Annotated in this window: 56 protein-coding genes (2 of these 56 only partly in view); 17 read left to right on the plus strand and 39 right to left on the minus strand. The window is 62.7% G+C overall.

What is annotated here, in order from left to right; genetic code table 11:
* The 20 genes from ACW9UO_RS04905 to fabF all read right to left on the minus strand — a co-directional run.
* Positions 1-140: the 5' portion of a DUF7742 family protein gene (locus ACW9UO_RS04905; protein WP_457087866.1), read on the minus strand. 163 nt of this gene lie to the left of the window's left edge; the window shows 140 of its 303 coding nt (coding positions 1-140); the start codon lies at positions 138-140; the stop codon falls past the left edge of the window.
* Between the two features lie 4 nt (positions 141-144).
* Complete coding sequence (locus ACW9UO_RS04910; protein WP_457087867.1) at positions 145-4,149, minus strand: baseplate multidomain protein megatron; 4,005 nt, start codon at positions 4,147-4,149, stop codon at positions 145-147.
* Positions 4,149-4,583 (minus strand): NlpC/P60 family protein, encoded by a 435-nt coding sequence (locus tag ACW9UO_RS04915; protein ID WP_457087868.1) that lies wholly within the window; start codon positions 4,581-4,583, stop codon positions 4,149-4,151. Before ACW9UO_RS04915 ends, ACW9UO_RS04910 begins: the two co-directional genes overlap by 1 nt.
* Positions 4,580-5,464 carry a DUF2163 domain-containing protein gene (locus ACW9UO_RS04920; RefSeq protein WP_457087869.1) on the minus strand — a complete coding sequence of 295 codons (885 nt, stop codon included), beginning with the start codon at positions 5,462-5,464 and terminating at the stop codon, positions 4,580-4,582. The genes ACW9UO_RS04915 and ACW9UO_RS04920 overlap by 4 nt, the downstream gene beginning before the upstream one ends.
* Entirely contained in the window at positions 5,464-6,096 is a 633-nt protein-coding gene (locus tag ACW9UO_RS04925; protein ID WP_457087870.1) for a phage distal tail protein, Rcc01695 family, read from the minus strand. The genes ACW9UO_RS04920 and ACW9UO_RS04925 overlap by 1 nt, the downstream gene beginning before the upstream one ends.
* Positions 6,097-6,111: 15 nt before the next feature.
* Positions 6,112-6,762, minus strand: a complete 651-nt coding sequence (locus tag ACW9UO_RS04930) for a phage tail tape measure protein (RefSeq protein ID WP_457088602.1) — start codon at positions 6,760-6,762, stop codon at positions 6,112-6,114.
* On the minus strand, positions 6,762-6,959 hold the full coding sequence (locus ACW9UO_RS04935; RefSeq protein WP_457087871.1) for a rcc01693 family protein: 198 nt from the start codon (positions 6,957-6,959) through the stop codon (positions 6,762-6,764). Before ACW9UO_RS04935 ends, ACW9UO_RS04930 begins: the two co-directional genes overlap by 1 nt.
* Positions 6,956-7,282 carry a GTA-gp10 family protein gene (locus ACW9UO_RS04940; RefSeq protein ID WP_457087872.1) on the minus strand — a complete coding sequence of 109 codons (327 nt, stop codon included), beginning with the start codon at positions 7,280-7,282 and terminating at the stop codon, positions 6,956-6,958. Before ACW9UO_RS04940 ends, ACW9UO_RS04935 begins: the two co-directional genes overlap by 4 nt.
* A gap of 3 nt (positions 7,283-7,285) precedes the next feature.
* Positions 7,286-7,699 carry a phage major tail protein, TP901-1 family gene (locus ACW9UO_RS04945; protein WP_457087873.1) on the minus strand — a complete coding sequence of 138 codons (414 nt, stop codon included), beginning with the start codon at positions 7,697-7,699 and terminating at the stop codon, positions 7,286-7,288.
* A gap of 24 nt (positions 7,700-7,723) precedes the next feature.
* Positions 7,724-8,134 carry a DUF3168 domain-containing protein gene (locus tag ACW9UO_RS04950; RefSeq protein WP_457087874.1) on the minus strand — a complete coding sequence of 137 codons (411 nt, stop codon included), beginning with the start codon at positions 8,132-8,134 and terminating at the stop codon, positions 7,724-7,726.
* Complete coding sequence (locus ACW9UO_RS04955) at positions 8,131-8,469, minus strand: head-tail adaptor protein (protein WP_457087875.1); 339 nt, start codon at positions 8,467-8,469, stop codon at positions 8,131-8,133. The genes ACW9UO_RS04950 and ACW9UO_RS04955 overlap by 4 nt, the downstream gene beginning before the upstream one ends.
* Positions 8,466-9,068, minus strand: a complete 603-nt coding sequence (locus ACW9UO_RS04960) for a head-tail connector protein (protein ID WP_457087876.1) — start codon at positions 9,066-9,068, stop codon at positions 8,466-8,468. The genes ACW9UO_RS04955 and ACW9UO_RS04960 overlap by 4 nt, the downstream gene beginning before the upstream one ends.
* 167 nt (positions 9,069-9,235) lie before the next feature.
* The gene (locus tag ACW9UO_RS04965; protein WP_457087877.1) at positions 9,236-10,414 is read right to left on the minus strand and encodes a phage major capsid protein; all 1,179 of its coding nucleotides are present in this window, start codon (positions 10,412-10,414) and stop codon (positions 9,236-9,238) included.
* A gap of 23 nt (positions 10,415-10,437) precedes the next feature.
* Positions 10,438-10,992, minus strand: a complete 555-nt coding sequence (locus ACW9UO_RS04970; RefSeq protein ID WP_457087878.1) for an HK97 family phage prohead protease — start codon at positions 10,990-10,992, stop codon at positions 10,438-10,440.
* A gap of 41 nt (positions 10,993-11,033) precedes the next feature.
* Complete coding sequence (locus ACW9UO_RS04975; protein WP_457087879.1) at positions 11,034-11,255, minus strand: GTA head formation protein, RCAP_rcc01685 family; 222 nt, start codon at positions 11,253-11,255, stop codon at positions 11,034-11,036.
* On the minus strand, positions 11,248-12,426 hold the full coding sequence (locus tag ACW9UO_RS04980) for a phage portal protein (RefSeq protein ID WP_457087880.1): 1,179 nt from the start codon (positions 12,424-12,426) through the stop codon (positions 11,248-11,250). The genes ACW9UO_RS04975 and ACW9UO_RS04980 overlap by 8 nt, the downstream gene beginning before the upstream one ends.
* A 163-nt stretch (positions 12,427-12,589) precedes the next feature.
* Positions 12,590-13,930, minus strand: coding sequence for a DNA-packaging protein (locus ACW9UO_RS04985; RefSeq protein WP_457088603.1), 1,341 nt, complete (start codon positions 13,928-13,930; stop codon positions 12,590-12,592).
* Complete coding sequence (locus tag ACW9UO_RS04990) at positions 13,866-14,207, minus strand: hypothetical protein (protein WP_457087881.1); 342 nt, start codon at positions 14,205-14,207, stop codon at positions 13,866-13,868. Before ACW9UO_RS04990 ends, ACW9UO_RS04985 begins: the two co-directional genes overlap by 65 nt.
* A gap of 313 nt (positions 14,208-14,520) precedes the next feature.
* A complete protein-coding gene (gene mltG / locus ACW9UO_RS04995; protein ID WP_457087882.1) occupies positions 14,521-15,675 on the minus strand; it encodes an endolytic transglycosylase MltG in 1,155 nt (384 codons plus the stop codon).
* Positions 15,676-15,681: 6 nt separating this feature from the next.
* Positions 15,682-16,938, minus strand: coding sequence for a beta-ketoacyl-ACP synthase II (fabF, locus tag ACW9UO_RS05000; protein ID WP_457087883.1), 1,257 nt, complete (start codon positions 16,936-16,938; stop codon positions 15,682-15,684).
* Between the two features lie 136 nt (positions 16,939-17,074).
* Between fabF and ACW9UO_RS05005 the strand changes: the two genes are divergently transcribed.
* Positions 17,075-17,200, plus strand: coding sequence for a hypothetical protein (locus tag ACW9UO_RS05005; RefSeq protein WP_457087884.1), 126 nt, complete (start codon positions 17,075-17,077; stop codon positions 17,198-17,200).
* A 57-nt stretch (positions 17,201-17,257) separates the two neighbouring features.
* On the opposite strand, the gene ACW9UO_RS05010 is transcribed toward ACW9UO_RS05005, so the two are convergent.
* From ACW9UO_RS05010 to ACW9UO_RS05025, 4 genes are all read right to left on the minus strand, one after another.
* Positions 17,258-17,491: an acyl carrier protein gene (locus ACW9UO_RS05010; protein ID WP_457087885.1), complete on the minus strand. Its 234-nt coding sequence runs from the start codon at positions 17,489-17,491 to the stop codon at positions 17,258-17,260.
* Positions 17,492-17,714: 223 nt separating this feature from the next.
* Positions 17,715-18,452 carry a 3-oxoacyl-[acyl-carrier-protein] reductase gene (fabG, locus tag ACW9UO_RS05015; RefSeq protein ID WP_457087886.1) on the minus strand — a complete coding sequence of 246 codons (738 nt, stop codon included), beginning with the start codon at positions 18,450-18,452 and terminating at the stop codon, positions 17,715-17,717.
* Positions 18,453-18,552: 100 nt separating this feature from the next.
* On the minus strand, positions 18,553-19,491 hold the full coding sequence (gene fabD / locus ACW9UO_RS05020) for an ACP S-malonyltransferase (protein WP_457087887.1): 939 nt from the start codon (positions 19,489-19,491) through the stop codon (positions 18,553-18,555).
* Between the two features lie 187 nt (positions 19,492-19,678).
* Positions 19,679-19,951, minus strand: a complete 273-nt coding sequence (locus ACW9UO_RS05025; protein WP_457087888.1) for a hypothetical protein — start codon at positions 19,949-19,951, stop codon at positions 19,679-19,681.
* Between the two features lie 439 nt (positions 19,952-20,390).
* Here ACW9UO_RS05025 and rpsF point away from each other — a divergent pair, with 439 nt between their 5' ends.
* The 5 genes from rpsF (at position 20,391) to ACW9UO_RS05050 (ending at position 22,945) form a co-directional block, all read left to right on the plus strand.
* Positions 20,391-20,744 (plus strand): 30S ribosomal protein S6, encoded by a 354-nt coding sequence (gene rpsF, locus ACW9UO_RS05030; protein WP_457087889.1) that lies wholly within the window; start codon positions 20,391-20,393, stop codon positions 20,742-20,744.
* Between the two features lie 19 nt (positions 20,745-20,763).
* The gene (gene rpsR, locus ACW9UO_RS05035) at positions 20,764-20,991 is read left to right on the plus strand and encodes a 30S ribosomal protein S18 (RefSeq protein WP_005982441.1); all 228 of its coding nucleotides are present in this window, start codon (positions 20,764-20,766) and stop codon (positions 20,989-20,991) included.
* A 12-nt stretch (positions 20,992-21,003) separates the two neighbouring features.
* The gene (gene rplI, locus ACW9UO_RS05040; RefSeq protein ID WP_457087890.1) at positions 21,004-21,630 is read left to right on the plus strand and encodes a 50S ribosomal protein L9; all 627 of its coding nucleotides are present in this window, start codon (positions 21,004-21,006) and stop codon (positions 21,628-21,630) included.
* A 241-nt stretch (positions 21,631-21,871) separates the two neighbouring features.
* Entirely contained in the window at positions 21,872-22,105 is a 234-nt protein-coding gene (locus ACW9UO_RS05045; protein WP_457087891.1) for a hypothetical protein, read from the plus strand.
* Between the two features lie 447 nt (positions 22,106-22,552).
* On the plus strand, positions 22,553-22,945 hold the full coding sequence (locus ACW9UO_RS05050) for a DUF1801 domain-containing protein (protein ID WP_457087892.1): 393 nt from the start codon (positions 22,553-22,555) through the stop codon (positions 22,943-22,945).
* 95 nt (positions 22,946-23,040) lie between these two features.
* On the opposite strand, the gene tig is transcribed toward ACW9UO_RS05050, so the two are convergent.
* On the minus strand, positions 23,041-24,372 hold the full coding sequence (gene tig / locus ACW9UO_RS05055; protein ID WP_457087893.1) for a trigger factor: 1,332 nt from the start codon (positions 24,370-24,372) through the stop codon (positions 23,041-23,043).
* A 275-nt stretch (positions 24,373-24,647) separates the two neighbouring features.
* Here tig and ACW9UO_RS05060 point away from each other — a divergent pair, with 275 nt between their 5' ends.
* On the plus strand, positions 24,648-25,901 hold the full coding sequence (locus tag ACW9UO_RS05060; RefSeq protein ID WP_457087894.1) for a lytic murein transglycosylase: 1,254 nt from the start codon (positions 24,648-24,650) through the stop codon (positions 25,899-25,901).
* Positions 25,902-25,910: 9 nt separating this feature from the next.
* Here ACW9UO_RS05060 and ACW9UO_RS05065 read toward each other — a convergent pair whose 3' ends face one another.
* A complete protein-coding gene (locus ACW9UO_RS05065; RefSeq protein ID WP_457087895.1) occupies positions 25,911-27,119 on the minus strand; it encodes an AGE family epimerase/isomerase in 1,209 nt (402 codons plus the stop codon).
* Positions 27,116-27,808: a GntR family transcriptional regulator gene (locus ACW9UO_RS05070; protein ID WP_457087896.1), complete on the minus strand. Its 693-nt coding sequence runs from the start codon at positions 27,806-27,808 to the stop codon at positions 27,116-27,118. Before ACW9UO_RS05070 ends, ACW9UO_RS05065 begins: the two co-directional genes overlap by 4 nt.
* 103 nt (positions 27,809-27,911) lie before the next feature.
* Here ACW9UO_RS05070 and uxuA point away from each other — a divergent pair, with 103 nt between their 5' ends.
* From uxuA to ACW9UO_RS05095, 5 genes are all read left to right on the plus strand, one after another.
* On the plus strand, positions 27,912-29,129 hold the full coding sequence (gene uxuA, locus ACW9UO_RS05075; protein ID WP_457087897.1) for a mannonate dehydratase: 1,218 nt from the start codon (positions 27,912-27,914) through the stop codon (positions 29,127-29,129).
* A complete protein-coding gene (locus ACW9UO_RS05080; RefSeq protein ID WP_457087898.1) occupies positions 29,126-30,604 on the plus strand; it encodes a mannitol dehydrogenase family protein in 1,479 nt (492 codons plus the stop codon). The genes uxuA and ACW9UO_RS05080 overlap by 4 nt, the downstream gene beginning before the upstream one ends.
* Positions 30,605-30,917: 313 nt before the next feature.
* Positions 30,918-31,904, plus strand: coding sequence for a TRAP transporter substrate-binding protein (locus ACW9UO_RS05085; RefSeq protein WP_457087899.1), 987 nt, complete (start codon positions 30,918-30,920; stop codon positions 31,902-31,904).
* Between the two features lie 82 nt (positions 31,905-31,986).
* Positions 31,987-32,478, plus strand: a complete 492-nt coding sequence (locus ACW9UO_RS05090; protein WP_457087900.1) for a TRAP transporter small permease — start codon at positions 31,987-31,989, stop codon at positions 32,476-32,478.
* The gene (locus ACW9UO_RS05095) at positions 32,475-33,785 is read left to right on the plus strand and encodes a TRAP transporter large permease (RefSeq protein WP_457087901.1); all 1,311 of its coding nucleotides are present in this window, start codon (positions 32,475-32,477) and stop codon (positions 33,783-33,785) included. Before ACW9UO_RS05090 ends, ACW9UO_RS05095 begins: the two co-directional genes overlap by 4 nt.
* An 85-nt stretch (positions 33,786-33,870) precedes the next feature.
* Here the strand turns inward: ACW9UO_RS05095 and ACW9UO_RS05100 are convergent, their stop codons facing one another.
* Positions 33,871-34,797 (minus strand): TAXI family TRAP transporter solute-binding subunit, encoded by a 927-nt coding sequence (locus tag ACW9UO_RS05100; protein WP_457087902.1) that lies wholly within the window; start codon positions 34,795-34,797, stop codon positions 33,871-33,873.
* A 253-nt stretch (positions 34,798-35,050) separates the two neighbouring features.
* Between ACW9UO_RS05100 and ACW9UO_RS05105 the strand changes: the two genes are divergently transcribed.
* Together ACW9UO_RS05105 and ACW9UO_RS05110 are read left to right on the plus strand one after the other, a co-directional pair.
* On the plus strand, positions 35,051-35,803 hold the full coding sequence (locus ACW9UO_RS05105; protein WP_457087903.1) for a TSUP family transporter: 753 nt from the start codon (positions 35,051-35,053) through the stop codon (positions 35,801-35,803).
* 64 nt (positions 35,804-35,867) lie between these two features.
* Positions 35,868-36,635, plus strand: coding sequence for a glutathione S-transferase family protein (locus tag ACW9UO_RS05110; protein ID WP_457087904.1), 768 nt, complete (start codon positions 35,868-35,870; stop codon positions 36,633-36,635).
* 56 nt (positions 36,636-36,691) lie between these two features.
* Here ACW9UO_RS05110 and nhaA read toward each other — a convergent pair whose 3' ends face one another.
* Genes nhaA through ACW9UO_RS05125 form a run of 3 tightly spaced genes read right to left on the minus strand, consistent with a single transcriptional unit; the run spans position 36,692 to position 42,631 of the window.
* Positions 36,692-38,497 (minus strand): Na+/H+ antiporter NhaA, encoded by a 1,806-nt coding sequence (nhaA, locus tag ACW9UO_RS05115; protein ID WP_457087905.1) that lies wholly within the window; start codon positions 38,495-38,497, stop codon positions 36,692-36,694.
* Positions 38,498-38,519: 22 nt separating this feature from the next.
* Positions 38,520-41,561, minus strand: coding sequence for an efflux RND transporter permease subunit (locus ACW9UO_RS05120; protein ID WP_457087906.1), 3,042 nt, complete (start codon positions 41,559-41,561; stop codon positions 38,520-38,522).
* An 11-nt stretch (positions 41,562-41,572) separates the two neighbouring features.
* Positions 41,573-42,631, minus strand: coding sequence for an efflux RND transporter periplasmic adaptor subunit (locus tag ACW9UO_RS05125; RefSeq protein ID WP_457087907.1), 1,059 nt, complete (start codon positions 42,629-42,631; stop codon positions 41,573-41,575).
* 159 nt (positions 42,632-42,790) lie between these two features.
* On the opposite strand from ACW9UO_RS05125, the gene ACW9UO_RS05130 reads away from it, so the two are divergent.
* Positions 42,791-43,816, plus strand: coding sequence for an AraC family transcriptional regulator (locus ACW9UO_RS05130; RefSeq protein ID WP_457087908.1), 1,026 nt, complete (start codon positions 42,791-42,793; stop codon positions 43,814-43,816).
* Between the two features lie 4 nt (positions 43,817-43,820).
* On the opposite strand, the gene ACW9UO_RS05135 is transcribed toward ACW9UO_RS05130, so the two are convergent.
* Genes ACW9UO_RS05135 through ACW9UO_RS05145 form a run of 3 tightly spaced genes read right to left on the minus strand, consistent with a single transcriptional unit; the run spans position 43,821 to position 46,071 of the window.
* Positions 43,821-45,158, minus strand: coding sequence for a GH1 family beta-glucosidase (locus tag ACW9UO_RS05135; protein WP_457087909.1), 1,338 nt, complete (start codon positions 45,156-45,158; stop codon positions 43,821-43,823).
* Positions 45,159-45,195: 37 nt separating this feature from the next.
* A complete protein-coding gene (locus tag ACW9UO_RS05140; protein ID WP_457087910.1) occupies positions 45,196-45,342 on the minus strand; it encodes a hypothetical protein in 147 nt (48 codons plus the stop codon).
* A 36-nt stretch (positions 45,343-45,378) separates the two neighbouring features.
* On the minus strand, positions 45,379-46,071 hold the full coding sequence (locus tag ACW9UO_RS05145) for a GntR family transcriptional regulator (protein WP_457087911.1): 693 nt from the start codon (positions 46,069-46,071) through the stop codon (positions 45,379-45,381).
* 171 nt (positions 46,072-46,242) lie between these two features.
* On the opposite strand from ACW9UO_RS05145, the gene kduI reads away from it, so the two are divergent.
* Both kduI and kduD read left to right on the plus strand, forming a co-directional pair.
* A complete protein-coding gene (gene kduI / locus ACW9UO_RS05150; protein WP_457087912.1) occupies positions 46,243-47,067 on the plus strand; it encodes a 5-dehydro-4-deoxy-D-glucuronate isomerase in 825 nt (274 codons plus the stop codon).
* Complete coding sequence (gene kduD, locus ACW9UO_RS05155) at positions 47,064-47,810, plus strand: 2-dehydro-3-deoxy-D-gluconate 5-dehydrogenase KduD (RefSeq protein WP_457087913.1); 747 nt, start codon at positions 47,064-47,066, stop codon at positions 47,808-47,810. The genes kduI and kduD overlap by 4 nt, the downstream gene beginning before the upstream one ends.
* A gap of 63 nt (positions 47,811-47,873) precedes the next feature.
* Here the strand turns inward: kduD and guaD are convergent, their stop codons facing one another.
* The 5 genes from guaD to xdhA all read right to left on the minus strand — a co-directional run.
* Positions 47,874-49,199: a guanine deaminase gene (gene guaD / locus ACW9UO_RS05160; RefSeq protein WP_457087914.1), complete on the minus strand. Its 1,326-nt coding sequence runs from the start codon at positions 49,197-49,199 to the stop codon at positions 47,874-47,876.
* A 94-nt stretch (positions 49,200-49,293) separates the two neighbouring features.
* Positions 49,294-50,877 carry a permease family protein gene (locus ACW9UO_RS05165; RefSeq protein WP_457087915.1) on the minus strand — a complete coding sequence of 528 codons (1,584 nt, stop codon included), beginning with the start codon at positions 50,875-50,877 and terminating at the stop codon, positions 49,294-49,296.
* Positions 50,878-50,938: 61 nt separating this feature from the next.
* Positions 50,939-51,787 carry a xanthine dehydrogenase accessory protein XdhC gene (gene xdhC / locus ACW9UO_RS05170; RefSeq protein ID WP_457087916.1) on the minus strand — a complete coding sequence of 283 codons (849 nt, stop codon included), beginning with the start codon at positions 51,785-51,787 and terminating at the stop codon, positions 50,939-50,941.
* On the minus strand, positions 51,787-54,105 hold the full coding sequence (xdhB, locus tag ACW9UO_RS05175; RefSeq protein WP_457087917.1) for a xanthine dehydrogenase molybdopterin binding subunit: 2,319 nt from the start codon (positions 54,103-54,105) through the stop codon (positions 51,787-51,789). Before xdhB ends, xdhC begins: the two co-directional genes overlap by 1 nt.
* Before the next feature lie 13 nt (positions 54,106-54,118).
* Positions 54,119-55,251, minus strand: partial view of a xanthine dehydrogenase small subunit gene (gene xdhA, locus ACW9UO_RS05180; protein ID WP_457087918.1) — the 3' portion only. The gene runs 340 nt beyond the window's last position; 1,133 of the gene's 1,473 nt are visible here — the last part of the coding sequence; the start codon falls outside the window, past its right edge — the gene reads right to left on this strand; it ends in the stop codon at positions 54,119-54,121.

Below are 55,251 nucleotides of genomic sequence, written 5' to 3' on the forward strand. Positions count from 1 at the left end.
CGCCCCATCCGCTTGGCATAGCGGTCGGCGAAATCGGCCTCTTCGATCATGCGCTGGCACAGGGTTTCGCGGGCGGCGACGGGCACCATCAAAAGCGCCCGCGCCGCCGCCGTTACATCGCCATGCAGAACCGGCCGCATCGGCTCAGGCCTCCCATCGCGTGAAAAGCCCCGGACCGTAAACATCCGAGAGCTGCGCCACCTCAACGGCAAAGCCCGCACCGGCCCCATCCGCCGCCTGATCCGCCGCCGTATAGGCATAGTCGGGCGTCGTGAGCGTCGCCTCGCGCAGCACAGTCGTGCCGTCCAGGATGCGCAGCAGATAGGCCTCGCGCGCCTCGCCGAGCGGCACATCGGCCAAGTCCCAACTGTCGCCATCAATCCGGGTGCGCCGGATCCAGCTCAGCGCCAGATCGCCACCCGCCCATGCGCCGCGCAGATGCGCCGGGCTAAGCGGTCGCAACCCGTTGCCGTCAAAGGCCTGCACCTCGTAAACATAGCTCGGGTCGCTCACCGGCCGGCGCGCCGCGCCAATCCTGAAATGCCGCGAAAGCCTGCGCGACGTCGCCGCCAGATCGATCTGTTGCGGTGCCCCGTCAAGCCGCACGATATACGACCCCACCGGCCAAGCCTCCGGCATCAGCGCATCGGTGCCCAATTGCCCACGTAACCGGTGGCTCAGCCGCCAGGTGTCGGTGTCAATCAGCTCGGCATCGCGAAACTGAAACAGCTCCCAGCCGCCCGGACTGCCATCGCCGATGGCACAAAGGTTGGCCCCCGATAACAGCGCCGCATCATCCACCGTTTCAAACGTGCCGGTCGACAGCTTGATCTGAAGCCCATCCCCCCGGTCCACCAGCCCCGTTTGGGCGGCAAACAGCGGTGCCTGTGTCACGCCAAAGGTGGCGCGCGCGGCAAAGATATCGTTCAGCACATAGTTCGAATCCTGCGGCGCGTCATAGACGGCCACACTGCCCGGCCAAGGCTTGGCGGTGATGGCGATATGGGGCGCATGGGGCACCTCGTTGCCCGTCATCAGCGGCAGATCAAGGAACAGCGGCAGCACCGACACCGGCGCCACGAATGGGCTCACCTTGCCCGGCTCATCCACCACATCCACCGGCACATAAACCTCGGGCTCGATCCGCACCGCTTCGATGATCTGTTCCCGCCCGGTTTCCATCCGATCCACGCGGTACAGCGCGCGCCCGCCGTCCTCGGGCAAAGACACCACATCGCCGGGCCCAACATCCAACCGCGACGGCGGCAACGCAAAGCGCGCCTGTTCGCGCGCCACCCGCGCCTCGGCCAGCCAGCGTTCCACCGTCTGTCGGCCTTCGCCGCGCGTCATCACCAAAGGCACCTCGCTGCGCGACACCGCATGCGTCGCCTCATCGGGCAGCACCGCCTCTTCGGCAATCGTCTCATAATCGCCATCCGAGCGGATGAACTCCAGCCGCACCCGCCCCGCCATCTCGGCCTCGGACGACCGGTTCTGCGTCAGCGTGCCATTCAGCTCACTGCTCACCGCCAGCCGCTCCGCGTCAATCTGCTTGGCCCCGCGCCCGGTGCGCATGAGGAAAACCAGCACCCCGTCACGCTCTACCGCATCAAAGCCAAACCGCAGCATCAACGGCTGCAACAGCCGCCGCATATCGCCGGTATCGCCACTGGTATAACCGCGCACAAAGCCGTGCAGCCCCGACACGTCATAGGCCAGCACCCCAGCCTCGAGACAAAGTTCCTCGACCAGTTTCGACAGCGAAATCCCCGAGGCCCGCCCATTCAGCCAATGCCCCCGCGTGTAATTGCCGCCATCGCTCCACAGCGCGCTGTTGCCGGGAAACGCCGGGAAAGGCCGCGTGTCCCAAGCCCAAACAATGGCATGCGCCATATCGATCATCGGGCCGCCGTATTCCACCGACACCGGGTTGTTGTCCACCGCGCCCCAAAAGTCCGTCACCGCGCGCAGATATTGCCGCTGGATCAGCTCATCACGCCGTCCATTGGAAAACTTCGGCAAGCTGGATTCGCTCGATTTTGGATCAAGGAACTTGTTGGGCTGGTTGGTGCCCTTGTCGATCGCCGCGCAGCCGAACTCGGTAAACCACACCGGCTTGCCCTGCGGCAGCCAGGCGGTCGGCTGCGCCTGTCGCACGCCGCCAATGCGGTTGTGGTGCGTGTTGCCCCACCAATTGCGGATGTCCTTGTACCGAAACACCCAAGGCTCACCATACGCGCCATCCGTGATCGGAATGCGCCGTTGCGCGGCCAAGGCCTCGGGCGTCGGGTAATACCAATCATAGCCCTCGCCGCCCGCCACATTGCCGCGCAGATAGTCGAGGTCATAGATCGTGCCATGCCCGGCGTCCGCATGTTCCTCGCCCTCGCGCCAATCCGACAGCGGCATGTAATTGTCGATCCCGATGAAATCGATCTCGGAATCGGCCCAAAGCGGATCAAGGTGAAAGTAAACATCCCCCGACCCATCCTGCGGGTGATAGCCGAAATACTCCGACCAATCCGCCGCATAGCCGATCTTGGTATCCGGCCCCAGGATCTCGCGCACATCCGCCGCAAGTGCGATCATCGCCTCCACCGCAGGAAAGCTGCCGCCCGCCCCACGGATCTGCGTCAGCCCGCGCATCTCTGAGCCAATGCAAAAGGCGTCCACCCCGCCCGCCGCCGCACACAGCGCAGCGTAATGCAGGATAAACCGGCGATAGCGCCAGACGTCGGGGCCGCTATAAGCCACCGTCGTGTCAATCACCTTCTCCTTAGCAATCAGCGCATCAATCACGCCCCCCGCCGCCGCCGATTGCCCACCAACCGTGAAATCCCCAACCTGCGCAGTGCCGAAAAACGCCGCCACCTCCGCCTCAGCCGCCGCCGTCCCATCGGGCGAGCCGGCCTGACCGGGCGCACCCGACGTGGTGATCCTCCCGCGCCATGGCAAAACCGGCTGGTCCGCCGCATCGCTATAAGGGTCGGCCAGGCTATTGCCCGCCAATTGCTCCATCAGGATAAACGGATAGAACATCACCGCCTGCCCCCGGTCCTGCAACGCCCGAATGCCCTCAATCACCGCGCCATCCGACGGCGTGCCACCATACAGCGGCTTGGCGTCGGCTTCGGGGCCATCATGCACAACCCGCTCGGCCTGCGCGCGCGCCAGCCCGCTCACCCGCCACGCCGCGCGGGCACCATCATACTGGGTCTGCTCGACCTTGGGTTTGACCGCGCAACTGCCACAGCGCAGATCGTCGCCAAACCAGCTCACCACCAGCGACGCCGCCCCCATATTCGGGCATTCCTGCACCAACTGGTCCAGCGAGGTTTCCATATCGCTGCGCCCCGAGGGCGAATTGACATTGGCCAGCCCGTAACTGCCCTCGCCGTATTTGTACTGCACCTGCGTCGTCGCCAAAGCGTACTCACCCGTACCGGGAATAAGAGCCACCCCGCGCAGATTGTGCGGCACCTCGTTCGCGCCCTCCGGCGTCTCGGTCTGCACCGGCTTTAGCACCTCGAAACTGAACTGCGGCACACGATTGCCAAAATCCGTCAGCTCCAGATCCTCAATCACCACATAGGCCGTGCCCCGATACGCCGGCACCGCCCCCGCGCCCTCGACCGCCTCAATCTTGGGATCGGGCAATTGATCGGCGCTGCCCGGATAGATCCGCAGGTTCAGATCGCCAGGCGCGATTTCCTCGCCATCGGCCCAGACCCGGCTGATCCCGGTAATCTCGCCCTCACAAATCGCAATCGCAAGGTTGACGGAATAGGAATACGTCGTCGACTTGACCGAAGGCTGCGCCGGTGCCCCCTTACCCCCACCGCCACCGCTTTTCTTGGTGGTCACATGTTCGGTGAAATGGCTGGCCCAGATCACCTGCCCCGACATCCGCGTGCGGCCATAGCTGCGCGCCATCGGCGCACCCTCACCCGCGCGGTTGACCCGGAACCGGTCGATCCGGTTGCCTTCCACCACAACCTCCGAACCCTGCCCCATCAGCCGCTGGTCAATCGCGCGCCCCACCGAGGCCCCGATAAACCGGCCAACCGCCGTCATCGACAGCCCAAGGAACGTGCCGCCAACGGCGCTGCCAAGTGCGGCACCCGCCGCGGAAAGAACAATAGTCGCCATCAGATGGTCTCCTCTGGAAAGGCAAACCGCGCCACGATGCGCCGCGCCCAAGGGCCGCTCAGCGGACTTTCCGTCACGCCGTGGCCGCTGTAGGAATGAATGAAACTGGCGCGCGCGCCGATCCGCGCCTGAAGCCCCAGATGCTTTGCCACCGCGCCTTCGCGCATGCGAAACAGCAGCACATCGCCGGGGCTGGCCTCTGGGATCGGCTTGGGCCGCAAATGCCGCATCGCGGCCCGCCACAACCGCTCATCGCCCTGCGGCTCGGACCAGTCCAGCGTATAGGCCGGCGCGGTCTCTGGCTCATCACCCAGCACCTCGCGCCACACCCCGCGCAACAGGCCAAGGCAGTCACAGCCCGCTCCGCGCACCGAGGCTTGATGCAGATAGGGCGTGCCAATCCACCCCCGCGCCGCCGCAACCACGCCGCTCATCTCCGGCTCCCTCCTGCTTTCGCGCCAGAGCGCGCCGGGTTGACGATCAGCCAATCATCCTCGGGCACATCCGGGAACCCCTGATAATTCAGCACGTTGTCAAACTTGAACCGACAGGTCTCCAGCCGCTTGTCACAGCCCGCCGTCAGCCGGACACTGTCGCCGGGCGCAATCACCGCCCGCAACGGCTCCCACAGCTCAATCTCGCGCCCCGCCTCAAGCGCCTCATCCCGCTTGACCGCGCCGAAAAGCCCCTGTGCCGCCCCCGACAGCACATCCAACCGCCCGCGCTCAAACCAACCGGCCTCAAACGCGCCGCCGGTATCAAGCGTTACAGTCGAACTCTCCGCCACCGCCAGCACCACACCCTGCCAGCCAAACCCCGGCGTCGCAGTGTCAAACCCACAAGCCCGGTCGCCCAAAACCGCCGTACAGGGCGTCTGAAACACCCGCCCAAATGGCCGGTTCAGCGCCTCCGACAGTCCGCGAAGCTCAGCCTCAAACGCGCCGTCCACCCGGCGCATCTCGCCAATGGTGCCGCGAAACAGCATCTGCCGCTGGCTCACATCCTGCCAATTTACCAGCCAGGCCCGCACCTCGGCGCCGTCAAACCGACCGGCCAGAATATCGGCCTCGGTGATCGAGGCATCCGACAGCGCACCAACGGCCTCAGAGTTATCAACCGACAGCCCCGTGCCCTGCTGCAACGCCATCGCCGACAGCCCGGTATCGGCACGAAACTCCATCCCGTCAAAGGCCAAAGCCCGGTCATGATCAGTAAAGCCAAAGACGGTGCCATCCGCCCGGTCAATCGCCCAGGCGCGGCACAGCGTCGTCAGACCGCTCTGCACATGCGCCGCCAGGTCTTCGGAAAGCGCCATCAGATCCGCACCTCCACCACCGGCACCGACGGCACCTCGCCCGCATGAAAAGACGCCACCGACGTGGCAATCCGGTCGGTGTCAAACCGCACCGGAACATCAAATTCAAACCCGGCGGTGATCTCGCCATCCTGCAACGGCGGGCTGTCAAACGTGACCAGCCCGGTCGCGGTATCCACCTCGTAATGCACCCCTTCGCGCAGCTCGTCGCCCTGCGCGCCAATGCGCACTGTGCCCTGCACCGGCTTGGTGATCCGGCGCACATATTCCGCCGTGCCCGACCGATAAGTCTTGACCAAAGGATACACCACCGAGGCCCCATCGCCCAAGGCAATCACCTGATCGGTATAGGCCAACTCCTTGCTGGCAATGGCAGATTTGTAATCCGCCCAGTCCTTCCAGCGAAAGCCGTACATCTGGCCCTGCCGCGCCTCGAAGAAGCCGATCAGCCGCTCGATATCGTCCAAAGACCGCAGCCCAAGCCCGGCATCATAGCGCCGGCGCGATTGCGACCACGGCGTATTGCGTTCCTCGAACCCATTGGCGAGCGTCACAATATCCGTGCGCCGCTCAGGCCCGCCAACCGAGCCGAAACTCAGGTTCGCAGGAAACCGTACCTCATGAAAAGCCATGTTCTCCCCCTCCGCTTATCGGTTGCGATTGCCACGCGCCAACACGCGGCTCATCTGCGCTGCAATCTGGCTCTGGCTGCGCTGGAACCCTTGGGCATCCGGCGTCTGAATGTTCATCACCACGTTGACCGACCCGCCCCCGCCCGAGGAGCGCACCCCGAGCTTGCCATCGGCCCCGCGCGTCAGCGGCATGATCGCCTCTGGCCCGGCCTCGCCCATCAGCCCAGTGCCGCCCCGCATCGGGAAATGCACCGGGCCATTCACCACGCCGCCATTGGCAAACGGCGTCACCCGGCCTTGGCTAAACGCGCCGCCCTTCTCGAACGGCATCACCGAATTCATCACCCCGCCCAACAGCGCACCGAAGTGATCGGTCACCGGCTTCACCGCCGCATTGAACGCCGCGTTGATCATAGATTTCCCAACGATCCCAAGCGCATCCGACAGGTTCATCCCATCCAGGATCACGCCGTCAATCGCCTTGCGAAGCCCGCCCGACAGCGTCGAACCCAAGGTGCGCGCCTGATTGCCGGTGGCCGCAAACGTCTGGTGTATCCGCTTCAACTCGGCGTCAAAGCCCGCCGCCAAGGTGCCCGCCGATCCCAGCGATTGCGCCAGCGCATCGACCGAGACATCGAGATCGTCCAATCCGTCCAGTTCCGCCATCATTCCGTTCCTTTCTCATCGTCGGGGAAGGCCGCGATCAACTGATCCAGCCGGTCCCGTGTCAGGGCTCCGCCATCCGCGCCAACCCCAAGCATGAGCATCAGCTCCGCCGGGGTCAGCGCCCAGAATTCATCTGGCTTCAGGCCAAGCCCCCGCAGCCCCGCCTCCATCAGCTTTGGCCAATTGATCCGGGTCACGCCGCGCTCTCATCCGGCACCATGAAGGCCCGCGCCAAAAGCTCGGCCCCGGCCCGCGCCGCGCCAATTGGACCACCGGCAATCTCGGCCTGCACCAGATCACGCGCACCGCCTTGCCACCCGCCGCCGCGCAGCCCCGCCACGATAAGCGCGAGCACATCGCGGCTCGAAAACCGGCCCGCCTCGAACCGCTCGACCAGATCGACAAGCGATCCCTCGGCCAGCGCCTCCTCCAGCTCGGCCAGCGCACCCAACGTCAGCTTGAGCACCCGCGCCTCGCCATCAATGGTCAGTGTGACCTCGCCCCTCCACGGATTGCTCATGGCTCAGATCGCCACAAAGTTCAGCTCGCCCGCAGATGCGAGTGAAAGCTCATACGTGGCCTCGCCATTGTGGCTGCCCGCGTATTCCAGACCGGTCACCTGAAACGGCCCTTCGATGGTGCCGAAATCGGGGATAATCACCTGAAAACGCGGCACTTCGCCGTCAAAGAAAATCTGACGCGCCCGCTCATCTGTGCTGTCATCCTTAAAGATGCCTGCGCCCGAAATCGCCGCGCTCTTCACCCCGGCACCGCCCAGCAATTCGCGCCAGCCGCCCGCACTTTCCAGCGAAGTGACATCCACCTGCTCGGCGTTAAAGCTGATGCGGCTGGCCCGCAGACCCACCATCGTTTCGAATTGGCCCGCGCCGCTGAGATCGACCTTGATCAGAAGGTCCTTGCCATTTTGTGCAACCATTTTGCGTACTCCGCTCTAGGATGTTCAGTTGTCTTCGACCCGCGCGCGAAAGATCATGTCGATCCGCCGCGTGCCGTTGCTTGTGTCCCGCGCGGCCTTGGCCCGCTGAAACCAGATCCCCACCAGCCGCCCCCGGCTCAGCACCAGTTGCGCGTCTTCCAGCGCATCATTTGCCGCCGCGGCCGCCTGTTTGGCCTGCTGAAACCCCTGCGCATCGGTGATCACCGAAATCCGCAGATCATGCGCCGCGCCATGCCCGGTCTGATCCGACCGTTCGCGTGCGGTTTCATCGCCCAGGGTGAGGTAGATCGAGGGCAGACTGCCGCTCGGAATGGCATCGTAAATCGCCGTCCCGACAATTGCGCCCAGCGCCGCATCGCCGATAAGCTGTTGATAAACAGCCTCTTGCAAGGCGGCAGATACCGCATAACTCATGTCGCCATCTCCTCTTCCGCAAAACAAGTGAGATACCGAGCCTCGGCGTCCTTCTCGGCCACCGCCTCAATCCGCCACACCCGTGTGCCCTCGCGAAACCGCTGTCCGGCTGCGGGCCGCTGCGGATCGCCCACCGGGGCCCCGCGCACCACAATCCGATAGGCGGTCAGCGTGGTTGGCCCCGCCGCGCCCCGCGCCATACGGCCCGAGCGTGCCGACACCTCGGCCCAAAGCGTGCCCTGCGGCAGCCACAGCCGGTCAAACCCGCCTGCGCCATCGGGCACATCCTGCGGCGCCTCCAGCATCAGCGCCCGGTTCATCCGCAGCGCCGTCATACCCGGCCACCGGCAAAGCCCAGGCGCATCATCCGAAAGCGCTCGATCAAAGAGGTCACGCCAAACGGCATGCACCCCTGCCCCAATGAGGTCTCGGCGCGGTACTCATAGTAATGCGCCGCCAAAAGCATCACCGCTTGCCCCAGATCCGCCGGCAACCCGGCCCAATCTGTCGCATACCCGGCGCTAAACTCAATCGCCGCCGATCCGCCCGTCGGGATCACCGGCAGGCAGGCGCCCTTGGCGCGCACCTGCGGCACCTGTGCATCCCGGCTCAGCCGGTACAGGCCCGCGTCCACCACCAAGGCCGTGCCACCCGCATCGGTGATCGCCACCTGAGCCACCGCCACAACCGGCGCAATCGGCAAGGCCTGCACACCCGCCTCGCGCCAGCGCTCGACAGTATAGGTGAAATCGCGCTGGATCAGCGCCTTGCCGGTGCGGGCCTCAATCGCCGCAATCGCGGCCCTCAGGAAACTTTCCAACACCGCATCTTGAACGGTTGCGCCGGAAAACCCGCTGCCCAGACGCAAATGCGCCTTGAAGTCTTCGACCGGTAACGCCGCTTGCGGCACGGTGGTCTCTTCTACCAATATCATCTTCGGTAACTCCGTCTTTCCGGCCCAAGCGGCCTGCAAAATCTGGTTTTCGATGTAAGGCGCGCGCCACCCACGTTGCTCGAACGGAGGGGAGCAGCCAGACAACGCCGGTTCACCGGCGCGCGCCCACCGAGAGGCCAAAGGCCCCCCGGCTTCACCGCCTCGTGTTAAGAGACAGCGAAACGCAAAACCTTGATCGCGGCAAAGTCGCTCACGTCCCCGCCCACGCGCTTGGTGGCGTAAAACAGAACGTTCGGCTTGGCGCTGAACGGATCACGCAGCACGCGCAGATCGGGGCGTTCGGCCACGGTGTAACCGGCGGCAAAATCGCCAAACGCGATCGAGTTCGAGCCGCTGGAAACATCAGGCATGTCCTCGGCAATCAGCACCGGATAGCCGAGCAGTCGCGCCGGCTCACCCGCCGCAAGACCATCCGACCACAGGAAGCGGCCATCGCCATCCTTCAGCTTGCGCACGTCGCCCGCCGTCTTGGAGTTCATCACAAACGTCCCGTTGGCGCGGTAGGTCGCACCCAGCGCATAGACCAGATCGATGATCGCATCGCCATTGCCCAGCGCACCGTCCACACCGGTCGCGACATAGCCCAGCGAATCCCAGGCCCAAACGTCATTGTCGACAACCGTGTGGGTCAGAAAACCGGTCGGCTTATCAACACCATCGCCGTTCACAAAGGCCGCCGCCTCGGCGCGGGCAAAGCGTTCGGCAATCCGCCCCGCCAGCCAGCTCTCGATATCAAACGCCGCATCATCGAGCAGCCGCTGCGATGCTTTGGGCAGCGCCGAAAGCTCGTGCAGCGGGATGGTGATGCGGTCAATCGTCGGCGTACCGGTTTCCGACGAAGCCCCGGTTTCGCTCGCCCAACCGGCGCCCAGATCGGTGGTGTCGATCAGCACGTCATACGACGTCGCCTCAACATTCACCACGCTGGCCACGGCCCGGATCGACGCCCCGGAATACAGCACCGTCTTGATGGTTTCCGACATCTGCGGATCCACCAGATAGCCGCCATCGGAATTCACCGCCGTCGACATCGATTTCTGATCAAGCTCCAGCCCACGCAGCCCATCGTCATCGCCCGACCGCAGATAGGCATCAAAGGCCTTCTGGTGGGGCGCATCATAGTCGGTCCCGGCAAGCGCCGGGCGGGCCGCGGCAAGGGTCTTGCGTTCAAATTTGGTCATTTTTTCTTCCTGCTTCTGAACTCGTGTGTTGATCTCGACCTGAAAGGCCTTGAGGTCGGAGACAAAGCCGCTCACCGCCGTCTTCATCTCCTGGGCCGGGGACAAAGGATCCCCGCCCGCTGCATCTGCATCGGTCATTTCCATCCGCTTCTCCTGATGTCCCGCGCTTAGGCTTTGCGCGCGATCTCCTGACGCGCCGCCTCAAAGACCGCCGCCATTTCACGCAGGGTGTCGTCCGGGCTCACGCCCTTTGCCGCCACCCGCGCACTGGGCAGCATCGGGAATGTCACAAGCGACACCTCCCAAAGCTCCAGTTCCTGCAAGAGCCGTTTGCCCATATTGGGGCCCTTGTCCGAATTCACCGCGCGCTTGGTGCGATAGCCGATCGACAATCCGTCAATCGCGCCCGCCGCCAACAGCGCCACCGCCTCGCGGCCCTTCTCGACCGCCTCAAGAATACGACCCTTGACGTAAAGCCCGCGGCCGTCCTCCCGCACCTCGTCCCACACCCCAATCGGCTGGGCCGGGTCGTGCTGCCACAGCATCCGCACATGGCGCTTGTCCTTGGCCAACTGCTTGAGCGACGCCGCATAAGCCCCCTTGGCCACCACATCCCCGCCCTGATCACAGGCCCCGAAAAGGCTGGCATAGCCTTCGATCACATGGCCCTCGGTGACGCTCAAACTGCTGTCAAACCGGGCAAATTTTGTCTCAAGTTCCATACCCATCTCCCGTAGGGTGGGCGCTTTGCCCACCATGCCTCTCACTGCACCACCAGCAAACTCTGAAACGCTTGCCCGATGATCGCCGCCGCCACGCCATACACCGCCAGCCACAACCGCCGCTCCAACCGTTCCAGCAGCTCTTCCAACCGGTCGAGCCGCTTGTTCATCGCGCCGAATTGCAACTCTGCCACCCGCTCATGCGCTTCCAACCGCAGCGCCGGTGCGCAATCGAAGGCCTCGAACCCCACGCGCTCACCCATCGTCCGACTCCGCCGGCAGGCCCAACAGCCGCCGCTTTTCCGCCGTGCTGAGGAAATCGGCCCGCGTCACCCGCGCCCACTGCGCCTCACGCTCAACCGAAAGTGCCGGCACCTGATCAAGATCAGGCCGCAGCTCCACCGCCTCGCCGGTAAATCCCCCCAGCCAAGCCGACAAAGCCGCTGTCACCCGCGCCGCCAAAGGCAGCACCGTCAGACGATAGAACGCCCGGTTCGCCTCTTGGTAATTGGCGTAAGTCGCATCGCCCGGAATGCCCAACAGCATCGGCGGCACCCCATACGCCAGGGCAATCTCGCGCGCCGCCGCATCCTTGGTCTTGTGAAATTCCATGTCCGAGGGCGAAAACCCCATCGGCTTCCAGTCCAACCCGCCTTCCAGCAACATCGGCCGCCCGGCATTGCGCGCGCCCTGATGGTTGGTCTCGATCTCATGCGCCAACCGATCGAACTGCTCGGTGCTCATCGTGCCCGCGCCATCGGTCCCGCGATAGACAATCGCCCCCGAAGGCCGCGCCGCATTGTCGAGCAAAGCCTTGCTCCACCGCGACGCCGAATTGTGCACATCCAGTGCCTGCGCCGCCGCCTGCATCGGGGCCATACCATAGTGATCATCCTGGGGGTGAAAGCTCTTGATATGACAGATCGGCGACAACGGCCCGGTCACATCAAACCGATGCTTGCGCCCGCCGACGGCATACTCATACGCCACCGGCCAGCCATCGCGCCCCGGCACCAAAGACATCCGATCCGAGCGCAGCACATGCAGCTCCAAAGGCGCACCCTCATCGCCGCCCACCGCCTCGACATAGCCATTGCCGCTCAGCAACAGATGGCCGTACAGCGCCTCCAGCAATTCTGCCCGCCCCTGCGCCCCATTGGGCCGCTTGACCAGCGCCAGCAGCGGATGCACCTCATAGCGCCGCTCCGCATCCTGCATCACCAGGGGCAACGCCGCCGCCGCCTCTGCAATCATCTTGACCGCACGAAAGCCCACCGGATTGCCCGCAAAGCCCGCCTTGGTCAGCGACACCGTATCGCGCGGGCTCCAGGCCACACGGCCCGCCCCCTGAAACGCCACCACCTTGCCGGTGGCGCTCGCCTTGGTCTCCGTCGCGCTCTGCGCCTTGTCATCCCGCCGCAAGAATTCAAACATCGCGTTCCCCGCTCACATATCCCACATGGCACCGGGCAAAGCCTCACCCCCGCCGGGCCATAAGCCCGCCGCACCACGCATCCGAATTTTCCTGAAACCGCCCGTCCCAGGGCTTCGCTTGTCTCGATACCCAATATGCTTCTAATTGGTTAACATCATGAGATCAGAGCGTACGCACCTGCGGCCGTTGTTTTTCTTGTGCCGAAACAACAAGTTCCGTCAAAGCCCAGACAAGAGCATCCACCCGGTCCGGGCTGCCTTTGCCCTCATAGCCCTTTAACGCCATCCGACACATCTGCTCTTCCAGCACGCCCAGATCCTCGGCATGAAACACCCGGCCCTGCTCGTACAGCGCCGCCACAGGCTCGGCCCGCGCCACCTTGCCCCGGCTGGCATGCACCGAGGTATAGGCCACCGCGCCATCCTCCTGCCGGATCACGCTTTCCACCAGATCGCCGCCCTGATTGACCTCGGCCACGATCCTGTCGGCCTTGTGCTCATGGTAAGCCCGCACCACCCGCGCCGCCCAAGTCTTTGGGCTCGCCGCCTCGACACTGGCATCCTCCAGCACGAACACCCGCCAATCCTGCACCGGCCCCTGCATCGAGACTCCGGCCACCACAATCCCGCAGGCATCCGATCCCGCATGCCCACTCACCGGCGGGTCCACCGCCACCACAATCCGGTCCAACTCGGGCACCCTGCGGCCCCGACACTGGTCCAGCATCTCATGTGTCCAAAGCGCGCCTTCGACATCGGTCAGCATCTCGCCATCCAATTCCTGCTGCGCCAGCCGCGAATTCTTGTACCGCGCCCGCACCTCGCGCAGAAACGACTCCGCAAGATGCGCCCGGTTCGCCTCGGTCGGGGCCCGCGTCACCACCGTCGATGGCGCCTCAAGCAACCGCTTCAACGCCTCCGAATTGCGCGGCGTCGTCGTCACACAGACCCGCGGATCGTCGCCCAGCCGCAAGGCAAACTGCAACATGTCCCAGGTCTCCTCCCCCTTCTGCCACTTCGCCAATTCATCCACCCATGCCGCATCAAACTGCGGCCCCCGCAGCGCCTCTGGGTCATGCGCCGAATAGGCCTTTGCCTCCGCCCCATTCGGCCAGATCAGCCGCCGCTTGCTCGCCTCCCATTTCGGCATCCGATCCGGTGGAGAACTCGCCAAAATGCCACTGTCGCCAAAGATCATCACGTCGCGCACTTGGTCATAGGTTTCCCCCACCAGCGCCACCCGCCGCGCCCGGCCCACATCCCGCGGCCGCGCGCCCTCGACCATGCTGCGCACCCATTCGGCCCCGGCACGGGTTTTCCCCGCACCGCGCCCACCTAGCGCCACCCAAGACCGCCACTCGCCCTCAGGGGGCAATTGATGGGGATGCGCCCAGAACTCGAACAGAAAAGGGAGAGCCAAAAGCTCTCCCTCCCCCAAACTATTCAGAAATTCGCCCTGCACCGCAGCACTTGCGCAGCTTAGCAAGACGGCACCCGATCTCAGATCGTGCGCGTTCGAGGTCGATCCCGTATGCGCCTTCGATAGCGGCGTCTTTTCGTGCATATTCAGCAAGTCGTGCCTCCGTTTCCATCGCCAGCTTCATCCAGCCGCGGATTTCCGCGAGCGTCTTGCTGACATCTTTAAGTGCCGTGACCTCCCCGCTTTGGACCTGTTTCTTCAGATCTCTCAGCGCAGTCTCGAAGTCCTCGAGACTTTCCCGAACGACCTGCAGTTTGCCGTCCAGGCGGTCCACATCTTGTTTCGGGGTGATGAGTGTCATTTGGTCTTCACCTTCCATGCTGGGATTGCCCCCGCACGAGCGACACGAAAAAACGGCCGCCCAAGGTTTCCCTCGGGGGCCGTTTGCCCATGTCTTCCAGCATGTCACAACTTATAGGCGAGACCGTTCGCAGAGTCAATGAAAAGAGAGTTAACCCTTTGTTACCCCTCCGTTTCTTCGCGTTTACCTCCCGTTGACATTCGCCAACGCCAAGACGGTTTCACCCAATGTAGCAAGGCAATATCGCCACGCGCCGAAACGAAAAAAGGCAGGCCAAACCGGCCTGCCTCTTCTCAATCTCGCTAGAAACCGATCAGTTCCCGCTGCGCTCCGCCTCGATCCGGCGCCACTTGGCGACGTTGGCGTTGTGCTCGGCCAAGGTCTCGGCAAAGGCGTGCCCACCGGTGCCATCGGCCACAAAGAACACGTAATCCGTATCCTCAGGGTCCACCGCCGCCGCAATCGCCGCCGCGCCGGGGTTGGCAATTGGTGTCGGTGGCAGCCCGTCAATCACATAGGTGTTGTACGGCGTCGCCCCGCGCAGTTCACTCTGCCGCAAGCCACGGCCCAGAATGCCCTCACCCTTGGTGATACCATAAATCACCGTCGGGTCGGTCTGCAGCCGCATTCCCCGGTTCAGCCGGTTTACGAACACGCTCGCCACCATGCGCCGCTCACCCGCGATGCCGGTTTCCTTCTCGATGATCGACGCCAGCGTCAGCATTTCATCCGGCGAATTCAGCGGCAGACCCTCGGCCCGGTTCGCCCAGGCCTCGGCAATCGTCGCGTTCTGCCGCTTCTGCATCTCGGCAATGACCTCACCACGCGCCTGCCCAACCCGCAGCTCATAGCTGTCAGGCGCAAGCGTGCCCTCTTCGGGCAATTCCGCCACCTCGCCGCTCAGCACATCCAGCGCCTTCAGCTCTTCCACCACCTGCCAGCTGGTCACACCCTCGGCCAGCGCAATCCGATACCGCGTGTCGGCAGCCTCGCGCACCCGCGTATAGGCCTCCGGCGCGTCTTCTTCGCCCGGCGTGAATTTCGCAATCTCGACAAAGCGTTGCGTCGACGGGTCAAGCTCGCGCACCTCGGCAGACACCCGTGACACACCAATCCGGTACACCACTTCGGTGCCGCATGTGCTGGCCCCGCCGCGCGTCACCGTATCGATGATCTCCTCCATGCTGGCCCCCTCGGTCACAAGGAAAGAGCCCGCCTTCAAATCATTGGTCTTGTCGGCATAATCCGCCCCAACCCGGAACAGGAAGCCGCTCGAAACCGCCCCCTGCGCCTCAAGATCGCGCGACACCCGCGAAAAGCTCGACCCGCGTTCCACCTGCAAACAGATCGCAGCATCCAGCGGACCTTCCGCCGAATACTGCTTTTGCGCCCAGAGCAGCCCGCCACCGGCCAAAAAGATGGCCACAACAAAGAAACTCAGCGCGTTAGACGCGATACTTCGCCACATCGCGGCTCAAACCTTCTTGAAGACGACCGAGGCGTTGGTGCCGCCAAAGCCAAAGGAGTTGGACAGCGCGTAATTGATCTCGCGCTCGCGTTTCTTGTTGGGCGCAAGGTCAACCTTGGTCTCAACCGCCACGTTATCAAGGTTGATCGTCGGCGGCGCCACCTGATCGCGGATCGCAAGGATCGAGAAGATCGCCTCAATCGCGCCCGCCGCACCCAAAAGGTGCCCGGTGGCCGATTTGGTCGAGGACATCGTCACTTTTGAAGCCGCATCGCCCATCATCCGCTCAACCGCGCCCAGCTCGATCACATCCGCCATGGTCGACGTGCCATGCGCATTGATGTAGTCAATCATCGACGGGCCAACTCCGGCCTTCTTCAACGCCATCTTCATGCAGCGTTCCGCGCCCTCACCATGCTCTGACGGAGCGGTGATGTGATAGGCGTCGCCCGACATGCCATAGCCCACGACTTCGGCATAGATCTTCGCGCCGCGCGCCTTGGCGTGCTCATATTCCTCAAGCACGACAACACCGGCGCCCTCACCCATGACAAAGCCATCACGGTCGGCATCATACGGGCGGCTGGCCTTTTGCGGGTCATCGCCACGTTTGGTGCTCAGCGCCTTGCAAGCATTAAACCCGGCAATCCCGATCTCGGAAATCGCAGCCTCTGCCCCACCGGCAATCATCACCTCGGCATCGCCGTCCTTGATGATCCGCGCGGCATCGCCAATCGCATGCGCCCCCGTGGAACAGGCGGTCACTACCGAATGGTTCGGGCCCTTAAAGCCATAGCGGATCGACACCTGACCCGAGATCAGGTTGATCAGCGCACCGGGAATAAAGAACGGCGACACCCGGCGGGGCCCACGTTCCTTGATCAGAATGGCGGTTTCGGCAATTGAATTCAGCCCGCCAATACCCGAGCCGATCAAGACGCCGGTCGCCTCAAGGCTCTCGTCATCCGTCGGGGCCCAGCCCGAGTCCTCAACAGCCTGTTGGGCTGCGGCGATCCCGTAAAGAATGAAATCATCCACCTTGCGGCGCTCTTTCGGCAGCATCCAGTCATCGGCATTAAATGTGCCGTCTGTCCCGTCGCCCAAAGGCACTTCGCAAGCATATGTGGTGGCCAGATGACTGGCGTCGAACCTTGTGATCGGTCCCGCTCCGGATTTACCCTCCAGAATCGCTTTCCAGCTCTCTTCGACTCCGCAGGCCAGCGGTGTCACCAGACCAAGCCCTGTCACGACAACTCTGCGCATGGTTTTGCCCCCTTGAAACGCGTTGCACGCTCATACCCCGAGCAAAGGCAGAGGGGCAAGGGAAAGCAATTGCACTTTGGGCAAGGGATTGCGCAGCAAACAGCGGCATCGCATTTCGGCCCGTCTGGCGCGCCACATGGGTGACAAAACCGCCAATCGCCGCTCTGCGCGCCCTGTCGATGCGCCGTCTATCGCTCACTGGCTGCGCTTTGGCCCCGGCCACCCCGGCGAAACTCGCCCGGAATTCGGCGTGCCGACATAAAGAAACGGCGCGCCCAAGACAGGCACGCCGCTTTGAAACCTGAAAGTTCTCAGACGCTTAGGAAGCTTCAGAGATGAACTTTACGGCATCGCCGAAGGTCTGGATGTTTTCGGCGGCGTCATCGGGGATCTCGATGCCGAATTCTTCTTCGAACGCCATCACCAGCTCGACAGTGTCGAGGCTGTCCGCGCCGAGATCGTCGATGAACGACGCGCCCTCGACAACCTTGGCTTCGTCGACACCGAGGTGCTCGACAACAATTTTCTTAACGCGATCTGCGACGTCGCTCATATTCTAAATCCTCATCGTCATGGGCCATTGGCCCTGTTTAGCCCGCGCCCCTCGGGGGATCGAACATAATTTTGCCCCTCCCGAGGCAGCGAGTAGGCCAATGGCCCTTTGTCCCCGCTCCAGCAGGTAAATCCAATCTGGCACCTGTGTCCCGGGATTTCCACGCGCCTATAACACAAGAATTGGCCTTGGCAAACGCTTTCCGGGAGAACCAGACCTGCGCCTAGAGCATGGCCATTCCGCCATTCACATGCAAGGTCGCACCGGTGACATAACCTGCTTCAGGGCTTGCCAGATACAAGACGGCGGCTGCAATTTCTTCTGGCGTGCCCATCCGTGCGGCCGGGATCTGAACGTTGATCTTCTCCTTCTGATCATCGGTCAGCTTGTCTGTCATCGCCGTGGCGATAAAGCCCGGAGCGATAGCGTTAACAGTAATCCCCCGGCTAGCAACCTCATAAGCAAGCGATTTGCCCATTCCGATCATCCCGGCTTTCGACGCCGCATAGTTGGCCTGCCCCGGATTTCCGGTCGCGCCAACGATCGAGGAAATGTTCACAATCCGGCCCCAGCGCGCCTTCATCATGCCGCGCATCACACCCTTACAAAGCTTCATCGACGCCGTCAGATTGACCGCCAGAACCGCGCTCCATTCGTCATCTGACATCCGCATGAACAAATTGTCGCGGGTGATTCCGGCGTTGTTCACCAGAATATCCACCGCGCCCATCGCCGCAATCGCCTCTTTGGGCAGCGCATCCACCGCCGCCATGTCGCTCAGGTTGCAGGGCAGCACATGCACCCGCTCGCCCAGCTCTGCCGCCAGCGCCTGCAAAGGCGCCTCACGTGTGCCGCTCAGGCCCACCGTGGCTCCGGCTGCATGCAGCACCTTGGCAATCTCGCCACCAATTCCGCCCGACGCGCCAGTCACCAGCGCGCATTTCCCGCTCAAATCGAACATTCGGTCATCCTTCTTGTCGTGCTTTTCGTGCCTGTCGTGCCTGTCGGGTCATTCCGCCAGCCTGTCGCCAGCGTTCAACCGAGGGCGTTCGCGGCCAAAGTCAGGCCAGCGCCGCTTTCGCAGCCACCACATCCTCGGGCGTGCCGATGGTGCGGGTGGCGATGTCGCGGTCGATGCGGCGCACCATCCCGATCAGCGCCTTGCCTGCCCCGATTTCCCAGATATCCGTCACGCCATTGCGCCCCATCCACTCCACGCTTTCGCGCCAGCGCACCGAGCCCGTCACCTGATCCACCAAAAGCGAGCGGATCGTGGCCGGATCATTCACCGCCTCGGCCACCACATTGGCCACCAAAGGCACCACAGGCTGGTTGATCACCACATCGTCCAAGGCATCCGCCATCACCCGCGCCGCCGGCTCCATCAGCGCACAATGGAACGGAGCACTCACCGGCAGCAGAACCGCGCGCCGCGCACCCGCCGCCTTGGCAATCTCAACCGCGCGTTCCACCGCACCCTTGTGACCAGACACAACCACCTGACCGGGGTCATTGTCATTGGCCGCAGCACAGACTTCGCCCTGCGCGGCCTCAGCCGCCACCTTGCGCGCGGCGTCCATATCCAGACCCAGCAAGGCCGCCATCGCGCCAACACCCACCGGAACCGCCGCCTGCATCGCCAGCCCACGAACCCGCAACAAACGCGCGCAATCGGTGATGCTCAGGGCCCCTGCTGCCGCCAGTGCCGAATATTCGCCCAGCGAATGCCCCGCGACATAATCGGCCGACGCCACCGTAATCCCTTCGGCCTCCAGCGCACGCACCGCCGCCAGCGACGTCGCCATCAGCGCCGGTTGCGCATTCTGCGTCAGCGTCAATTCCGCTGCATCGCCTTCCCAGATCAAATGGCTGAGTTTCTCGCCGAGCGCCTCGTCGACCTCATCGAACACGGCCTGCGCCGTTGGATAAGCCTCTGCGAGGGCCTTGCCCATGCCGATTGCCTGTGCGCCCTGTCCCGGAAATACAAATGCGTGCCCCATGCCATCCCTCTGTTGCATCGTTGTTTTATCCATGGATACGCGTCACGCGACGTCACTGCAACGCCTATGCCCAACCGAGGCCCGCAGTTTTTGCGCCCCCCGGCGACCGGACAAGAAAAAACCGGCTGCACCAAAGGGTGAACAGCCGGTCATGACAGTCGGCAAAGATGCCGGAATATTCAGGGTCTCAGGTGTCAGAGGCGTTGGGCGAGCGCGCGGCGTACATCAGGTGCAGCCCGGTGACAGCAAAGAAGAACGAGGCGCAAAGCTTGATCAGCATCAACTCCGGCAGATTGCTCGCGCCGGGGGTGATCCACATTCCAACCGCGGCCAGTATCAGGGAAACGGCAACAAGACGGGTGAACAGTCGCACCATCCCGCCCACTCCAAATTCACGCTCATTCGAAAGCGTATTCGCGGAAGTTGCATGTGCGGTCATGAAGTGGTTGGCAGCAGTCATTTCGTTTCTCCTTGAACGTTTGACCAATTTGTCGCGCCCAAATCGGGCGGGATTGCGGCACAATCTGGGAAATGGGGCGTTAACTATTTGACCCCGCCTGTTACCCCATCGTTTCAAGCCTTTAATGTGCCCTCAATTTTATCAATCTCGCGCCACCCTGCCCCAATGCGGCCAACCACTGTGCCCCGGACGGACGGATATAAGGACCAGTATAGTGTCCGCACCGCGCCCCCACCCCGGCACCTTTCGCACCGCCCCCCGGCCCACCCCCCGGCCCACCCCCGGGCCTGCGGCACCTCGGCCCTTGCCATTCCGGGCTGAGCCTGTATATCGAGCCATCCTTTCGCAAGTCGTATGAACCGCGCAGTCTCTCGTGGGTCGGGGGCGAAAGGACTTGGCCCCGCCCTTTGAAATGCGCCTTGAAATAAATGGAGTGCACATGCCCCTTTATGAGCATGTTTTCATCTCGCGCCAGGATCTGTCCGGCGCGCAGGCCGAAAGCCTCGTCGAACATTTCGGCACCGTCCTGACGGACAATGGCGGCAAAGTCGTCGACACCGAGTACTGGGGTGTCAAGACCATGGCCTACAAGATCAACAAAAACCGCAAGGGCCACTATGCCTATGTCCGCACCGACGCACCGTCGGAAGCGGTCCAGGAAATGGAACGCCTGATGCGCCTGCATGATGACGTGATGCGCGTCCTGACCATCAAGGTCGACGAGCACGTCGAAGGCCCCTCCGTTCAGATGCAGAAACGTGACGAACGCGACACCCGTCGCGAACGCCGCTAAGCCAGAGGAGAGCTAAACCATGGCAGCCAAACCGTTTTTCCGCCGTCGTAAAGTGTGCCCCTTCTCGGGCGACAACGCACCCAAAATCGACTACAAGGACACCCGTCTTCTGCAGCGCTATATCTCTGAGCGTGGCAAGATCGTGCCGTCCCGTATCACCGCCGTCTCGGCCAAGAAGCAACGTGAACTGGCCCGCGCGATCAAACGCGCCCGCTTCCTCGCGCTTCTGCCCTACGCCGTGAAGTAAGGAGAAAAGCACATGCAAGTTATCCTTCTCGAACGCGTGGCCAAGCTTGGCCAGATGGGCGATGTCGTCGACGTCAAGCCCGGCTTCGCTCGCAACTACCTGCTGCTGCAAGGCAAGGCGCTGACCGCGTCGCAGGCCAACATCGATTCTTTCGAAGCCCAGAAAGCGCAACTCGAAGCGAACAACCTGGAAACCAAGAAAGAAGCCGAAGCGATGGGCGAGCGCCTCGATGGACAGCAGTTCATCGTGATTCGCCAAGCGTCTGACTCCGGTTCGCTCTACGGCTCTGTCACAACCCGTGACGCCGCCGATGCCGCGACCGAAGCTGGTTTCACCGTTGACCGCAAGCAGGTCCGCATCGAAACGCCGATCAAAGAACTTGGTCTGCACAGCGTCGGTGTGAATCTTCACCCCGAAGTTGACGTGACGATCCAGCTGAACGTTGCACGTTCGCCCGAAGAGGCCGAACTGCAAGCGTCGGGCAAATCGATCCAGGAACTGGCCGCGGAAGAAGAAGCCGCAGCTGAATTCGAGATCGCGGAACTGTTCGATGATATCGGCTCTGCCGCATCGGACGACGACGATGACGATTCCGGTGTTGTCGAGACACCCGAAGACTCGTTCGACGACGAGCGCTGAGCTCGTCAGCCCGTTTTAAGCTTTGTAAAGGCCGTGCATCCCCGGATGTGCGGCCTTTCTCTTTGCGCGCACCTCTGGCCTCCTTGCCTATACCTGAAAGCATAGCCGGATTATCCGCACGCAGCTTTGCGCTGCACCACCTCTGCTTGTTACAAAGACCTACGGTTCACGAGCCGCAGCCCCTCTCCCTGACATAGGGGCTCCGGTTCGGCCAAGGAAATGGAAACAGCGGATTACAGGTATGACACATATCCTCCCTCACCCAATTGAGATGCCCGAGCAAGGCGCTGCGTTCTATTCCTTGGTATCGGCCCGTCATCTTCGTCGGATCGGCGCTCCTCTCACCGCCGCCAGGCGCAGCCACTCTGAAATCCTCGTATCCCGCGCAGACGCGCTGGAAGACGCAGGCCACGCCCGGCGTGTGGCCGAAGTCATCGCCGTAATGCGCGCGCGTTTTGGCAACGATACCCGGTAGCTCAGCCTCCAAAGTCACGCTGCTGGTGAAGAAAGGGCCGCTCCCCGAAGGCGGCCCTTTCTGAGTCCCGCCCCGATCCATTGATGGATCGGCTCCAATCTGTTGACAGATTGGCCCCCACAGCACATCCCGCAACCGCACTGTGCCAACCGCGAGCACAACCCGATCCACCAAAGGATCGGCCACCACATCACAGCCCGCAAACGCACCGTGCCAACCGCGAGCACAACCCGATCCATCAAAGGATCGGCCATCACATCACATCCCGCAACCGCGCCGTGCCAACCGCGAGCACAACCCGATCCATCAAAGGATCGGCCATCACATCACATCCCGCAACCGCGCCGTGCCAACCGCGAGCACAACCCGATCCATCAATGGATCGGCACCGATCTGTCAACAGATCGGCCCCCTTTACAGCCGCCGCGCAGGTCGTACTGTGAGAGCATGAAACCAGCCAGCATCGCTCAATACCACGCCGCCCGGTCCGCCGAAGACCGCAGCATCTGTGACACTCTCAGAGAGGGTATCGACTCCGCTCTCCCTGAGGCCGAAAGCAAAATGTGGCACGCGCACCCGGTCTGGTTTCTCGGCGGCAATCCAATCGTCGGCTACGGCAAACTAAAACGCTGCATCCGTTTGATGTTCTGGAGCGGTCAATCGTTCGAGACGCCCGGCCTCACCGCCACAGGCACCTTCAAGGCCGCCGAACGGCGCTATACTGACGCCAGCCAAATTGATCCCACCACGCTGGCCGCTTGGTTAACCAACGCCCGCACTACCCAATGGGACTACAAAAACATCGTCAAACGCAAAGGCCGGCTGGAGCGGATCAGCTGACACCAAACCGGCCCATCCCCCGCTAAAACCTTAGGAACCAACGAAAAAGGCCGCCCCAACCGGAGCGGCCCTTCTCTATCACCTGTCCGAAGCGCTTATTCTTCGTCGAGTGCTTCAACAGCTTTCTGCAGCTCTTCCTTCGAGACCTCTTTCTCGGTCACGTCGGCCAGCTCCAGGATGTAGTCAACAACCTTGTCTTCAAACAGCGGCGCACGCAGCTGCTGCTGCATCTGCTGGTTCTGCTGCACGAACTCAAAGAACTGACGCTCTTGACCCGGGTACTGACGCGCCTGGTTCATGATCGCCTGAGTCATCTCGGCGTCAGACACCTGAACTTCGGCTTTCTGGCCCAGATCGGCCAGCAACAGGCCCAGACGCACGCGGCGCTCGGCCAGTGCATTGTGCTCGTCGGTCGGCTCGACTTCGGGGTGATCGTGGCCCTCAACCTCGGGGTTTTCCTCGTGCCACAGCTGATGCGCGATCTGCTTGGCTTCGGCTTGTGTCAGCGTCGGCGGCAGCTCGAATTTCACCAGATCGTCCAGCTTGTCCAACAGCGCGCGCTTGGTCACGGCACGGGCCGCACCGGAATACTCGGCTTCCAGACGCTCACGGATCTGCGCCTTCAGCGCGTCCAGCGATTCCGCACCGAATTTCTTGGCCAGCTCATCATCAAGCTCGGCCGCAACCGGCTGCTTGACCTCTTTGATGGTGCAAGAGAACACAGCCTCTTTGCCCGCCAGATGGTCGGCTTGGTAATCCTCGGGGAATGTCACGGTCACGTCGATCTCTTGCTCGGCGGTCACGCCAACCAGTTGATCTTCAAAGCCGGGGATGAACGAGTTCGAGCCAAGCACCAGCGGGTAATCTTCCGCCGAGCCACCTTCAAACGCTTCGCCATCCACCTTGCCAACGAAATCGAACACAACCTGATCGCCGTCTTCGGCTTTCGCGCCTGCGTCACGTGCGTTGAAATCCTGAGCCGTCTCGGCCAGATTTTTCAGCGCCTCGTCGACTTCGTCTTCGCCCGCCTTGGCCACCATCTTCTCAAGCGAGATGGATTTCAGATCGACATCGGGGATCTCGGGCAGCTTTTCATAGGACATCTCGACATTGACGTCGTCGCCCTCTTTCCAGTCCTCGTTGGTCATTTTGACCTCGGGCTGAAGCGCGGGCTTGTCGCCGCTGTCTTCGAAATGCTTGTTCATCGCGCCGTCGATGGTTTCCTGCATTGCTTCGCCAAGCAGACGCTGGCCAAACTGCTTTTTCAGCAGCGGCATCGGCACTTTGCCTTTGCGGAAACCCTTCATTTCGATGTCGGGCTGCGCTTCTTTCAGCTTTTCGTTAACTTTTTCGTTCAGTTCGTCGGCGCTGACGGTGATCGCGTAGCCGCGCTTCAGACCTTCGTTCAGAGTCTCGGTGACCTGCATCCCATTCCCCATAAGTTCAAGGGCGGGTCACGGCCCGCCTAATTCAAATCTGGGGTCTTCTATGCGCCCGCGCCCAAGCGTGCAAGGCGGATTCGCCTGCGCGCGCGTGAAAGCAGACCGGAACTGGAAAGAAACCCTGAACTGGCGGCGCGGATGGTTAGGGTTCATCATTTGTAAAGGGAACGCGTGCACTGTGGGCTTGGTGATGTTGGCGGTAGCGCAAATTCGTGATGTGGAACGCGGCCACATCTGGGCTAGAGTCCTGCGCAATGGTCATGTTCAGAGGGTTCCCCGTGCGTGTTTTTCTGTGTCTTCTTGTTTTCGCCCTGTTTTCCGTCGCCGCACAGGCGCAGGACAAATCTGCAGTCGAGCGACAGTTTCAATCGTGGCTACAAAGCGATATCTGGCCGCGCGCCCGCGCCAAGAGCGTGTCGCGCCAGACGTTTGAGGCCGCCTTTGGCGGTATCACGCTCGATTGGGATCTGCCCGATCTAGTCCCGCCGGGGGCGGCCAAAACCACGCCAAAACGCCAGCGGCAGGCCGAGTTCGGCGCACCTTCGAAATACTTCAGCGGCAACTCTGTTGGCGGTGCCGCGCGCGTCGGCAAACAGATGGCCACGCGCCACGCCAAAGCGCTGGCCGAAACCGAGCGCCGCACCGGAGTGCCGGGCCACATCGTGCTGGCAATCTGGGGCCGGGAAAGCGGTTATGGTCAGGTTCCGATCCGCCACAACGTATTTCGCGTACTCGGCACCAAAGGCTTCATGAGCACCCGCGCCGATTACTTCGCCGATGAACTCGTCGCCGCCCTGCAAATCGCCGAGGCGGGCCATGCGCCGGAGGCCGCGATGAAAAGCAGCTGGGCCGGGGCGCTGGGCCAACCGCAATTCATGCCGTCCAATTTCCTCGAATATGCGGTGGACGGCAATGGCGACCGCAAGGCCGACATTTGGCGCTCTGAGGCCGATACCATCGCATCGATCGGCAACTACTTGGGTCGTCACGGCTGGGTCGCCGGGCGCGACTGGGGATTTGAGGTTCGGGTGCCCAAAGACGTGTCCTGCACCCTGGAAGGCCCCGATCAGGGCCGCCCGATTGCCGATTGGGCCAAGATGGGCCTCACCCGCGTCAATGGAAAACCCTTCCCCGCGAATGAGTTGCAAGACGAAGGCTATCTTATGATGCCCGCAGGCCGGCTTGGCCCCGCCTTTGTCGTCACGCCGAATTTCTATGTGCTCAAGGATTACAACACGTCCGATCTCTACGCGCTGTTCGTCGGCCATGTCGGCGACAAAATCGCCTATAACGTCCCCGATTTCCGCGCCTCTTGGGGCACGATTGACAAGCTGTATCGCTCGGACATCGCCGCCGCACAAAGAACGCTGGAAAAGCTCGGCCACGATGTTGGCGGGGCCGATGGCCTGCCGGGGTTCAAGACGCGGCGCTCGATTGGCCGCTGGCAAGAGAGCAAAGGTCAGGCCGCCACCTGTTTTCCCGACAAGCGGAACGTGGCGGCCCTAGGCGGCTAACCTGCCGGTCTAGGCCGGATTGCGCCAAAGCCCGGCCCGCGCGCCTTCGGTCAGCGCGAGCACGAGGTGATAGTGCAACCGGCTAAGCGCTTCGGTCCAGATCGGCGTGCCCTCCGCGTCAAGCTGATTGACGAAGGCGGCGCGCCCGGCAAAATACTGGCGGAAGATCAGCTGCGCCAGCGCCTGCGCCTTCTCGGCGTTGCCTGCTTCGCCCGCACGCACCGCGTAGGTCTTGATCGCTTCGGTCTGCGGCCACATCAGAAACCGGTCCTCGCGCCAGCTTACATCCGCCGCCACCGCATCAAACGCCGCGCCCTGCATCGGCCCGCTTTCCGCAAATCCATGCGCATCGGCAAACGCCAACATCTGCGCCGCGACATCGGCCATTGCCGCATCGCCGCCCAGCTCAACTTCGCGCAGCAACAGCCAAGCCCATTCGCACTGGTGCCCAACTTCGCGCCGGGCCCCATCACGCCCCGGCTGCACCGACAGATCCGGTGTCAGAAACTCGGTGATCGTGCCGCTCTCGGTGTCAAAGAAATACTCCAGCCCCTTGGCGCGCATCTTCATCGCACGCTCCAGCCAGACCGGCGTGCCGGTCATTTCGTACGCCTGCAACGACGCCTCATACAGATGCATATGCGGGTTCTGCGCGCGCGGCGGCGCAGAGGCCTCGGTTGGGTCAACCAGCGCGTCATGCTCCAGCTTCAGGCCGGTCACCGGGTCGGTCAACTGGTCCTCAATCGCCGCCCAAAGCGCTTCCAACTCCGGTGCAACGTCCTCTTCGGGATGCAGCTTGCCCCATGTCGCAAGGCCAAGGATCACAAAGCTCTGATCGTAGCTCGTCGCCAAAGCATCCTCAGCCAGGCCCGTCATCTCGCCCGTGCGGGTGACGGCACGGCAATACAACCCCGAGGGTTTGCGGAACGCCGGCAGCGCCTCGCGCGCAATGCGGGCGGCCTTGTGAAACGCCGGGGTCTCGGACAACAGCGCCAGATGCGCAAAGCTGAACAACAGCCGCCCCTGCGCCAAAATCGTCCGGCGGTCGGGGTGCGTCGGGCGCGCCTCACTGTCGAGCACATCGAAAAACCCGAGGCTGTCGGGGTCGTGGGTGTGCTCGGTCCAGGCGGGCAGAAAATCGGCCCAGAACCACGCAACCCACTCTTGGGCGGTGGCAGTCTCGGCAGGGTGATCGGCGATGATGGGAGTCTGTGTCACGTAAGGGCCTCTATATCTTCGAAATAATCGGGATGGGTTTGAACGATCCGGGGAAGGTCGTGCTTGATTTCGTGAAGGTGATCGCGCATCGCGGCTTCGGCCACCGCCGCGTCACCGGCACGAATGGCGGCGACAATGGCGATATGCTGATCAATCAACTTGTCCGGCGCGAACTGGCGCGCCGAGATATGGCGCACCCGGTTCATCTGCACATTCAGGCTTTCAAGATAGTCCGACACCGCTCCCTCGCCCCCCGCCTGCGCCAAGGTCCGATGGAAGGTCTCGTCAAGCTGCATGAAGTCCGCCGAGTTTGTCGCGCCGCGTTGCTGCTCGATCTGCGCGTCGAGCGCAGCCAGCGTTTCGGCATCGGTCCGGCCCACGGCGCGACGCACCAGATCGGCCTCGACAGCCTCGCGGATAAACCGCGCGGTCAGCGCCGCCGCGATGGAAATGCGCCGCACAAAGGTACCGCGTTGCGGGCGAACCAAAACCAACTGCTCGTCCGACAGCTTGATAAACGCCTCGCGCACAGGCTGGCGCGACACCTCATAAGTCGCGGCCACTTCGGTCTCGGAAATCCGCACGCCGGGGGGCAGATCGCAGGTCACGATCCGGTCGCGCAACAGGTGATAGACCTGATGCGCCACTCCGCTTCGTCCGGACAACGGCTCTATTGATAGTCCCGCCATTTCCGTCTCCTTCACCCCATTGAGTAACGCAATCTTAACCCGCTTGCTAACTTGTATGGAAGTATGTTAGATGCTTGTCAACGCGAATGAGGACAGGTGTTTCATGCAACAGACGTGGCGATGGTTTGGCCCGGCCGATCCGGTTTCGATCGACGATATGGTACAGGCAGGCGTGCAGGGCGCGGTCTCGGCGTTGCATCACCTTGTGCCCGGCGTGCTGTGGACCCCGGAAGACATCGCCAAGCGCCAATCCGAGGTTGGCCAGATGCGCGATGGCACGGCCTCGGGCCTGAAATGGGACGTGGTCGAAAGCCTGCCGGTGTCCGAAGACATCAAGCGCCAGACCGGCGATTGGAAGGCGCATATCGCGACCTACAAGGCCAGCCTGAGCAATCTGCACGCCGCCGGGATCGAGGTGGTGTGCTACAATTTCATGCCGGTTCTCGACTGGACGCGCACCGATCTCGCCTATCGGCTGCCCGGCGGGGCGACGTGCATGCGGTTCGATCTGGTGGATTTCGCCGCCTTCGACATCCATATCCTTGAACGCCCCGGCGCGGCGCAGGATTTCCCCGAAGACATCACCGCCGCCGCCGCCAAACGCTTTTCCGAGATGCCCGAGGCGCGCCGCAAAGCGCTTGGCAGCAACGTGGTTTGCGGGCTGCCCGGAGCCGCCGAGACCCTGTCGCTCGCGGATGTACGCAGCCACCTCGCGGCCTATGACAACATCTCGGCCGACCAACTGCGCGCCAATCTGGTGGATTTCCTGACCGAGGTCGCGCCCCATGCGCAATCGCTCGGGATGCGGCTGTGTTGCCACCCCGACGACCCGCCCTTCCCGCTGCTCGGCCTGCCCCGGATCATGTCGACCGAGGCCGATTATCAACAGATGATTGATGCCGTCGACCTGCCCGCCAATGGCGTGACGCTCTGCTCGGGTTCGCTTGGCGCGCGCGGCGATCACGACCTGCCCGGCGCGATGGAGCGTTTGGGCGACCGAGTGCATTTCCTACATCTGCGAAACGTGCAGCTTGAAAGCGACGCGCTGATTGGCAGCTTTCATGAGGCCGAACACTTGGGCGGTGGCACCGATATGGTGGCCCTGATCGCCGCGGTTCTGCGTGAAGAAACCAAGCGCCGTGCCGCCGGTCGGGCCGATCATTCGATCCCCTTCCGCCCTGATCACGGTCAGAACATCCTTGACGATCACACCCGCCGCACCCAACCCGGTTATCCGGCCATCGGACGGCTCAAGGGCCTTGCCGAGCTGCGCGGCATCATGACCGCGCTGCAACATCCGGCATCGGGTGCGCGCACATGAGCGCGGCCCGGCTGACCAGCCTCGACGCGCTGAACGGACCGGCGAAAGCGCCCGGCTATGTGCCCGGTGATCACGGCGCGGGCATTGTACACTTGGGCCTCGGCGCGTTTCACCGCGCGCATCAGGCAACGATGACCGACGACGCGATGGCGCAGGCCGGTGGCGATTGGCGGATCATCGGGGTCAGCTTGCGCTCGAAAGAGATTGCCGAAAACCTCAATGCGCAGAATGGCTTGTTCACCTTGGTCGAGCGCGGCGCGGCGGGCACCTCCGCCCGCGTCATCGCCTCGATTGCCCATGTCATCCCCGCCGATCCGCAGGCAACACTCAACGCGCTCTGCGATCCCGCGATCCGTGTGGTGACGCTGACCGTCACGGAAAAGGGCTATGGCATCGACCTTGCGACCCACCTGCCCGACCTGAAAAATCCCGTGGTTTCCGCCGACATCGCCCACCCCGAGGCCCCCTCGGGCGTGCTTGGCCTGTTGGTCGCCGCGATCAAACAGCGGCGTGCGGCGGGGCATCTGCCCTTTACCGTGCTGTCCTGTGACAACCTGCCGGAAAACGGCGCGTTGCTGCGCGATGGCGTGATCGGCTTTGCGCGCGCAGCGGATGGGGCCGCGCTGGCCGACTGGATCGCCGAAACCATCGCCTTTCCGTCGTCGATGGTTGACCGGATCACCCCGGCCTCGACCGAGGAAACGCTGGCCGAGGCCGCGCGCCAGACCGGCACCGACGATCAGGCCGCGATTGAAACCGAGCCGTTTATCCAATGGGTGATCGAAGACAATTTCCCCTCTGGCCGCCCAAAGTGGGAGGCCGGCGGCGCGCTGTTTGCACCCGATGTCACGCCGTATGAGCGGATGAAGTTAACCATGCTTAACGGCAGCCATTCGATGCTGGCCTATTCCGGGTTTCTGGCCGGGCACACCTATGTGCGCGACGTGATGAACGACCCCAATCTTGCGATTCTGGTGCGGCGTCACCTTGGCGCGGCAGCGGCGCTGCTCCAGCCGCTGCCCGGTGTGGATTTTGCTGACTACGCCGCCGCGCTGGCCGAACGTTTCGAAAACCCGGCGATTGCGCATCAGACCTTTCAGATTGCCACCGACGGCAGCCAAAAGCTGACCCAGCGGATTTTCAGCCCGGCGCGGGCGGCGTTGGAATCGGGTCAGGATCTGCGGCCCTTCGCCTTTGCCACTGCGATGTGGATGCGGTTTTGCCTGTGTCTACAGGATGATGGCACGACCTATGCGCTGCGCGATCCCCGCGCCGAGGCGATTACAGCGGCGCTTGACGGCGTGGCGCGCGACGCGGCGGCACTCTCGAGTGCGCTGCATGATGTGCCCGCTCTGATCCCCGCAGCCCTTGCCCAAAACGCCGATTGGCGCGCGCATATCGAAGAGGTGCTCTCCACCGCTCTGGCCGACGGCTGCGCCGTGGCAATCCAAAAGGAGGCCGCGCAAGCCGCCTGAACCAATTGACACCGGGGCCCCCTGCGCCCCGGAACATGCCACCACGATTGCGCCCGTCACTGTGCAATCCGAAGCCCCGAAGGACCGCGCACACCGCGAGCCCCTCCGGGGCCATTCGCGCCGATTATTAAATTACGCAAATAAAAACAATAAGTTACAACCAAGTTTCCACTTGACGTATTGGCATACTAGTAGGCATTATCCCGGTGCGAACGGGATGCCATTCAGGCATGCACGTCACAATACTCTACGCGCGCGGACCCGCGGCTTTGGCCAACGGTGCGCCGCTCTATCACGATCCCGGGAGGATACCATGAATTTCACGAAAACGGCTTTTGCCGCGGGCTTTGCCGCAACCATTACCGCCATTTCCGCAACGTCCGGCGCAGCCGAGACCCTGCGCGGCGCCAGCATGTTCGATGAGAACCACGCCTACACCAAAACTCTGCGCGAATTTGAACGCCTTGTCGCTGAAAACTACGACGGCGAGATCGATTTTGAGATGCACTTGAACGGTGAGCTTGGCGACGAAAGCGATTTCGTCACCTTCCTCCAGCAGGGTGTGGCGATCGATTATACCGTCATGGCGCCGTCGAATATGGCCGTGTTCGCGCCGTCGATCCCGCTGATGGACATGCCGTTCCTGTTCCGTGACCTTGATCACTGGAATGCGGTTCTGTCCTCGGACGTTCTGAAACCGCTGGAAGAACAACTGCTTGAGAAAGCCGACATCAAAGTGATCGGCTATGCAGGGGGCGGCACGCGCAACCTCGCGTCGAAAGAAGCGATTGCCAACATCGACGACCTGACCGGCCACAAGATGCGCGTGATGGGTGCTCCGATCCAGGCGCAAATCTTCCAGGCGATCAAAGCGGCCCCTTCGGCCATCGCCTATAACGAGGTTTACAACGCCATCCAGACCGGCGTGATCGCGGGCTTTGAAAACGAAGCGGCCTCGATCCAGAACCTCAAGTTCTACGAAGTTGCGCCCAACATCACGCTGACCAAACACGCGATCACCGTGCGTCCGGTTGTGATGAGCGGCAAAACCTTCCGCAAGCTGCCCGAAGACCTGCAAGCCGTCGTGCTTGACGCTGGTGCCAAAGCCGGTGCCGTGGGCCGCGAAATCGAAAGCCGCGAAGACGGTGAAAAGCTGCAAGCGATGGCAGATGCCGGTCAGATCGTTGTGACCGAGTTTGCCGACCGCGCAAAGCTGCTTGATCTGGTTGTGCCCGTTCAAGACGAGTATGCCGCCAGCCTCGGCGCGACCGAGCTTCTGGAAGCCATCCGCGCCAAGTAAGCGCAAATGATACGACATGCCGGGGGGCGACCTCCGGCATGTTTTTTTGTGCGAACCTGCTTTTAATTCAAAGGAATAGCGCATGGTCGGTAGATTACTGGAACAATTTTGCGCGGTGTTGCGCGTCCTTATCGGCACCTTGATGGTTGCCCTCGCCTTTCCCGTCGCCGCGCAGGTTATCGCGCGATACACCGGCATTATCCCGGTCTATCTCTGGACCGAAGAGCTCGCGACGTTCATTTTCGTCTGGGTCGTCATGATCGGCTCGATGATCGCAGTCTGGGACGGCACACACTTCAACGTCGAGGTCATTCCCTCGGCCAAATCGCCGCTGGGCGCGCTGATCCAACAAGGGTTCGTGCTGGTCCTGCTGGTGCTGTTTGGCGCGATGTTTGCCTGGTACGGCATTGAATACACCAAATTCGGCGCGATCCAGAACTCGGTGATGATGGGGGCCAACATGGCCTGGACCCATATTTCCGTGCCCATCGCTGGCCTCGGCTGGGCGGTTTTTGCCGGCTATCGGCTGACACAGGTGATCCGAATTTACCGCACTTCAAGGACAGCAACATGATGATCGTCTCAACCGGCCTCGCCTGCGCTTTGCTTGTCGGCGGCTTTCTTTTTCTGGTGATGTTGCGCTTGCCCGTGGCATTCGCGCTGGGGCTTGCGACCGTCCCGGTGGTGGTGATGGACCTGCGGCTGACGCCGTTCATCCTGCTTGACCGGATGTTCCAATCCTACAACTCGTTTATCCTTTTGGCGGTGCCCTTCTTCCTGTTGGCGGCGAACCTGATGAACTCGGGCAAGATCACCGACAAGCTGATCGACCTGGCGCGCGCCCTCACCGGCTGGCTTCCCGGCGGCTTGGGCCATGTCAACGTGGTGGTGTCGATGCTGTTTGCTGGGATTTCCGGCTCGTCCACCGCCGATGCGGCGGGCTGCGGCAAGATCCTGATCCCCGCGATGCAGCGCGAAGGTTTTGACATCCGCTTTGCCGTCGCCATCACCGCCTGTTCGTCCGTGATGGGCGTGATCATCCCGCCGTCGATCCTGATGGTGGTCTGGGGCGGCGTGATGCAAATCTCGGTCGGCGCGCTGTTTCTTGCCGGTGCCATTCCCGGCATCCTGATCGGTGGCGCGCTCCTGGGCACGGTCTATGTCTATGCCAAAGTTTATGGCTATCCGACAAGCGGCCGCCCGACCCTGTGCAGCCTCTGGACCGCGTTCAAAGGCTCGATCCTTGCGCTTTTGACACCGATCTTTGTGGTCGGCGGCATCATCGGCGGCATCGTGACCCCGACAGAAAGCGCCATCATCGCCGCAGGTTACGCGATGATCCTCGGCCTGTTTGTCTATCGCACAGTCACCGTAAAAGACCTTGGGCACATCTTCTATGACACCGGGCGCTTTGCCTCGATCTCGCTGTTTGCCATCGGTACGGCAACGGCGTTTGGCTGGCTTCTGGCGTTCTACAAAGTGCCGCGTCTGATCGTCGAATGGCTCACGCTGTTCAACGCCGGGCCGTTCGAAACCGGCCTGATCATCGCGCTGTTGTTCCTGCTGTTTGGTCTGTTCATTGATGCGATCCCGACGATCATCATCCTTGGCACCGTGCTGATGCCCGTGGCCGCAGGGGCCGACATTCACCCGGTGACCTTTGCCATCATCGGCATCATCGCGCTGGCTTTTGGCCTTGTCACACCGCCCTACGGCTTGTGTCTGCTGATATCAGCGGCGATTGGCGGGGTGAATGTGATGCAGGTGTTGCGCGACGTGGTGATCATCCTCGTGCCGATGCTGATCATCCTGCTCTTGGTGATCCTGTTCCCGGAACTGGCCCTTTGGTTGCCCCGGCAATTGATGCCCGGAACCATCTAAGCCCGGGCAAGACCCTGACACATGAAAAGGCCGCCGATGCGAGGATGCACCGGCGGCCTTTTTGTTCGTCGTGAGTGGTGATTACTTATTTCCGGCTCTCAAAATAGCGTGCGGCACCGGGGTGCAGCGGGATTGGCAGCTTGACCGAATCTTCCGGCACGATCTTCGCCGCCAGCGCGTTTTCGGCAATCAGCGTTGTCATATTGCTGTAGATAGCGTCCGCCAGCGTAAAAGCCAGTTCATCGTCCATATCCGCCCGCGCGATCAGCATATTGGCCGAGGCGATGACGTTGAAATCGGCCTCGGTGCCATAGACATCCGCGCCGACCGTGGTTTGTGAATAATACGGATAGGTTTCAAGCAGCTCGGCCATCTTGTCGTCGTTCAACTCGATAAAGGCCAATTCGTTGGACGCCCCCGCCTGCAATACCGCCGAGGTTGGAAAGCCAGCGAGGGCAAAGGCCGCATCGACATTGCCATCGGTCAGCTGGCTGAACCCATCGGAATACGACAGAAAGCTGGGAGTGATGTCCTCCAGCGCCACATCGTACAGCGAAAGCAAGTCTCTGATAATATTGATCGTTCCGCCCCCCGCTGGCCCCACGGCCACACGTCGCCCGGCAAGGTCTTCGATGCCCTCGATCCCGGAACCGGGCAGCGTGACCATGTGCAGAATGCTCGAATGCAGGGTGCCAATCGCGCGAATGTCGAGCGGGTCGGCGTAAGGCCCGCGCCCGGCATGGGCAAAAAACGCAAGGCTGGCCGGGGCGATGGCAATGTCCACCTCGCCCGCATCCACCAGCCGGGGGTTTTCCGCGCCGCCGCCGGTGACAACCGGAACCATCGAATAGCCGTCGGCGTAATCGTTGATCGAGTTGCTAAGTGCCTGTCCCATCGGATAAAACGCGCCGCCAAGGCTCGCCGTCCCGATCCGCAGCTCCTGATCCGCGATGCCCGCTTGCGGCGTCAGTGATGCGCCCAGGGCCAGCACGGATGCGGCGGTAAATTTCATGATCGAGTTCATTATGGACCTCCCGTTAAAATTCATCCCGGCGGCACCTGTCATCCCAAAAGACGCCGTCCAAGCTCCGCAAGAATACCGTCATTTTATCACTTAGCAACATTTTATCGATTTTTTCTTGCGCGGCGGGAATGCGTGCCTATGATGCGGTTAAGTTAATTGCCCCTTGGTGGTTGCGGCTCCGGTAATCCTTGCGTTCCGGTTTCGTGCCACCCACAGTCAGGACAGAGCACCCGAGATGGACATGTCTGCCGAGCTTCTCACGCTGGTGATTGCGATGGTCGCCTACCTGATTGGCGGGGTGCTGAAAGGCGCGTTGGGGTTCGGCCTGCCGATCCTTGCGATCCCGGTGATGACGGTCACGCATTCCCTGCCAGTGGCGCTGTCGGTGGCGATTCTGCCGACGGTCGCCACCAATATTGCCCAACTCTGGAGCTTTCGCGCCCATCGCGGCATTGCCTTCCTGCCGGTGTTTCTGATCTGCGGCGCGGTCGGGTTGTGCCTGGGCGGCGTGGCGCTGTCACAGGTGAATGATGCCTATATCGAAATTGCCCTTGGCAGCATGGTTTTGCTTTATCTTGCCAGCCAGTTACGCCCTGCAAGCGGCGGCCACCCTGCCCGCCCCGAGCGCGCGCCGCTGTTCGGGTTTCTGGCCGGAGTGGTGCATGGATCGACCGGGCTTTCGGGGCTTGTCGGGCCGCCGTATCTGCACTCCCTAAACCTCGCGCGACCGGCTTTTGTCTTTGCCGCCGGCTCGATGTTCACCGTGTTCTCGCTGATGCAGGCCCCGGTGCTGGCTGCGCTTGGGTTGTTCGAAAAAGAGGCGGTGTGGATCTCGGTCCTGGTGCTGCCGATGGCCTTTGCCGGGCTGTACCTTGGCGGGATCATCGGCGCGCGGATGCAGTCGCAAACCTTTTCGCGGGTGGTGCGTGTCGTGCTTGCCGTCACCGCCATCCTGCCCATCGCCAGCGGGCTGAACAGCCTGACCGGGTCTTAACCAATGCCCAAAACCGCCCCCTAAAAATATCGATATAATCCACCCCACAGATGACGAGGCCACGATGCTCACACTTTACCATGCCAATCACTCGACCTGCAGCCAGAAGGTGCGGCTTACCCTTGCTGAAAAGGGGCTGGCCTATGAAAGCCGCCTCGTGAACCTTGCCACCAATGAGCATCTTACGTCCGAATACCTTGCGCTTAACCCCAATGGCGTGGTGCCGACGCTGGTGCATGATGGCCGGGCGGTGCTCGATTCCGGGGTGATCTGCGAATACCTTGATGAGGTGTTCCCCGAGGTGCCGCTTCTGCCCGTGGATCCGGTTGACCGTGCCCGCGTGCGAGGCTGGATCCGCTATCTTGATGAGGTGCCGACCGCCGCCGTGCGGGTGCCCTCGTTCAACATGGCGTTTCTGCCGCGCTATGACGGGCTGGATGACGCGGCGTTTCAAAAGGAACAGGCCGACATCCGCCCCCTGCGCAAGCATTTCTATGAAAAGATGGGCCGCAAGGGTTTTGACAAAACCGAAGTCGACAACGCGATGGAGCAACTGGCCGCCGCCATTGCCCGGATGGACACGGCGCTGGCCGATCAGCCGTGGCTGTCGGGCGCTGATATTGGGCTGGCCGATCTGATCGCCGCGCCGCTGATGGACCGGCTTGATGACCTGGGATTTGCGCCGATGTGGCAGGATCACGCGCCCCGCGTCACCGATTGGTTTCAACGCCTTAGCAGCCGTCCGGCCTATGCCGAGGCGTTTTACACCAAGTCGCGGCTGTCGGAATTCCTGCCCATCGGCGGCCTCTACCGCGAGGCTGTTCCGGCCTAGGCCGACGTCACGACAGGCGCACCCGCGTTCGGGTGCGCCCAGACTTTTGCGCCCCTTCAGGCCGGTGCGCTTTTGCCCGGTTTGGCCGACAACAGGATCAGAGACCCCAGCACCGCCGACAGGAACGACGCGATCAGGATCGCCAGTTTGACCCCGCCCAATGCCGGTTCGCTAAAGGCCGCGGAGGCGATGAAGATCGACATGGTGAACCCCACCCCGCACAGCGTCGATGCGCCAAACACCTGACGCCAGCTGACCTCATCGGACAGCCGTGCCCAGCCGGTGCGCACGCCCAGCCAAACGAACAGGCAGATGCCCAGCGGTTTGCCGATGAACAGCCCAACGATCACGCCCAGCACCTCGGGCGCGACAAGGTTAAGCCCGCCCGCCAGCAAGATGCCGGTGTTGAAAAAGGCAAACAGCGGCAGGATCAAGAAATTCGACCAGGCCTCAAGCCGGTGTTGCAGGTGAAAGCCGGGTTCGCGCAGCCGGTCAACCGCCGCCGACAGCCGCGCCATCGCCTGCGCGCCCATCTCGCCCTTGCCAATCTCGCGGGTGATCACGTCACGCGCATGCAGCGCCACGCCTTCGATATTGGCGCTTGGCCGCGACGGGATCAGCGCAGCGGTCAGCACCCCGGCCAGCGTTGCATGCAGCCCGCTTTGCAGCACGAAATACCACAGGATCACGCCAAGGATCATGTAAGGCGTGCGCGCATAAACCCGCGACAGGTTCAGCACGCCCATCACCGCGATCACCGCGAGGGCGAACAGGAAGGCGTCAAACTGGAAGCCGTGGCCGTAAAACAGCGCGATCACCACAATCGCGCCAAGGTCATCGGCAATCGCCAGCGCCGAGACAAATACCTTGAGCGAGGTCGGCACCCGGCTGCCCAAAAGCGCCAGAATACCGAGGGTAAAGGCGATGTCGGTGGCCATCGGAATGCCCCAGCCATGCACCGTTTCGGGGCTGTTGTAGTTCAGCGCCACGTAGAGCAGCGCCGGTACGATCATACCGCCCAAAGCGCCGAGCACCGGCAGGATCGCCTTGTCAAAAGAGCTGAGTTCGCCATTGACGATCTCGCGCTTGATCTCGATCCCGACCAGCAGAAAGAACAGCGCCATCAGCCCGTCATTGACCCAATGCGACAGGCTGAGCTTGAGCGACCAATCGCCAAAACTGAGGCCCGCATATTGGTGGATAAGGTGGTCATACCACTCGGAAAACCCGACGTTGACCAGCACCAGCGCGGCAATCGTTGCCAGCACAAGAACCAGCCCCGCCGAGGCCGCCCAGTGAAAGAAATCCTGGCTGGCCAGATGCATCCGCACCCCAAGCGGGCGGGTGATCGCCTCAAGGATACTGGTCTCGTCCCAAGCGCCGTCATAGGCGCGCCCGTCGATATACATCGCCGGAGTTTGCACGATGCCAGACTGCGCATAAGACTCGCTGTGACGCGCCAAAACCGCCTCGGTGCGCGCGGACGTCAGATCGGCGTCAAAGGCGCCGCGGTCGAGGCCGATCTCGTCGGCAATGCCCTGCACCGCTTGATCGGTGATCGTGTCGGTGAGGGCAAACAGCGCGTCGTGCATCGCTCCAAGCTTGTCCTGCCAATGCGCCGCCACCGCCGCGCGGGCAGCGATATCGGTGGCATCGCCGGGGTATTCCGAGGGCACAAACCGCAGCGCAACACAGGCGTCACGCGCACCGGGCTGCGCCGCTGACCGGCTCAGGATATCGCGCACCCGGCGCATCTGCCGATCGGCGTAATCGACGAAATACACCGTCTGGATGCGCCCCGTCGGGTTGGCAAGGATGATGTCCTGCGCAGGATCAAGCGGAGGGTAAAGCGTGCCGGACATGGGATTTTCCTTATTCTTGTCTTCAGGCCGCAGCCTGTGCCCGCGAGACCGAGCGCTTGAAGAAGAGGTAGTACAGAACCGGCGCCGCAATCAACGTCAGCACCGAGGCAAAGGCCAACCCGCCCATGATTGTCGCCGCCATCGACTGAAAGAAGGCGTCCGACAACAGCGGCAACATCCCAAGGATCGTTGTCGCCGCCGCCAGAAACACTGGCCTTAGGCGCGAGGTTGAGGCGGTGATGATCGCCTCTTCCAACGGCATTTCGGGCGCGGCCTCGCGGGTCAGGTCGATCTCTTCGACCAGCACGATGCCGTTCTTGATCAGCATCCCCGACAGCGACAACAGCCCCAACAGCGCGGTAAAGGTAAACGGCAACCCGGCCCCCAACAGCGCAAGGCTGACCCCGTTGACCGACATCGGCACCAAAAGCCAGATGATGATCGGCTGGCGCAAGGCATTGAATAACAACACCGAAATCAACACCATGATGATAAGGCTGAACGGCAATTGCCCGGCAAGCGAGGTCTGCGCATCACGCGAACTTTCGTATTCGCCGCCCCACTCCATGCTGTACCCTTCGGGGATCTCCATCGCCTCGATGGTGGCCTGCACCTCGGCCATCACCTCGGTCGCGGTGGTGCCGCGCGGAATATCCGCCCCGACGGTGATCACATTGGCCCGGTCGCGGCGATACACCAGCGTATCCTGCGGCTCGAACCGAAAGCCATCGGTGACCTGCGCCATCGGCACAAGGCTGTTGCCGCTGTTGGAATAGATGGTGTGGTCGATCAACGACAGGCCCGCATCCGGCGCCGTGCGCAACACGATGGGGATTTGCCGGTCGCCTTCGCGAAACATCCCAGCCACGCTGCCTTCGGTGGCAAATTGCAAGATCTCGGTGATCTCAGAGCGCGAAATCCCCGCCTCCTGCGCCCGGTCCGCGGCATAGATCGGCCGCAGCACCAGCTCTTTTTCGCGCCAGTCCAGCCGGGGCGAAATGATGTTGTCCGACGCCGCGCGCAGACGCGCCATCGCCTCATCCGACAGATCGCGCAGCACCTCGGGGTCACGCCCCGAAAACCGCACCTCAATCGGCGCACCGCCGCCGGGCCCAAAGGCCAGCCGCTTGGCGCGGAACTCGCCCTGCGGCACCGCCTCAAACGCAAAGTCTTCAAGCGCGCTCATCTCGTCTTCGATCACGTCAAGGCCGGTGACGCGCACGATCAGGTGGCCATAGCTCGGATTGGGGTCTTCGCTGTCATAGGTCAGCATAAAGCGCGAGGCGCCCATGCCGGAATAGGACGTCACCGCAACCACATCGTCGCGCGCGACCAGCCAATCCTCAAGCACCTGCATATCGGCAGAGGTCTGGTGGATCGCCGCGCCTTGGGGCAGCTTGTAGTTGACGAAATACAGCGGCGTATTGCTGTCGGGAAAGAACTGCTGCTTGATCTGGCCAAACAGCGCAAAGCACACCACCGTCGTCGCGATCAGCGCCACCAGCACCAGCCACCGCAGCCGCAGGCTCCAGCGCAGAACCCCGGCATAGCCACGAAACAGCCAGCCGTCATAGCCGTCCGCACCGCCCTCGGCCCCTTGGCGGAAAAAGTAGTGCCCCAGCAGCGGCGTGACCGTGAGCGCCAGCACCCAGGACAGCAGCAGCGAAATCGCAATCACCGCAAACAGCGAGAACAGGAATTCGCCGGTCGCATCCGGGCTGAGGCCGATGCCCGCAAAGGCCATGATGCCAATCACCGTCGCCCCCAGCAGCGGGATCTGCGTCTTGCTTGCCGCCTCGGTCGCGGCCGAGCGCGAATTTTGGCCGCGCTGCATGTTGATCTGCATGCCCTCGGCCACCACAATGGCGTTGTCGACCAACATTCCCATCGCAATGATCAACGCGCCAAGCGAAATCCGCTCCATCTCAATCGAGCCCAGCGCCATGAAAAACACCGTGCCAACCACCGTCAAAAGCAGCGTCACGCCCACCACGACAGAGGCGCGCCAGCCCATGAAAACCGCGAGCACAACGATCACGATGCTGACCGACATCGCAAGGTTGACGAGAAAGGCGTTCGACGCCTCTTCCACCACCACATGCTGTTGATAAATCGGGGAAATCGTCACGCCCAGCGGGATAACCGCGTCCAGCTCGGCCAGTTTGACATCGACCGCCTTGCCGACCTCGACAATGTTTTCGGTGCCTAGCCCCGCCACGCCAAGGCTAAAGGCCTCAACGCCGTTGTGGCGCAGGATCAGGTTCGGATTGGCCTCGCGTCCGCGCGTCACTTCGGCGAAATCGGCGAGGTTGATCACCTGCCCGCCCACGCCCACCGACAGCGCCGCAATCGCTGACACACTGTCCGACCCATCGGGCCGTTGCACCAGTGTGCGGCCTGCGGCCCCTTGGAGCGCGCCGCCATCGACCACCTCATCGGCACTCGCCAGCGCGCCCTGCATCACGGCAGGCGAAATGCCCAGCGATGTGGTCAGCGCCAGATCCGGCTCGACAAAGATGCGCTCGTTTGGCTGCCCCGAGATCACCGCATCGGCCACCCCGTCGACCGACAGAACCTCGCGGCGCAGAAAATCCGCCAGATCGTTGATTTCACGGTCGGAAAAGCCGGGGGCGGTGACAGCGTAATACAGCCCAAAGACATCGCCGAAACTGTCATTGACGAAGGGCACGGTCGCGCCACTGGGCAGCGCCGCCTCACCCACCCGGTTGCGCAATTTGCTCCAGATTGCGGGCAGTTCGGTGCCGTCGTATTGGTCTTGCATCTCAACCGTCATCCACGACAAGCCGGGCTGGTTCATGGTTTCGATCCGCTTGACCTCGCCCATCTTTTGGATCGCGGATTCAATCGGTTCCGAGACTTCGCTCGCCACTTCTTCGGCGGTGGCACCGGGGTATTGCGTGACGACAATCGCCACTTTGATGGTAAACGCCGGGTCTTCGAGCCGCCCAAGCGAGGAAAAGCCCCAGATGCCGCCCAGAAGGCAGGTCAGGATCACGATCCAGGTATAGATCGGGCGGTTGATCGAGAAACGTGCAATGTCCATGATCCGGGCCTTCAGTTCGCAAAGCCGGTGAAGCGGCGGACCTCGGCTCCGTCACGCAAGGATGAGGCGCCGACAGCGACAAACTCCTGCCCCGCCTCAAGCCCCGCGCGCACCGCAACACGGCCATTTTCGGTGGCGGCGAGCGTCACCGGGCTGCGCGCGACGGTGCCCTGATCGGCCCCGGTCGGGGTGAAGATCATCACAAAAGTCGCGCCGTCATTGCCAGTCAGCACCGCCGAGGCCGGGATCTCGATCCGCGCTGTGCCTGCGCTGAGCGAAGCCGTGACCTTGGCCGAAGAGCCGGGCAGCACCGTCAGATCCTTGGGCGGGGTCATGCCCAGCGTGATCGAATAGGTCTGGCCGACGGTGGCGGTCTCGGCGTTATATTCCCGCAATTCAAGGGGATAGCGCGTGTCGCCGGTGGGGAACTCGGCGTAGACCTTGACGTTGGGGTCTTTGCCCGCCTGTTGAAACAGGGTTTCCGGCACGTCGATTTCAATCCTGAGGTCAGACATATCATGCAAGCGCACCACCGGCGTTCCCGCCCCGGTGGACGCATAATTCGGCACCAGCCGCGATGCCACCAGCGCATCAAACGGCGCGTGCAACGTGGCCTCGTCAAGCGCGCGTTCGGCATTGCGCAGGGCGATGCCGGTCAGCTCTACATCGGTCTGCGCATCCTGCACCGTGGTCTGGCTGACGGCGCTTCCGGCCAGTTGTTGATAGCGTTCGAGCGTGCGCACCGCCTGCCGGTTGCGTGCGCGCGACTCATCCAGCGCGAGCTCAAACGGCTCTTGGTCGAGCTTGGCCACCAGCGCGCCTTTGGGCACCATCGCGCCCTCGTCGACCGGAAATTCGAGGATCTGACCCGTGACCTGAAACGCCAGATCGACGGTTTCGCGCGCCACCACATGGCCAAAGAACACCCGGTTCAGCCCGCCCCCTTGCGGCGTTGCGGTCTCGAGTTTGACAAAGGGCACGCGGGGGGATTGGCGTGTTGCGTCCGCCTCTGTGGTCTGGGCCATCCCTACGCTCGGCAGTGCCGCCACCAAGGCAAGCATGCCTGCCATCACTCCGTTTCGAAACCCTGTCACCTGCCGCCACTCCTGCTACTGCGCGCGCCCCTTTGGGGCCTCATGACCGGCCATAGGCCGACCCGAGGCGCAGATTTATGAAGTGCGCGCCGCGATGTCTTGACATTTTAGGACAAAATCTTGTCATTTGCGGACATGACCCACCTGATCCGGGCCGCCGCCCTCAAAGGCTATTGCGAGGTGATGCAGGAGCTTGGCGTTTCGCCTGCCGGATTGCTGGCCAAATACGGCATCAACCGCCAGCAGATGGCCGACGATGACGCGCTTTTGCCGATGAATGCGGTCTGTGGCCTGCTTGACGCCAGCAGCCAAGCGGCGCGCTGCCCCGACCTTGGGCTGCGCATCGCCCAGCGTCAGGACGCCGCCGTTCTGGGCATGCTTGGCATCGCAATCCAGAACGCGGGCACCCCTGCCGAGGCCTCGCAAATCGTCAGCCGGTTCATCTTTTTGCAAGGCACCGCGTTGCGGGTGCGGGTGGATTTGCAGGGGTCGGTGGTGCCGGGCACGGTGGCCATGGCGCTTGAGATTGCCGACGTGCCGCGCGCGGTGCAACGCCAGCCCATCGAGCTTTTGGTCGGCATGAGCTTTCAGATCGGCAGAATGCGCGACCCTTTGGGCGGCTTGGTCAAGGCGGTGTCGCTGCCGCACGCGATTGGCGCAGCCCCCCGCCGACATCGGCAATTCTTCGGCGTGCCGATCCACGAAAACCAGCCAACGGCGGCACTGCATATCGATGCGCGCGGCTGGAACACGCCGGTGCCCAACAGCAATCCGCAAATCCACCGGTTGATCGAAACCCATCTGACGCAGAACTTTCCGGTGCCTGCCCGCAGCGCCTCAGACCGGGTGCGCGCCGCGCTGCGCCCGCTGATCGGCACGCCGCAGGCCAACCGCGAAGACATCGCGCGTATCCTTGCGATGCAGCCGCGCACGCTGCACCGGCATCTGAGCGCCGAGAACACCAGCTTTCAAGACATCAAGGACTCGATCCGCCGCGACCTCGCGCTCAAACATCTGACAGAGACCGATGTGTCGCTTGACCAGCTCGCGGCCCTTCTTGGCTTTCCCGAGCAGTCCGCCCTGTCGCGCGCCTGTCGCAAATGGTTTGGCATGCCGCCCGGCGCGCTGCGCAAATCGGCGCAGCAGGCCGCGGCGGGGTAGCTGGTTATCGCGCCAAAGCGGCGGCGAGCGCGTGATACGAGGCTTTGGGCGTGCGCAACTGGCTATCGTAATCGACATGCACCAGACCAAAGCGTTTGTCATAGCCAAAGGCCCATTCGAAATTGTCGAGCAGCGACCAATAGAAGTAACCGCGCAGATCAACGCCGTCCTCAATCGCCCGCAGCGCCGCCTTGTAATGCCCGTCGATATAGCCGATGCGCACCGGGTCCTGCACCGCGCCGCCCTGCACCGTATCCGCCCCCGCCATGCCGTTTTCGGTGACATAAATCGGCAGGCCCTTGGCAGGCCCCTGCGCCAGCCGCAGCAGGAATTCATGCAGGCCCTCGGGGCGGATTTCCCAGCCCATATCGGTCTTGGGCAGCGGGCCTTCGACAGTGCGATACGCCGGCCAGGCCGCGCCCGGATCGGCGGCATAGGTCGCGCGGGTATAATAGTTCACCCCCAGCCAATCGAGCGGCGCGGCGATGGTGGCCATGTCGTTCTCCCACCCGGCGGGCATATGCGGGGCCAGCCCCTCCAGCGCCTCGGCGGGATAGCCCTGCCCGGCCAGCGCCTCGATGAACCAGCGGTTATAGATCGCATCGCCACGGGCGGCGGCGGCGGTGTCTGCGGCGCTGTCACTCGCCGGTGTCGCGGTTTCAAAATTCAACACGATGCCCAGGTCGCTGGCCCCACCGGCGCGCAACGCCTCGACCGCCGTGCCATGGGCGCGCAGGACGTTGTGCATCGCATGGGCGGCGGCGCGAATGTCGCGCAGGCCGGGGGCATGGGCGCCGATGAAATGCGACAGCCAGGCCACGCACCACGGCTCGTTTATCGTGGCAATCGAGGCGACCCGATCGCCGATCCGGCTCTGCACCACCTCGGCATAATCGGTGAACCAGCCCGCCACATCACGGTTTGCCCAGCCGCCCTGCAAGGCCAGCGGCGATGGCATATCCCAGTGATACAGCGTGAGGTAGGGCTGCATTCCGCGCGCCAACACGCCGTCCACCAGCCGGTCGTAAAAGTCGAGCCCCTCGGCATTCACCGCCCCCCGCCCCTCAGGCAAGATGCGCGGCCATGAGGTGGAAAACCGGTAAGCGTCAAAGCCCGCGGCCTGCATCAGATCGAGGTCCGTCTCCCAACGATTGTAGTGATCGCAAGCGGTTGCGCCGTCCTCGGCCCCGACCACATTGCCCGGCGTGGCGGCAAAGGTATCCCAGTGGCACGACCCGGCCCCGCCAAAACGAGAGCCTTCAATCTGATAGGCGGCGGTGGCGGCGCCAAAGACGAAATCAGCCGGAAAGTCGCTGCGCGAGAATGTGAGGGTGTCGGTCATAGGGTCCTGTCCTGCTGCCATAGGGTCGCCCCCGCGATCAGCTTTCCTTGCGCGCCATCATGACGCTGTGACTGTTGCACTCTGGATCTTCGGCCAGAAAACCGGTCAGCCGCAACCCGCGTTTTTCGCACACCCTAGCATGGCCCGCCGACGGCAGGCTGGCATGATACACCGGATGGCCCATGCCTCAACGCCCGACACAAGCCCCCCGCATCAAAGCTTATAACGGCGGATCAAAGTAGTCCGGATAGCGCCTGCGGATCTCGGGAAGGACGGTGCGGATGCCATTGAGATGGCTGCGCAAACGCGCCTCTGCCAGTGCCCCGTCGCCCGCGTCAATCGCCGCGACCAAACCCTCATGCTCGCTTAGAACATGGCTGCGCCGCTCTTCGGACAGGGTGAGAAATCGGATGCGATCCATATGCGCCTTATGCTCGCGGATCAGCCCCCAGACGTGTGCATGCCCGGCGATCTGGCACAGACTCTCGTGAAACACCTCGTCAAGCGCGTGAAATTCGCTGCGGTCGCCCTTGTCCAAGGCGGCGCGCTGGGCGGCAAGGTTATCGTGCAGGGCGCGCCGGTTCGCCGCCTCGGCCTGCACCACCCGCCGCAGACACTCGACCTCAAGCGCGGTGCGGGTGAACACCGCCTCAAGCACTGCCTGCTCGGAAATCCGCGAAATCAGCGTGGCGCGCTGCGGGCGGATCGACAGGAATCCCAGCTTGGACAGCCGAAAAAACGCATCGCGCACCGGCTGGCGCGAGACGTCCAATTGCTTGGCCACCTCACTCTCCGAGACCTTGACCCCCGGCGCAAGCTTCAGCGACACCACCCCGTCATACAGCGCCTGAAACACCTGATCCGTCGCTGAAACGCTGGGCAATTCAATTCTGGCGATGGTATTCTCGTTCATCTGGCGTCCCGCGTTATGGCCCCCGGTCGCCGCACGCCCAAGGATGCCCGCCACGCTACTTCACTCTCTGAATTGACTCAACTGACAATCTAGCATATTAGCGTATCAGTTCGAATGCCTGCGCCTGCACCCCCGGCGCATGACCCCAGCAACAGCCCGCAAGGACAGCCGATGACCACACATGCCCAGACCCGTTATGCGATTGATCCCGCCACGGCCAAAACGCTCGACACCGCAGGATTGCGCGCGCATTTCCATGTCGGCGACCTGTTCCAAGCCGGTGAAATCCAGCTGGTCTATTCGCATTACGACCGTCTGCTGATCGGCTCTGCCGTGGTGGATGGCGCGCCGCTGACGCTGGACCATGTGCCCGAAACCGGCACCGCCACCGTGCTGGAACGGCGCGAAATGGGGCTGCTGAGCCTGGCCGAGGATTGCGTGGTCGAGGTGGGCGGCGACAGCTATAAAATGGGCCACGGCGAGGTGCTGTATATCGGCATGGGGGCCGGTCCGGTGACCTTCACCTCCGGGCGGTTCTATATCCTGTCGGCCCCGGCGCACCGCGCCTGCCCGACCAAACACATCCGCAAGGAAGATGCCCGCCGGGTGGAAATGGGCGCGCGCGAAACCGCCAATGAACGGGTGATCATCCAGTTCATCCACCCCGAGGTTTGCGAAAGCAATCAATTGGTTATGGGCTACACCCAGTTCGCCGAAGGCTCGGTCTGGAACACCATGCCCGCCCACCTGCATGATCGCCGGATGGAGGCCTATCTTTACTTCGACATCCCCGCCGATCAGCGTGTGTTCCACTTTATGGGCGCCCCCGACGAAACCCGCCACCTTGTGATGGCCAACGAAGAGGTGGTGATTTCGCCGCCCTGGTCGATCCACTGCGGCGCGGGCACCTCGTCTTATACCTTCTGCTGGGCGATGGCGGGCGACAACATCGATTTCACCGATATGGACATGGTTGCGATGGAGACTTTGCGATGAGCGGCACATTCCGGCTTGAGGGCCAACGCGCGCTGGTGACGGGCGCAAACACCGGCATCGGTCAGGCGATTGCCGTCGGGCTGGCCGAGGCGGGCGCGCATGTGCTGGCGGCGGGCCGTCGTAGCTGTTCCGAAACGGTTGAAAAGATCACCGCAGCGGGCGGCACAGGCGAGGCGTTCACGATCGATCTGGCTGACCCGGTTGCCGGTGCGGCGCGGCTGGCAGAGGCCGGAGATCTCGACATCCTTGTCAACAACGCGGGCATCATTCGCCGGGCGGATTCGGTCGAGTATTCCGAGGCCGATTGGGACGATGTGATGGATGTGAACCTCAAGGCGGTGTTCCTGATGTGTCAGGCTTTTGCCAAGGCCGCCATCGCGCGCGGTGCGCCGGGGCGGATCGTCAACATCGCCTCGCTGCTGAGCTTTCAGGGCGGCATTCGCGTGCCCGCCTATACCGCGTCGAAACACGGCGTGGCCGGGCTGACCAAGCTGTTCGCGAATGAGTGGTCGGCCAAGAACATCAACGTCAACGCCATCGCGCCCGGCTATATCGCCACCAACAACACCGCCGCCCTGCGCGAAGATCCGGCGCGCTCGGCCGAGATCCTCGGCCGCATCCCCGCAGGCCGCTGGGGCGACCCCGAAGACATCGCCGGTGCGGTGACGTTCCTGTGCACCCCGGCGTCGAAATACGTCACTGGCGCGGTGCTCAACGTCGATGGCGGCTGGCTCGCGCGCTAAGGCTTTCACCGCTCAAAACCCGCCGCAGCATTCGAGTGTTGCGGCGGGGTGTGCCCCTCCTCCTCAGGCGGCTTCGGTCAGCCGGGCCTTGCGCGTCTTGCTGGCTTTGCCTGCCACATAAACCTCGGCAATTGCGCGATCGTCGCCCATCATTTGCAGGATGAACAGCTCCTCCGACAGGCTCTGCGCCGCTTCGGCCCGCAGCGCCATCGCCTCGGTCGCGGCGGGGTTCAGCACCACCACATCCGCCTCTGTGCCCGGCTCAAGCGTGCCGATCTTGTCGGCCAATCCCAGCGCCTCGGCATTGCCGCGGGTGATCCAGTGGAACGCCGCCAGCGGGTGCAATTTCTGCCCCTGCAATTGCAGGATCTTGTAGCCCTCGTTCAGGGTTTGCAGCATCGAATAGCTGGTGCCCGCGCCAACATCGGTGGCAATCGCCCCAGAAATCCCGCGCGCCCGCAGCCCGGCATCATCATACAGCCCCGACCCCAGAAACAGATTCGACGTCGGGCAGAACACCGGCTTGGCCCCGGTGGCCGCCAGCACGTCAATCTCGCGCGGTTCAAGGTGGATCGAATGGCCAAGCAGCGCCTTGTCATGCAGCAGCCCGTAGTGTTCGTAAACGCCAAGGTAATCGGGCGCATCGGGGTAAAGCGACCGGGTATAGGCGATCTCGTCGCGGTTTTCGCTCAGGTGGGTCTGGACATAACACTCGGGGTGTTCGGCCACCAAAGCCCCCGCCATTTCAAGCTGTTGCGGCGTCGAGGTGATCGCGAAACGCGGCGTGATTGCATAAAGCCCCCGGCCCTTGCCGTGCCAGCGCTCAATCAGCACGCGGCTCTCGTCATAGCCCTGCTGCGGCGTGTCGGTCAGCCCCTCGGGCGCGTTGCGGTCCATCATCACCTTGCCGCCAATCATCCGCATATCGCGGCGCTGGGCCTCGGCAAAAAACGCCTCAGCCGAGGTGGGATGCACCGAGCAAAACGCCACCGCGCTGGTGGTGCCGTGGCCGATCAGCTGGTCGTAAAACGCGGCTGCCATGCGGCTGGCATGGGTGGCGTCGGCAAAGGCCAGTTCGGCGGGAAAGGTGTAATCGTTGAGCCAATCGAGCAGCTGCGCGCCCCAGGAAGCAATCACCTGCACCTGCGGGAAATGTAGGTGGGTGTCGATGAAACCGGGGAGCAAAAGATTGGGGCGATGGTCTGTCACCGGCACGCCAGCGGCCTGCGCGGCGATGTCGGCATAGGCGCCCATCGCGGTGATTTTGCCATCCGCCATCAGGATCGCGCCATCCTCGATATAGCGATAGGCGGCGGTGTCGGTCTCGTCGTTTGGCGCGGCGAGAAAGGTCAGAACCCTGCCGCGCAGGAGCGTTGTGTCATGTGTCATTGGCATCGTCTGTGTCCGGTCAAATCTCGTGGATGCGCGGGCCTTGCTGAGAGAGGTGCAAGGCCCGCACCTTGGCGGCGTGGGAGCGCGCCGCTTATTCGGCAGGCGTGCCCTGCCCGGTGTCAAAGGGCATGTCGTCTTCGGCCCTATGCTCTTGCTTGTGGAACTGCGGATAGATGAACAGGAAGGCGGCAGAGAGCAGGTAGCCCATTGAAACCGCATTGAAATCCGGCCAGTGCAGCGATGCGCCGTGGATCACCCCAAACAGCGACATAACCGCCGCCGCCAGCGCAAAGCCACCGGCATTCTTGAACCGCCCGTCAATCACGCTGGCCACAATCGCGCCCCAGATCAACCCGGTCAAGATCGCGCCTTGGCTCAGCGCGAGATGGCCCTCAAAATGCGCGCCCTGCTGGAGCAATGCCGCGGTCAGCGCCTCGTCGCCCAGTCGTGGCAGGCCCTCGACCCCGGTTGCGCCAAGCGCGCCCATCAGCGAATTCCATTTCACCACCAGAAAGGCCGAAACGTGGGGCATCATCGCAATCGTCACAGCCGCCATATGCGCCGGTTTGACCGACATCGCGGTGTTGGTGATCAGCGACAGCGCCACAAACACCAGCACCGGCGCAGCCGCCGCCACCGGGATCAGATTGTTGAGGAACGCCAGCAGTCCAAAGATCGCAGCCACCGGAATAACCACTGCAACCCCAATGATATAGCCCGCATGTGCGCCCATGCGTTTATACGCCGGGTGGCCGATATAGGCGGTGGTCGGGAACGGCGAGCCAAAGACCGCGCCGATCATCGTGCCAACGCCATCGGTGATCTGACAGGTGGCCACGGGGTAATGGTCGCCCGCCGCCTCGGCGCTTTCGACGTTGTTCATGGTTTCGATGAAGTTATAAATCTGCACCGGCACCAGCACGAGGAACAGTTCGGGGTTGGCAAACAGGTGCTGAATGCCTGCAATCAGATCACCGATATAGGGCAGCGGCGGATAGAACCCGACACCCTCAAAGCTGATCCGGGCTTCGCCAATCGCCAGCGCGACCACGGTGCCAACGATCAGCGCCAAAAGCCCGGCGGGGATGTTGTACGGCAGACGAAAGCGGCCCACGAGGCCCCAAAGGATGATGATCATCGAGGCAAAACCAATGAACGGATCCTCGAACACAGTCGCCAAAGGCACGGCGCCAATGAACACCAGCGCGATACCGCAGAGCGTGCCCAACATGCCCGCGCGCGGTGTCACCCGCTTGAGCCACGGCCCGACGATAGCGCCCAAACCGGCGACGATACCGCCCATAAAGCCCGCGCCGATGCCGACCTGCCAGGCCAGAACCGGATCATTGGTGGCCCAGTAAATCGGGCCGATCACACCGAACAGATAGACAAACATCACCGGGGTCGAAATGCCATACGGCAGCGCCGTCACGTCGCGCCCGGTCTTTTCCGCCGCGCGTTTCGCCAGCCAGACATAGACGGCGATCCCGGCGACAATGGCCACCGATGCGCCGGGCAAAATGCGCCCATAAACGATCTCGGCTGGCATTTGAAAGACAAACTGGCAGATCCCCGCCAGCACCATCAGATTGATAAGATTATCCGTGAACAGCGCCCAGAACGCACTGAAATCACTGCGTGAAATCAATTTATATGTGTAACTCCCATCCCGCATGGGGACCTCCTCCTTTTTAAGCGTTCCCCGGGCCGCTCCTCATCGGCGTCGGGGGCGCGTGCTATTGCGCCGCGATCAGCGGTGCATTGCCCCAATGCGGGGCCTCTGCGGCAGTTTCAGAGGTCAGTGCCGCGATCACGTCTGCCACCACATAGGCGGCGATCACGGCGGGCCGCTTGTCACGGCTGCCGCCTGCCCCAATGGGACAGATCAGTTGGTCGATGGTCAGCCCATCGCAATGTTTCAGGCACCAGTTGCGAAATTTCGCCCGCTTGGTGGCGCTGCCGATCAGCCCGACATAGGCCGCATCGCCGCGCTCCAGCGCCTCGGAGGCCAGCAGGAAATCCAGCCCGTGGTCATGGGTCAGCACGATGAAGGCACTGCCGGGCGCGGCTGTCATGATCTCGAATTCCGGGATCGCGCTCAGGCGTTTGTCGACTTGTGCGTGGCACTGCGCCAGTTCCGTTTCGCGCTGGTCGACCAGCACGCAATTCACCGGCATATGCTGCAACAGGTTGGCCAGCTCCCGGCCCACATGCCCCGCGCCCATGATGTAAACCGCAGGCTCTGCGGCGTCGTCTTGGCGCGCTTTGTCGAGGGCGCTGTCGCGGTCGTGGGCGCTCATCCGTTGCAGGCTGACCTCGACCCGCCCGCCACAGCATTGGCCAATCTCCGGCCCCAGCGGCACATCCAGCGTTTGCGCCAGATCGCCCGCTGCCAGCATCGCGCGGGCTTGGTTGATGGCGATATGCTCCAATTGTCCGCCGCCAATGGTGCCAAACAGCGCCTCGGCAGTGGCATACATCTCGGTCCCACTCTCACGCGGCGAGGACCCCAGCACCCGCGTCAGGCGGATACGTGCCACCGGATCGGCGCTTAGAAAATCACGCAGTTTGTCTGTAATCGGCATCACGCACCCCCCCGCAACCGCTCCACCGCCATCAAAACGCGCTCGGGCGTGGCGGGGGTGTCAAGGCGCGGGCATTCGCGGTACTCGGCGACCGAGGCCACCGCCATCGACAGCGCCTCAAGCACCGAAATCCCGAGCATAAACGGCGGCTCGCCCACGGCTTTTGACCGTTTGATCGTGCGTTCGCGGTTCACCGACCATTCCGCCAGATCGACGTTGAAAATGCGCGGCCGGTCGCTCGCCAGCGGGATTTTATAGGTCGAAGGCGCGTGGGTGCGCAGGCGGCCCGCATCGTCCCACCACAGCTCTTCGGTGGTGAGCCAGCCCATGCCTTGGATGAACGCGCCCTCCACCTGGCCTTTGTCGAGCACCGGGTTCAGCGAGCGGCCCACGTCATGCAGAATGTCTGTGCGCTCGATGCGGTATTCGCCGGTCAAGGTGTCGACCGAGACCTCGGAACAGGAGGCGCCATAAGCGTAGTAAAAGAACGGGCGGCCCTGCCCTTTGGCGCGGTCCCAATGGATGTCGGGCGTTTTGTAGAACCCCGCCGCCGAGAGGTGGACCCGCGCCATATAGGCGGATTTTATGAAGTCGTTGAAGGGGATAAGCTCCGCGCCCACCTTCACCTGACCGGGCAGGAACACCACCTCGGCCTCTGCCACGCCCCATTTTTCTGCCGCGAAAGTCACCAGCCGCGCCTTGATCTGGTCGGCAGCGTCCAGCGCCGCCATCCCGTTAAGGTCCGACCCAGACGAGGCCGCAGTGGCCGAGGTGTTGGGCACCTTTTCCGTGGTGGTCTTGGTGATCTTGATCCGGTCGAAATCGACTTGGAACGCATCCGCCACCACCTGTGCGACCTTGGTATTCAGCCCCTGCCCCATCTCGGTGCCGCCGTGGTTCAGATGGATCGACCCGTCGGAATAGACGTGGATCAGCGACCCGGCCTGATTGTAATGCGTGGCGGTGAACGAGATGCCAAACTTCACCGGCGTCAGCGCGATGCCGCGCTTGATAAACCGGCTGTTTGCGTTGGCTTCGATGATCTCCGCGCGACGGGCTTGGTAGTCGGCGCTCTCCTCCAACTCACCAATCAGCCGGTCGAGGATATTGTCGGTCACCTCCTGATGATAGGGCGTCAGATTACGGCCCTCACCACCGTAAAAGTTGGCCTTGCGCACCTCCAGCGGGTCTTTGCCGAGCGCGAAGGCAATCTCTTCGATCATCCGTTCGGCGGCGACCACCCCCTGCGGCCCGCCAAAGCCGCGAAAGGCGGTGTTGGAGACGGTGTTGGTCTTCATCGGGCGGGAGGTGAGCTTCACATGCGGATAGAAATAGGCGTTGTCGGCGTGAAACAGCGCGCGGTCGGTGACAGGACCAGAGAGGTCAGACGTCCAGCCGCAGCGGGCGGCAAATTCGCTGTTCACCGCCTGAATACGACCGAGATCATCAAACGCCACGTCGTAATCAATGACGAAATCATGCCGCTTGCCGGTGGCGGTCATGTCCTGATCACGATCAGGGCGGATTTTGACGGCGCGGTTCCATTTCTTTGCCGCCAGCGCCGCGACGCAGGCAAACAGGTTCATCTGGCTTTCCTTGCCGCCAAACCCGCCGCCCATGCGCCGCACATTCACCGTGACCGCATTCGACGGCACGCCCAAAACATGCGCCACCATATGCTGTGCCTCGCTCGGGTGCTGGGTCGAGCAATGCACCGTCACATCGTCATCCTCGCCCGGAATGGCGAAGGAAATATGCCCCTCAAGGTACATGTGATCCTGCCCGCCCACGTTGAGGCGGCCTTTGATGCGGTTGGGTGCTTTGGCAAAGCCTGCGTCCACATCGCCCCGTTCCAGCTTTAGTGGATCGGTGACATGGGGATAGTCGGCCGCCTGCGCCTGAAGTGGGTCGAGTGCATGGGGGAGAACCTCGCACTCGACCCGAGCCAGCGCCGCCGCACGGCGTGCAGCGTCGCGGGTTTCGGCCACCACGGCAAACAGGGGCTGGCCGTGGAATTCGATCTTGTCGGTGGGAAACAGCGGCTCGTCGTGTTTGCCGGTCGGGCTAACATCGTTGACGCCGGGAATGTCGGCGGCGGTGAGCACGCCAATCACACCGGGGGCGGACTTCACCGCGCTGAAATCGATGGATTTCAGCACCGCATGGGCGACATCCGACACCCCGAGATAGGCGTGAAGCGTGCCCACCGGCTCGGCAATGTCATCGCAATATTCGGCGCGGCCCGTGACGTGTTTGATGGCGCTGTCGTGGCGCAGGTCTTGGTGAACGGCACCCTGAATGGTGATCTGGTCTTTCATGGTCTTGCCTCCCTTATGCCACGGCCAACCGGACCGATGCGGCCCCGTTTTTGTTTTGCCCGTCATGCTCATGCCCGAACCGGCGCAACAGATTGGCGGCGGCCAAGGCGCGGTACTCTGCGCTGGCGCGCCAATCGGTGAGCGGGGTGAAATCCTGCGCCAGCACGCGGGCGGCAGCATCAAAGGTGGCTTCGTGCCAGGGCCGGCCGAGGAGCGCCGCTTCAGTCCTTGCGGCCCTCTTCGGCGTTGCTGCCATGCCTCCGAAGGCCAGCCTGGCATCGGTGATAATGCCATCGGCCACCGTCACGCAAAAGCCCGCCGCAACCGAGGAGATATCCTCATCGCGCCGTTTGGAGATTTTATAGGCGGCGTGAACCTGATTTGCCTGCGAAAGCGGCACGCGGATGTCTTCGACGAATTCGCCGGGGGTGCGGTCTTGTTTGCCGTAGTCGATAAAGAAGTCTTCAAGCGGCAGCACCCGCCGGGTTGCCCCGTGACGCAGCACCACCTCGGCCCCCATCGAAATCAGCACCGGAGGCGTGTCTCCGATGGGCGACCCATTGGCGATATTGCCGCCGATGGTGCCCGCATTGCGCACCTGCCAGCCGGCGATGCGGTTCCAGTATTCAGCAAGATGCGGGAAGTGTTCGGCCACCACCGGGCCAAAGTCGGAATAGCTCACACCAGCCCCGAGGCGGATGTGGTCTGTTTCTACGGTGATTTGGCGCATCTCATCGAGGTGGCCGATAAAGATGGCCGGGCCAATGGGGCGCAGGAATTTCGTCACCCACAGCCCGACATCGGTGGCCCCGGCGACAATCGTTGCCTTGGGCTGCGCGGCATAGACTTCGGCGAAATCATCGACAGTGGCGGGCAGAATGGCACGGTCGTCTTCGGGGCCGGTCTCGACCCGTTGGCCATCGCGCAGGGCCTGCAACTGCGCGGTCACCCGGTCACGCTCGGCTGTCAGAAAGTCGGCGCTGGGCGTGCCATAGCGGCTGACGGCCACGGCGGCGCGGATGATCGGCTCGTAACCAGTGCAGCGGCAGAGATTGCCTTGGATCGCGGTTTCCACTTCGGTGGGCGTCGGCTCTGGCACCGCCATCCACAGCGCATAAAGCGACATGATGAAACCGGGGGTGCAGA

This window comes from Marinovum sedimenti (assembly GCF_054052205.1).

What these genes read in the sequence shown, in the direction of transcription:
- ACW9UO_RS04910 (WP_457087867.1), bottom strand. Translation starts at nt 4,149, where the DNA reads ATGGCGACTATTGTTCTTTCCGCGGCGGGTGCCGCACTTGGCAGCGCC.
- ACW9UO_RS04915 (WP_457087868.1), bottom strand. Translation starts at nt 4,583, where the DNA reads ATGAGCGGCGTGGTTGCGGCGGCGCGGGGGTGGATTGGCACGCCCTAT.
- ACW9UO_RS04920 (WP_457087869.1), bottom strand. Translation starts at nt 5,464, where the DNA reads ATGGCGCTTTCCGAAGACCTGGCGGCGCATGTGCAGAGCGGTCTGACG.
- ACW9UO_RS04925 (WP_457087870.1), bottom strand. Translation starts at nt 6,096, where the DNA reads ATGGCTTTTCATGAGGTACGGTTTCCTGCGAACCTGAGTTTCGGCTCG.
- ACW9UO_RS04930 (WP_457088602.1), bottom strand. Translation starts at nt 6,762, where the DNA reads ATGGCGGAACTGGACGGATTGGACGATCTCGATGTCTCGGTCGATGCG.
- ACW9UO_RS04940 (WP_457087872.1), bottom strand. Translation starts at nt 7,282, where the DNA reads ATGAGCAATCCGTGGAGGGGCGAGGTCACACTGACCATTGATGGCGAG.
- ACW9UO_RS04945 (WP_457087873.1), bottom strand. Translation starts at nt 7,699, where the DNA reads ATGGTTGCACAAAATGGCAAGGACCTTCTGATCAAGGTCGATCTCAGC.
- ACW9UO_RS04950 (WP_457087874.1), bottom strand. Translation starts at nt 8,134, where the DNA reads ATGAGTTATGCGGTATCTGCCGCCTTGCAAGAGGCTGTTTATCAACAG.
- ACW9UO_RS04955 (WP_457087875.1), bottom strand. Translation starts at nt 8,469, where the DNA reads ATGACGGCGCTGCGGATGAACCGGGCGCTGATGCTGGAGGCGCCGCAG.
- ACW9UO_RS04960 (WP_457087876.1), bottom strand. Translation starts at nt 9,068, where the DNA reads ATGATATTGGTAGAAGAGACCACCGTGCCGCAAGCGGCGTTACCGGTC.
- ACW9UO_RS04965 (WP_457087877.1), bottom strand. Translation starts at nt 10,414, where the DNA reads ATGGAAATGACCGATGCAGATGCAGCGGGCGGGGATCCTTTGTCCCCG.
- ACW9UO_RS04970 (WP_457087878.1), bottom strand. Translation starts at nt 10,992, where the DNA reads ATGGAACTTGAGACAAAATTTGCCCGGTTTGACAGCAGTTTGAGCGTC.
- ACW9UO_RS04975 (WP_457087879.1), bottom strand. Translation starts at nt 11,255, where the DNA reads ATGGGTGAGCGCGTGGGGTTCGAGGCCTTCGATTGCGCACCGGCGCTG.
- ACW9UO_RS04980 (WP_457087880.1), bottom strand. Translation starts at nt 12,426, where the DNA reads ATGTTTGAATTCTTGCGGCGGGATGACAAGGCGCAGAGCGCGACGGAG.
- ACW9UO_RS04990 (WP_457087881.1), bottom strand. Translation starts at nt 14,207, where the DNA reads ATGACACTCATCACCCCGAAACAAGATGTGGACCGCCTGGACGGCAAA.
- mltG (WP_457087882.1), bottom strand. Translation starts at nt 15,675, where the DNA reads ATGTGGCGAAGTATCGCGTCTAACGCGCTGAGTTTCTTTGTTGTGGCC.
- fabF (WP_457087883.1), bottom strand. Translation starts at nt 16,938, where the DNA reads ATGCGCAGAGTTGTCGTGACAGGGCTTGGTCTGGTGACACCGCTGGCC.
- ACW9UO_RS05005 (WP_457087884.1), top strand. Translation starts at nt 17,075, where the DNA reads ATGGGTGACAAAACCGCCAATCGCCGCTCTGCGCGCCCTGTCGATGCG.
- ACW9UO_RS05010 (WP_457087885.1), bottom strand. Translation starts at nt 17,491, where the DNA reads ATGAGCGACGTCGCAGATCGCGTTAAGAAAATTGTTGTCGAGCACCTC.
- fabG (WP_457087886.1), bottom strand. Translation starts at nt 18,452, where the DNA reads ATGTTCGATTTGAGCGGGAAATGCGCGCTGGTGACTGGCGCGTCGGGC.
- fabD (WP_457087887.1), bottom strand. Translation starts at nt 19,491, where the DNA reads ATGGGGCACGCATTTGTATTTCCGGGACAGGGCGCACAGGCAATCGGC.
- ACW9UO_RS05025 (WP_457087888.1), bottom strand. Translation starts at nt 19,951, where the DNA reads ATGACTGCTGCCAACCACTTCATGACCGCACATGCAACTTCCGCGAAT.
- rpsF (WP_457087889.1), top strand. Translation starts at nt 20,391, where the DNA reads ATGCCCCTTTATGAGCATGTTTTCATCTCGCGCCAGGATCTGTCCGGC.
- rpsR (WP_005982441.1), top strand. Translation starts at nt 20,764, where the DNA reads ATGGCAGCCAAACCGTTTTTCCGCCGTCGTAAAGTGTGCCCCTTCTCG.
- rplI (WP_457087890.1), top strand. Translation starts at nt 21,004, where the DNA reads ATGCAAGTTATCCTTCTCGAACGCGTGGCCAAGCTTGGCCAGATGGGC.
- ACW9UO_RS05045 (WP_457087891.1), top strand. Translation starts at nt 21,872, where the DNA reads ATGACACATATCCTCCCTCACCCAATTGAGATGCCCGAGCAAGGCGCT.
- ACW9UO_RS05050 (WP_457087892.1), top strand. Translation starts at nt 22,553, where the DNA reads ATGAAACCAGCCAGCATCGCTCAATACCACGCCGCCCGGTCCGCCGAA.
- tig (WP_457087893.1), bottom strand. Translation starts at nt 24,372, where the DNA reads ATGCAGGTCACCGAGACTCTGAACGAAGGTCTGAAGCGCGGCTACGCG.
- ACW9UO_RS05060 (WP_457087894.1), top strand. Translation starts at nt 24,648, where the DNA reads ATGTTCAGAGGGTTCCCCGTGCGTGTTTTTCTGTGTCTTCTTGTTTTC.
- ACW9UO_RS05070 (WP_457087896.1), bottom strand. Translation starts at nt 27,808, where the DNA reads ATGGCGGGACTATCAATAGAGCCGTTGTCCGGACGAAGCGGAGTGGCG.
- uxuA (WP_457087897.1), top strand. Translation starts at nt 27,912, where the DNA reads ATGCAACAGACGTGGCGATGGTTTGGCCCGGCCGATCCGGTTTCGATC.
- ACW9UO_RS05080 (WP_457087898.1), top strand. Translation starts at nt 29,126, where the DNA reads ATGAGCGCGGCCCGGCTGACCAGCCTCGACGCGCTGAACGGACCGGCG.
- ACW9UO_RS05085 (WP_457087899.1), top strand. Translation starts at nt 30,918, where the DNA reads ATGAATTTCACGAAAACGGCTTTTGCCGCGGGCTTTGCCGCAACCATT.
- ACW9UO_RS05090 (WP_457087900.1), top strand. Translation starts at nt 31,987, where the DNA reads ATGGTCGGTAGATTACTGGAACAATTTTGCGCGGTGTTGCGCGTCCTT.
- ACW9UO_RS05095 (WP_457087901.1), top strand. Translation starts at nt 32,475, where the DNA reads ATGATGATCGTCTCAACCGGCCTCGCCTGCGCTTTGCTTGTCGGCGGC.
- ACW9UO_RS05100 (WP_457087902.1), bottom strand. Translation starts at nt 34,797, where the DNA reads ATGAAATTTACCGCCGCATCCGTGCTGGCCCTGGGCGCATCACTGACG.
- ACW9UO_RS05105 (WP_457087903.1), top strand. Translation starts at nt 35,051, where the DNA reads ATGTCTGCCGAGCTTCTCACGCTGGTGATTGCGATGGTCGCCTACCTG.
- ACW9UO_RS05110 (WP_457087904.1), top strand. Translation starts at nt 35,868, where the DNA reads ATGCTCACACTTTACCATGCCAATCACTCGACCTGCAGCCAGAAGGTG.
- nhaA (WP_457087905.1), bottom strand. Translation starts at nt 38,497, where the DNA reads ATGTCCGGCACGCTTTACCCTCCGCTTGATCCTGCGCAGGACATCATC.
- ACW9UO_RS05120 (WP_457087906.1), bottom strand. Translation starts at nt 41,561, where the DNA reads ATGGACATTGCACGTTTCTCGATCAACCGCCCGATCTATACCTGGATC.
- ACW9UO_RS05125 (WP_457087907.1), bottom strand. Translation starts at nt 42,631, where the DNA reads ATGGCAGGCATGCTTGCCTTGGTGGCGGCACTGCCGAGCGTAGGGATG.
- ACW9UO_RS05130 (WP_457087908.1), top strand. Translation starts at nt 42,791, where the DNA reads ATGACCCACCTGATCCGGGCCGCCGCCCTCAAAGGCTATTGCGAGGTG.
- ACW9UO_RS05135 (WP_457087909.1), bottom strand. Translation starts at nt 45,158, where the DNA reads ATGACCGACACCCTCACATTCTCGCGCAGCGACTTTCCGGCTGATTTC.
- ACW9UO_RS05140 (WP_457087910.1), bottom strand. Translation starts at nt 45,342, where the DNA reads ATGGGCCATCCGGTGTATCATGCCAGCCTGCCGTCGGCGGGCCATGCT.
- ACW9UO_RS05145 (WP_457087911.1), bottom strand. Translation starts at nt 46,071, where the DNA reads ATGAACGAGAATACCATCGCCAGAATTGAATTGCCCAGCGTTTCAGCG.
- kduI (WP_457087912.1), top strand. Translation starts at nt 46,243, where the DNA reads ATGACCACACATGCCCAGACCCGTTATGCGATTGATCCCGCCACGGCC.
- kduD (WP_457087913.1), top strand. Translation starts at nt 47,064, where the DNA reads ATGAGCGGCACATTCCGGCTTGAGGGCCAACGCGCGCTGGTGACGGGC.
- guaD (WP_457087914.1), bottom strand. Translation starts at nt 49,199, where the DNA reads ATGACACATGACACAACGCTCCTGCGCGGCAGGGTTCTGACCTTTCTC.
- ACW9UO_RS05165 (WP_457087915.1), bottom strand. Translation starts at nt 50,877, where the DNA reads ATGCGGGATGGGAGTTACACATATAAATTGATTTCACGCAGTGATTTC.
- xdhC (WP_457087916.1), bottom strand. Translation starts at nt 51,787, where the DNA reads ATGCCGATTACAGACAAACTGCGTGATTTTCTAAGCGCCGATCCGGTG.
- xdhB (WP_457087917.1), bottom strand. Translation starts at nt 54,105, where the DNA reads ATGAAAGACCAGATCACCATTCAGGGTGCCGTTCACCAAGACCTGCGC.